The sequence below is a fragment of the Rhodococcus sp. NCIMB 12038 genome (genome assembly GCF_002165735.1).
In the GTDB taxonomy this organism is placed as follows: Bacteria; Actinomycetota; Actinomycetes; order Mycobacteriales; family Mycobacteriaceae; genus Rhodococcus_F.
Map to the genome: position 1 here is coordinate 402,253 of NZ_NHML01000005.1, position 47,566 is coordinate 449,818.

45 protein-coding genes (1 of these 45 cut by a window edge) are annotated in these 47,566 nt (G+C 67.2%); 18 read left to right on the forward strand and 27 right to left on the reverse strand.

All coding sequences use genetic code 11. The features are described 5' to 3' along the window. The 6 genes from CA951_RS10205 to CA951_RS10230 form a co-directional block, all read right to left on the reverse strand. Positions 1-513 carry the 5' portion of an amino acid permease gene (locus tag CA951_RS10205; protein ID WP_087556703.1) on the reverse strand. The gene continues 996 nt to the left of window position 1, outside the view, so the window shows 513 of its 1,509 coding nt (coding positions 1-513); the start codon lies at positions 511-513; its stop codon lies off the left edge, out of view. 28 nt (positions 514-541) lie between these two features. Beyond that, positions 542-1,468, reverse strand: coding sequence for a cation diffusion facilitator family transporter (locus CA951_RS10210; RefSeq protein WP_087556704.1), 927 nt, complete (start codon positions 1,466-1,468; stop codon positions 542-544). Positions 1,469-1,546: 78 nt separating this feature from the next. Further along, positions 1,547-2,779: a mannose-6-phosphate isomerase, class I gene (manA, locus tag CA951_RS10215; RefSeq protein WP_087556705.1), complete on the reverse strand. Its 1,233-nt coding sequence runs from the start codon at positions 2,777-2,779 to the stop codon at positions 1,547-1,549. Further along, on the reverse strand, positions 2,779-3,858 hold the full coding sequence (locus tag CA951_RS10220; protein WP_087556706.1) for a tobH protein: 1,080 nt from the start codon (positions 3,856-3,858) through the stop codon (positions 2,779-2,781). Before CA951_RS10220 ends, manA begins: the two co-directional genes overlap by 1 nt. Before the next feature lie 78 nt (positions 3,859-3,936). Then, a complete protein-coding gene (locus tag CA951_RS10225; protein WP_087556707.1) occupies positions 3,937-5,304 on the reverse strand; it encodes a phosphomannomutase/phosphoglucomutase in 1,368 nt (455 codons plus the stop codon). A gap of 103 nt (positions 5,305-5,407) precedes the next feature. After that, positions 5,408-5,803 carry a DUF3499 domain-containing protein gene (locus CA951_RS10230; RefSeq protein ID WP_087556708.1) on the reverse strand — a complete coding sequence of 132 codons (396 nt, stop codon included), beginning with the start codon at positions 5,801-5,803 and terminating at the stop codon, positions 5,408-5,410. A gap of 80 nt (positions 5,804-5,883) precedes the next feature. Between CA951_RS10230 and CA951_RS10235 the strand changes: the two genes are divergently transcribed. Next, entirely contained in the window at positions 5,884-6,375 is a 492-nt protein-coding gene (locus CA951_RS10235; protein ID WP_087556709.1) for a metallopeptidase family protein, read from the forward strand. On the opposite strand, the gene CA951_RS10240 is transcribed toward CA951_RS10235, so the two are convergent. Next, positions 6,376-6,636, reverse strand: a complete 261-nt coding sequence (locus CA951_RS10240) for a WhiB family transcriptional regulator (protein ID WP_167372239.1) — start codon at positions 6,634-6,636, stop codon at positions 6,376-6,378. Between the two features lie 528 nt (positions 6,637-7,164). Between CA951_RS10240 and cofD the strand changes: the two genes are divergently transcribed. The 4 genes from cofD to CA951_RS10260 all read left to right on the forward strand — a co-directional run bounded on the left by cofD (position 7,165) and on the right by CA951_RS10260 (position 11,119). Continuing rightward, entirely contained in the window at positions 7,165-8,160 is a 996-nt protein-coding gene (gene cofD / locus CA951_RS10245; protein ID WP_087556710.1) for a 2-phospho-L-lactate transferase, read from the forward strand. Then, the gene (locus CA951_RS10250; RefSeq protein ID WP_087556711.1) at positions 8,157-9,515 is read left to right on the forward strand and encodes a coenzyme F420-0:L-glutamate ligase; all 1,359 of its coding nucleotides are present in this window, start codon (positions 8,157-8,159) and stop codon (positions 9,513-9,515) included. The genes cofD and CA951_RS10250 overlap by 4 nt, the downstream gene beginning before the upstream one ends. Positions 9,516-9,635: 120 nt before the next feature. After that, positions 9,636-10,835, forward strand: coding sequence for an NADP-dependent malic enzyme (locus CA951_RS10255; protein WP_087556712.1), 1,200 nt, complete (start codon positions 9,636-9,638; stop codon positions 10,833-10,835). Next, positions 10,826-11,119 (forward strand): WhiB family transcriptional regulator, encoded by a 294-nt coding sequence (locus CA951_RS10260; RefSeq protein WP_087556713.1) that lies wholly within the window; start codon positions 10,826-10,828, stop codon positions 11,117-11,119. Before CA951_RS10255 ends, CA951_RS10260 begins: the two co-directional genes overlap by 10 nt. A 74-nt stretch (positions 11,120-11,193) precedes the next feature. Here the strand turns inward: CA951_RS10260 and CA951_RS10265 are convergent, their stop codons facing one another. Continuing rightward, entirely contained in the window at positions 11,194-12,156 is a 963-nt protein-coding gene (locus CA951_RS10265; RefSeq protein ID WP_087556714.1) for an LLM class F420-dependent oxidoreductase, read from the reverse strand. 95 nt (positions 12,157-12,251) lie between these two features. Here CA951_RS10265 and CA951_RS10270 point away from each other — a divergent pair, with 95 nt between their 5' ends. Together CA951_RS10270 and CA951_RS10275 are read left to right on the forward strand one after the other, a co-directional pair. Next, the gene (locus CA951_RS10270) at positions 12,252-13,100 is read left to right on the forward strand and encodes a helix-turn-helix transcriptional regulator (RefSeq protein WP_087556715.1); all 849 of its coding nucleotides are present in this window, start codon (positions 12,252-12,254) and stop codon (positions 13,098-13,100) included. A gap of 30 nt (positions 13,101-13,130) precedes the next feature. After that, a complete protein-coding gene (locus tag CA951_RS10275; protein ID WP_087556716.1) occupies positions 13,131-13,676 on the forward strand; it encodes a dihydrofolate reductase family protein in 546 nt (181 codons plus the stop codon). A gap of 69 nt (positions 13,677-13,745) precedes the next feature. Here the strand turns inward: CA951_RS10275 and CA951_RS10280 are convergent, their stop codons facing one another. The 4 genes from CA951_RS10280 to CA951_RS10295 form a co-directional block, all read right to left on the reverse strand. Next, positions 13,746-14,033: a type II toxin-antitoxin system RelE/ParE family toxin gene (locus CA951_RS10280; RefSeq protein WP_179220161.1), complete on the reverse strand. Its 288-nt coding sequence runs from the start codon at positions 14,031-14,033 to the stop codon at positions 13,746-13,748. Further along, a complete protein-coding gene (locus CA951_RS10285) occupies positions 14,030-14,320 on the reverse strand; it encodes a type II toxin-antitoxin system Phd/YefM family antitoxin (protein ID WP_087556717.1) in 291 nt (96 codons plus the stop codon). Before CA951_RS10285 ends, CA951_RS10280 begins: the two co-directional genes overlap by 4 nt. An 87-nt stretch (positions 14,321-14,407) precedes the next feature. Beyond that, positions 14,408-14,926 carry a hypothetical protein gene (locus CA951_RS10290; RefSeq protein ID WP_087556718.1) on the reverse strand — a complete coding sequence of 173 codons (519 nt, stop codon included), beginning with the start codon at positions 14,924-14,926 and terminating at the stop codon, positions 14,408-14,410. 17 nt (positions 14,927-14,943) lie between these two features. Further along, complete coding sequence (locus CA951_RS10295; RefSeq protein WP_087556719.1) at positions 14,944-16,038, reverse strand: DUF2207 domain-containing protein; 1,095 nt, start codon at positions 16,036-16,038, stop codon at positions 14,944-14,946. A gap of 289 nt (positions 16,039-16,327) precedes the next feature. Here CA951_RS10295 and CA951_RS10300 point away from each other — a divergent pair, with 289 nt between their 5' ends. Continuing rightward, a complete protein-coding gene (locus CA951_RS10300; RefSeq protein WP_087556720.1) occupies positions 16,328-19,618 on the forward strand; it encodes a protein kinase in 3,291 nt (1,096 codons plus the stop codon). 136 nt (positions 19,619-19,754) lie between these two features. On the opposite strand, the gene CA951_RS10305 is transcribed toward CA951_RS10300, so the two are convergent. From CA951_RS10305 to CA951_RS10315, 3 genes are all read right to left on the reverse strand, one after another. Continuing rightward, positions 19,755-20,801: a 3-keto-5-aminohexanoate cleavage protein gene (locus CA951_RS10305; RefSeq protein ID WP_087556721.1), complete on the reverse strand. Its 1,047-nt coding sequence runs from the start codon at positions 20,799-20,801 to the stop codon at positions 19,755-19,757. A 44-nt stretch (positions 20,802-20,845) separates the two neighbouring features. Next, a complete protein-coding gene (locus CA951_RS10310; protein WP_087556722.1) occupies positions 20,846-21,760 on the reverse strand; it encodes a TauD/TfdA family dioxygenase in 915 nt (304 codons plus the stop codon). Between the two features lie 35 nt (positions 21,761-21,795). Further along, positions 21,796-22,770, reverse strand: a complete 975-nt coding sequence (locus tag CA951_RS10315; protein ID WP_087556723.1) for a quinone oxidoreductase — start codon at positions 22,768-22,770, stop codon at positions 21,796-21,798. A 210-nt stretch (positions 22,771-22,980) separates the two neighbouring features. Between CA951_RS10315 and CA951_RS10320 the strand changes: the two genes are divergently transcribed. Continuing rightward, the gene (locus tag CA951_RS10320) at positions 22,981-23,991 is read left to right on the forward strand and encodes an AraC family transcriptional regulator (protein ID WP_087556724.1); all 1,011 of its coding nucleotides are present in this window, start codon (positions 22,981-22,983) and stop codon (positions 23,989-23,991) included. A gap of 3 nt (positions 23,992-23,994) precedes the next feature. Here CA951_RS10320 and CA951_RS10325 read toward each other — a convergent pair whose 3' ends face one another. Next, entirely contained in the window at positions 23,995-24,786 is a 792-nt protein-coding gene (locus CA951_RS10325) for an SDR family NAD(P)-dependent oxidoreductase (protein WP_087556725.1), read from the reverse strand. Positions 24,787-25,081: 295 nt separating this feature from the next. Here CA951_RS10325 and CA951_RS10330 point away from each other — a divergent pair, with 295 nt between their 5' ends. Further along, positions 25,082-26,653, forward strand: a complete 1,572-nt coding sequence (locus tag CA951_RS10330; protein WP_306300845.1) for an NAD(P)/FAD-dependent oxidoreductase — start codon at positions 25,082-25,084, stop codon at positions 26,651-26,653. Between the two features lie 88 nt (positions 26,654-26,741). Here the strand turns inward: CA951_RS10330 and CA951_RS10335 are convergent, their stop codons facing one another. After that, complete coding sequence (locus CA951_RS10335; protein ID WP_087556727.1) at positions 26,742-27,311, reverse strand: nuclear transport factor 2 family protein; 570 nt, start codon at positions 27,309-27,311, stop codon at positions 26,742-26,744. Between the two features lie 236 nt (positions 27,312-27,547). Here CA951_RS10335 and CA951_RS10340 point away from each other — a divergent pair, with 236 nt between their 5' ends. Beyond that, entirely contained in the window at positions 27,548-30,868 is a 3,321-nt protein-coding gene (locus tag CA951_RS10340) for a protein kinase (RefSeq protein WP_087556728.1), read from the forward strand. A 36-nt stretch (positions 30,869-30,904) separates the two neighbouring features. Here the strand turns inward: CA951_RS10340 and CA951_RS10345 are convergent, their stop codons facing one another. The 5 genes from CA951_RS10345 to CA951_RS10365 are packed head-to-tail and all read right to left on the reverse strand — an operon-like array spanning position 30,905 to position 35,722. Beyond that, positions 30,905-31,300, reverse strand: coding sequence for a hypothetical protein (locus tag CA951_RS10345; protein ID WP_087556729.1), 396 nt, complete (start codon positions 31,298-31,300; stop codon positions 30,905-30,907). Further along, positions 31,297-32,643 (reverse strand): dipeptidase, encoded by a 1,347-nt coding sequence (locus CA951_RS10350; RefSeq protein WP_087556730.1) that lies wholly within the window; start codon positions 32,641-32,643, stop codon positions 31,297-31,299. Before CA951_RS10350 ends, CA951_RS10345 begins: the two co-directional genes overlap by 4 nt. A gap of 3 nt (positions 32,644-32,646) precedes the next feature. Continuing rightward, positions 32,647-33,093: a hypothetical protein gene (locus CA951_RS10355; RefSeq protein WP_087556731.1), complete on the reverse strand. Its 447-nt coding sequence runs from the start codon at positions 33,091-33,093 to the stop codon at positions 32,647-32,649. Continuing rightward, positions 33,090-34,544, reverse strand: a complete 1,455-nt coding sequence (locus tag CA951_RS10360; RefSeq protein WP_143543035.1) for an APC family permease — start codon at positions 34,542-34,544, stop codon at positions 33,090-33,092. Before CA951_RS10360 ends, CA951_RS10355 begins: the two co-directional genes overlap by 4 nt. A 41-nt stretch (positions 34,545-34,585) precedes the next feature. Next, complete coding sequence (locus CA951_RS10365) at positions 34,586-35,722, reverse strand: Xaa-Pro peptidase family protein (protein ID WP_087556732.1); 1,137 nt, start codon at positions 35,720-35,722, stop codon at positions 34,586-34,588. Between the two features lie 345 nt (positions 35,723-36,067). Between CA951_RS10365 and CA951_RS10370 the strand changes: the two genes are divergently transcribed. After that, on the forward strand, positions 36,068-37,408 hold the full coding sequence (locus CA951_RS10370; protein ID WP_256973458.1) for an APC family permease: 1,341 nt from the start codon (positions 36,068-36,070) through the stop codon (positions 37,406-37,408). Positions 37,409-37,426: 18 nt separating this feature from the next. Here the strand turns inward: CA951_RS10370 and CA951_RS10375 are convergent, their stop codons facing one another. Together CA951_RS10375 and CA951_RS10380 are read right to left on the reverse strand one after the other, a co-directional pair. Beyond that, on the reverse strand, positions 37,427-38,251 hold the full coding sequence (locus CA951_RS10375; RefSeq protein WP_087556734.1) for a class II glutamine amidotransferase: 825 nt from the start codon (positions 38,249-38,251) through the stop codon (positions 37,427-37,429). Positions 38,252-38,267: 16 nt separating this feature from the next. Then, on the reverse strand, positions 38,268-38,822 hold the full coding sequence (locus CA951_RS10380) for a GNAT family N-acetyltransferase (protein WP_087556735.1): 555 nt from the start codon (positions 38,820-38,822) through the stop codon (positions 38,268-38,270). A gap of 185 nt (positions 38,823-39,007) precedes the next feature. On the opposite strand from CA951_RS10380, the gene CA951_RS10385 reads away from it, so the two are divergent. From CA951_RS10385 to CA951_RS10405, 5 genes are all read left to right on the forward strand, one after another. Next, entirely contained in the window at positions 39,008-40,369 is a 1,362-nt protein-coding gene (locus CA951_RS10385; protein ID WP_087556736.1) for an MFS transporter, read from the forward strand. Positions 40,370-40,418: 49 nt separating this feature from the next. Continuing rightward, the gene (locus CA951_RS10390; protein WP_087556737.1) at positions 40,419-42,014 is read left to right on the forward strand and encodes an aldehyde dehydrogenase (NADP(+)); all 1,596 of its coding nucleotides are present in this window, start codon (positions 40,419-40,421) and stop codon (positions 42,012-42,014) included. 25 nt (positions 42,015-42,039) lie between these two features. Continuing rightward, on the forward strand, positions 42,040-42,975 hold the full coding sequence (locus CA951_RS10395) for a 5-dehydro-4-deoxyglucarate dehydratase (protein ID WP_087556738.1): 936 nt from the start codon (positions 42,040-42,042) through the stop codon (positions 42,973-42,975). Next, positions 42,975-44,246 carry a glucarate dehydratase family protein gene (locus CA951_RS10400; protein ID WP_087556739.1) on the forward strand — a complete coding sequence of 424 codons (1,272 nt, stop codon included), beginning with the start codon at positions 42,975-42,977 and terminating at the stop codon, positions 44,244-44,246. The genes CA951_RS10395 and CA951_RS10400 overlap by 1 nt, the downstream gene beginning before the upstream one ends. A gap of 92 nt (positions 44,247-44,338) precedes the next feature. Beyond that, positions 44,339-45,232 carry a LysR substrate-binding domain-containing protein gene (locus tag CA951_RS10405; protein ID WP_087556740.1) on the forward strand — a complete coding sequence of 298 codons (894 nt, stop codon included), beginning with the start codon at positions 44,339-44,341 and terminating at the stop codon, positions 45,230-45,232. A 12-nt stretch (positions 45,233-45,244) separates the two neighbouring features. On the opposite strand, the gene CA951_RS10410 is transcribed toward CA951_RS10405, so the two are convergent. Continuing rightward, entirely contained in the window at positions 45,245-45,727 is a 483-nt protein-coding gene (locus CA951_RS10410) for a carboxymuconolactone decarboxylase family protein (RefSeq protein ID WP_087556741.1), read from the reverse strand. A gap of 51 nt (positions 45,728-45,778) precedes the next feature. After that, a complete protein-coding gene (locus CA951_RS10415; protein ID WP_218780484.1) occupies positions 45,779-46,267 on the reverse strand; it encodes an SRPBCC family protein in 489 nt (162 codons plus the stop codon). 225 nt (positions 46,268-46,492) lie between these two features. On the opposite strand from CA951_RS10415, the gene CA951_RS10420 reads away from it, so the two are divergent. Next, the gene (locus CA951_RS10420) at positions 46,493-46,783 is read left to right on the forward strand and encodes a hypothetical protein (protein ID WP_087556743.1); all 291 of its coding nucleotides are present in this window, start codon (positions 46,493-46,495) and stop codon (positions 46,781-46,783) included. On the opposite strand, the gene CA951_RS10425 is transcribed toward CA951_RS10420, so the two are convergent. Continuing rightward, complete coding sequence (locus CA951_RS10425) at positions 46,784-47,395, reverse strand: malonic semialdehyde reductase (protein ID WP_087556744.1); 612 nt, start codon at positions 47,393-47,395, stop codon at positions 46,784-46,786. Positions 47,396-47,566 lie beyond the last annotated feature (171 nt).

Genomic DNA, 47,566 nt, shown 5'->3' on the forward strand with positions numbered 1-47,566 from the left:
GACCGCGCCCCAGTCGAATTTGACGGAGCCGATCTGCGCGATCGGCGAATGGTTGCCGATCACCTCACCGAGATACAGCGACCAGCCTTTCGCCACGACCGACGCGGCGAGCGCGAATTCGAGGATGAGGTCCCAGCCGATGATCCACGCGACCAGTTCACCGAACGTCGCGTAGGAGAACGTGTACGCGCTGCCCGCGACCGGAACGGTCGAGGCGAACTCCGCGTAGCAGAGCGCGGCGAGCCCGCACGCGATGGCGGCGATGACGAACGCCGCCGACACCGACGGACCCGCGACGTTGCCCGCGGTGCGCGCAGTGAGTGTGAAGATGCCGGCGCCGATGACGACGGCGACACCGAAGACGGTCAGGTCCCACGCCGTCAGATCCTTGCGGAGTTTGGTCTCCGGTTCGTCGGTGTCGCGGATCGACTGCTCGATCGACTTGGTGCGGAACAATCCGGTCGGCCTGCCGCCGAGATCCGGTTCTCCGCTGCCTTTGTCCTGGATGGCCACATCAGCCTCCTCAATCGAAAGTTGCCGTTCAGCCTATGCCTTCGGTTGCCCGGAACAGGTCGGGTTCGATGTAGATGCGGCGAGCCGCCGGGACGGCGCCCCGCACCCTCGCCTCGGCCTCGTCGATGGCCTCGGCGATCGCGCCGATGTCGGAACCGGGGGCCATCGCCACTTTCGCCGCCACGAGGATTTCCTCGGGTCCGAGGTACTGGGTCTTGCAGTGGATGACGCGCTCGATCTTCTCGCCGTCGGCGAGGGCGGCGAGAATTTTCGCCTCCTCGTCGGCGGTGGCGCCTTCACCGATGAGCAGGCTCTGCATCTCGACGATGAGGATGATCGCGATGACGCCGAGGAGGGCGCCGATGCAGAGGGTGCCGACCCCGTCCCACACCGGATCGCCGGTGAGCATCGTCAGTCCGACACCGCCGAGCGCGAGGACGAGACCGACCAGTGCGCCGGTGTCCTCGAGCAGCACGACGGGGAGTTCGGGGCTGCGCGACGTGCGGATGAATCCCCACCAGCTCGCCTGCCCCTTGAGTGGACGCGACTCCCGCACAGCGGTGAGGAAGCTGAACCCCTCGAGCGCGATGGCGATCACCAGGATCACCACCGCCACCAGTGGCGACGACAGTTCCTCGGGATGCTGGATCTTGTGGATGCCCTCGTAGATCGCGAACAGCGAACCGAGGCTGAACAACACGAGTGCGACGACGAACGAGTAGAAGTAGCGGCTGCGCCCGTAACCGAACTGGTGCAGATCGTCCGCGGCGCGTTCGGCCTTCTTCTGGCCGAGCAGGAGCAGGCCCTGATTGGAGGTATCGGCCACCGAGTGCACGGATTCCGCCAGCATGGACGACGAGCCGGTGATCAGGAAGCCGGCGAACTTGGCTACCGCGATACCGGCATTGGCGCCGAGCGCGGCGAGAATCGCCTTCTTTCCCCCATGAGCCGACAACTGACTTCTCCTCTCGGTCGCACACGGCCCTCACGACGGGCCGCGGAGCCCTTCTCGGATCGCAGGGCGGCTCACAGGCTACGCGATCGGGGAGCCGACCCTCGCACTGAACAACTGGGCGCACTCGGTGCCCGCAGTCACCACCACTTCGGGGTCCTCGGCCGCGATCCAGACGGCGTTTCCCTGGGAGAGTTCGAGGCCGTCGGTTCCGCACCGCACCGACACCGAACCCGAGGTGCACAGCAGAATGTGCGGCCCCTCCGAGTCGAGCCGGTGCTCCGTCGGGCCGTCCGGTGACAGGTCGATCCGCGCGAGGACGAATTCCGGCGCAGGCGTCGAGTACACGAATTCGCCCCCGCCCGGTCGCTCCTGCGCCTCCAGGATCGGAATGTCGACCGTGTCGAAGTCGAGGACCCGCAGCAACTCCGGAACGTCCACATGCTTCGGCGTGAGTCCCCCGCGCAGCACGTTGTCGGAGTTGGCCATGATCTCGACCGCCATCCCATGTAGGTAGGCGTGGAGGTTGCCGGCGTCGAGGTACAGGCCCTGCCCCGGTTCGAGGGTGACCCGGTTCAGCAGGAGTGCGGCAAGCACACCCGCATCCCCCGGGTACACCTCGCTCAGTTCGAGGGCGGTGCGGACCTCCGCCGCGAATTCACCGTCCTTGGTGTTCGACAGGTAGTCGACGCATCCGTCGAGCACCCTCGGCATCAGCGCACCGAGCACGGGCTGCGGCAACGTGATCCACGTCGTGAACAGTGCGCGGAGTCCGTCCGAGTCGGGTTGGCCGGCGATCAGGCCGGCGTACGGCTGCAGTTCCGGAACGGCGATCGCCTCGAGCAGTTTGACCGTGCGCTGAGGGTCCCGGAAACCGGCGAGCGCGTGGAACCTGCTGAGAGCCACGACGAGTTCGGGTTTGTGGCTGGCGTCCTTGTAGTTGCGCACGGAGGACTCGAGGGGGATTCCCATCTCGTTCTCCCGGGCGAATCCCTCCCACGCCTGCTCGGCGCTCGGGTGCGCCTGCAACGACAGCGGTTCCTCCGACGCGAGCAACTTCAGGAGGAACGGGAGGCGGTCGCCGAACGCCTCGACACTGCGCTTCCCGAGCTGGCGTTCGGGCTCCGAGTGCACCAGGTCGAGAAGGGACCGGGGCCCCTCGTCGGTGATGACGCGGGCCGGGTCACCGGGGTGCGCGCCCAGCCACAGCTCCGCCTCCGGGTGTGCCGTGGGAACCGGAAGTCCGCGCAGCTGTGCGATGGCGGTACGCGATCCCCACGCGTAGGACCGGAGCGCACCTTCGAGTCGGTGCACTAGATACCGCCGATCAGCTGTAGATACGCGGCAGTCATGTCGAGCCTGCCGACCAGGACCGCTGCCTGTTCCAATTCGGGGCGCTGCGCGGGGACCTGTCCCTCGTCGGACGACGCGACGACGAGGTCGACGTCGCCGAGGACCGCGATCCGGCGTTCGACGAGCATCCGATCGGCATCGGCCGACAGCACGAAGGTGCGTACCGGGCTCGCCGGCGGCGGACCGTCCAGTTCGGGGTCGTGGAAGATCGAGTCGTGCGCGGAGAGCGCCTGGTCGACGCGGAACGTGCCCGCCGCGCTCAGCACGTCCGGAAGCTCCGACGCCGTCGCCACGCGGCCGGCGTGCAACAGCGCCTCGGCGCCGTGCCGGGCCAACTCCACCGTGCTCTCGGTATCTCCCGTCAGCACGATGCGGCGTCCCTGCATGCGGGAGGCCAGTGATTTCGCGGGGTTGTGGAACACCTCGCTGTCCGGCCGGTCGCGGAGCGCCTCACCGTCGACCGCGTCGGCGAGTTGCTCGAGGTCGGGAACCTCGTCGCCCCAGCGTTCCGAACCGACCACCCGCAGGACGGCCAGCAGAACCGCGAAGTACCGCAGCAGACCGTGCCGGGTCAGTGCCCGGACGCGCGGCGCGAACATGACGACGCGTCCGGCCCCTGCCGCCTGCAAGGGTCCTTCGTCCGGTGCCGCGACCACCACTTCGGCGCCGCGGCGCACCGCCGCGTCGATTGCCTGCACGAGCCGGGGGTCGCCCGCGTCGTCGCCGGCCACCACGACCACGTCGAGCGGGCCCACCCAGACGGGGGTCCGGGTGGCGCGCACCAGCGGGAATCCGATCCGTTCGGCGAGGACCGCCGTCAGGATCCCGGCCCCGCGGCCGGCCCGCCCCGCGCCGGTCACCACCACCACGCTGCGCGGACGCAGCCCCTGCAGTCGTTCGAGAGCCCCCTCCTCGACCGCGGACCGGGTGGCCCGGATCTGGGCACCCCCCATTGCGGCGGAACGCAGTACGCCCTCGGTGTCCGCGGAAACCAGTGCGTCCCCGTCGTCCAGATCGAGCAGGGGCGTCGGCGCTGTCATGACACCGCACCCCCTTTCCTCATCAGTGCAAGCCACATTCGCAGCACGAGCAGAACCTTGTCATTCCAACTATGGCAGTCAGGCTCGGACGATGCCCAATATCTCGGTAACGAGTGCATCTACGTCTGCCGTCGTGGGCGCTTCGACGTTGAGTCGCAGCAGCGGTTCGGTGTTGGAGGCGCGCAGGTTGAACCACGCGTCGCCCTGCAATTCGACCGTGACCCCGTCTAGCCGGTCGACGCCCGCGGTGCGATCGGCGAACGCCGCCACCACCGCGTCGGTCCGCTCGGCGGCGTCCGCGACCGTCGAATTGATCTCCCCCGACGCCGCGTACCGCTCGTACTTGGCCATCAGTTCGGACAGCGGACGGTCCTGCTCCCCCAGCGCGGCGAGGACGTGCAGCCCGGCGAGCATGCCGGAGTCGGCGCCCCAGAAATCGCGGAAGTAGTAGTGCGCGGAGTGCTCGCCACCGAAGATCGCACCCGTCTCGGCCATCTGCTGCTTGATGAACGAATGCCCGACCCGGGTGCGCACCGGGTGTCCACCCAGTTCGGTGACCAGTTCCGGCACGGCGCGGGATGTGATGAGGTTGTGGATGACGGTGGCGCCCGGCTCCTTGGCCAGCTCACGCTCGGCGACGAGGGCCGTCACCGCGGACGGCGACACCGGGTTGCCGAGCTCGTCGACCACGAAGCAGCGGTCGGCGTCGCCGTCGAAGGCCAGACCGATGTCGGCGCCGGTCTCCCGGACGTACCGCTGCAGGTCCACCAGGTTCGCCGGGTCGAGCGGATTCGCCTCGTGGTTCGGGAACGTGCCGTCGAGCTCGAAGTACAGCGGCTGCAGCTTCACCGGCATCGGCTCGAACACCGCGGGGACGGTGTGCCCGCCCATGCCGTTGCCCGCGTCCACGGCCACCGTCAGCGGCCGGAGGTCGGACAGGTTCACCAGGCCGCGGACGAAACTCGCGTACTGATCGAGCACGTCCTCCTCGGACACCTCGCCCGCGGCGCCGTCGTACGCGGGAACCCCGTCGACGACCTCCGCGGCGATCGCGGCGAGGCCCGTCTCCTGCCCCACCGGCTTGGCGCCCGCGCGGCAGAGCTTGATGCCGTTGTACTTCGCCGGATTGTGGCTCGCGGTGAACATCGCACCCGGGCAGTCGAACAGCCCCGAAGCGAAATACAGCTGATCGGTGGACGCGAGTCCGATGAGCACGACGTCCAGGCCCTGTGCGGTGACGCCGTCGGCGAACGCGCGGGCGAGTTCCGGGGACGACGCACGCATGTCGTAACCGATCACGACCTTCGTGGCGCTCTCCTCGCGGACGAGTCGTGCGAATGCGCCACCCACGTCCTGCACGAACGCGGCGTCGATGAGTTCACCGACGACACCCCGCACGTCGTAAGCCTTGATCACGGCATGTACGGACTCGGCTGATCGCGCCACTTCTGTTTTCTCCTTTACGAGCACCAGTGCTGGCGCAAGCCTAATGCCTGCCCGTCGCGGGCACGGCACTCCGCGGGCCGCAGGCCCGGGACGAGCTGGGACGTCAGTTGGCAGGGTCGGGAAGAACCCGCAGGTGGCCACGCCGCCCGGTACGAGCCGGGCCGGGCGAGGTGCCGGTTTCGGCGCGCTCCTCGGTGGAGACGGCTCGCTCGGACCGTCCACGATCGCCGAGACCCGCCTCGCGCACGGCCTCCGCCAGCGCCGTCAGATCGTCCTCGTCCGGGGTGCTCGACGAAAAGCCACCCTCGTACCGAACCAGTTCCCAGCCCTTGGGTGCGGTGATCCTCGACGCGTGAGTTTCGCACAGATCCCACGAGTGCGGTTCGTCGACAGTCGCGAGCGGGCCGACGACGGCGGTGGAGTCCGAGTAGACGTACGTGAGCGTCGCGACAGCGGGGTTCTTGCACCCGGGGCGGCAGCATCGACGCAGAGATCTCACAGCTAGAAAGCCTAGCCCCACGAAGGCCCCACACCTACTCGGACACACCGACAGTGTCCGGCTGTCGTAATGTCCACTCCATGTCCAGTGCACGACGCAGGCGTCCCGTCACCACCCGATCCGTCGACCGACGGGGACGTGGGATCCGCGGGTCCGTGTTCCCCCCGGACGCGCCGGCGCGACGCAGCCGCGCTGAGAAATTCGATCTGGTGGTTCTGGAGGCGTTCGCACCGATCGACTCACGGTGGCGTGAACGCCTCACGAAGTTGGACATCGCCGTCGACGAAGTCCCGAAGATTCATGCGCTCGACCCGGATTCGGTGAACTGGCCCGCGGAGGTCGTGGCGGACGGACCCGTGCCGCTGTCCCGGTTGATCCCGGCAGGCATCGACCGGCACGGATCCACGACGCGGGCGCGAGTCGTCCTGTTCCGGCGACCGCTGGAACAGCGCGCCAAGGATCCGGACGATCTCACCGACCTGGTGCACGACGTGCTCGTACAGCAGGTGAGTACGTACCTCGGAGTCGAACCCGAGGTCATCGACCCGGATCTGCCGGGCGATGAGGACTGACTAGACGATCCCCCGCTTCAGGCGCCGGCGCTCACGCTCCGACAGGCCACCCCAGATACCGAACCGCTCGTCGTTGGCCAGTGCGTAGTCGAGGCATTCGTCCCGCACCTCGCAGCCGAGGCAGATGCGCTTCGCTTCTCTGGTGGATCCTCCCTTTTCGGGGAAGAAGGCCTCAGGGTCGGTCTGCGCGCACAGCGCGCGTTCCTGCCACTGATCCTCGATGGTGTCGAACAATTCGTCGAAACCGGTCACCAGACTCAACGCCGGGCGGGGGCCCGCCGTCTCGACTTCCTGCGCGACGAGTTCCGGCACAGGAATTTCTTTCACACTGCTTTCTTGCACAGTGCTTTGTTCAACGCTGCTTCGTTCAACGCTGATTTGTTGCACACCGTCTTCTTGCACACAGACTTCTTGAACACAGACGCCGTCCGCTGCGCCTGCTTCGGAATTGGTCTGCGGTTCGTCGCTTACTGTGCTCCAGCGAGTCTCCGACTCGAGCTGCTCATTGGGCATCGTTCCGCCTCCTCACCTGTGATAGCGCAGAAAATTTCGATTGATCATGTACCCCGAACCGAACACCCCTGCCACCCCGTTCGAACAACCGTTCGAATTGATCCCCGCTGCAAGTGATTCCACGTCCGCAACGTTGGAATGACATATTTGTGATTAGACACGCCCAGCGTGTCGCGGTCAAGCTAACCGCAGAAAGTCGATTACTATTTCGCGCTCTCGAATCGCCTTGGGGAAGCAGCCCACCGGACGCCGACGGGCACCGCCTAGGCTTACACCGTGAACGTGACTGTATTGGTTGGCGGGGTCGGTGGGGCCCGGTTCCTGCAAGGGGTGCGGCGGCTTCTCGGTGCCGATGCACCGGACGGTGCGGGTTCGGGTTCGGATTCTGCGCATCGGATCACGGCGGTGGTCAATGTCGGTGACGATGTGTGGATGCACGGGTTGCGGATCTGCCCGGACCTGGANACCTGCATGTACACCCTCGGCGACGGCATCGACACCGCCCGGGGNTGGGGGCATGCCGGTGAAACCTGGAACGCGAAGGAGGAACTCGCCGCGTACGGGGCGAAGCCGGANTGGTTCGGGCTCGGCGACCGGGACATCGCGACNCANCTGATCCGCACNCAGATGCTGCGGACGGGGTATCCGTTGTCGGCGGTCACCGAGGCGNTGTGCAACCGCTGGCAGCCGGGTGTGACGTTGCTGCCGGTCACCGACGATCGTAGTGAAACTCACGTGGTGATCACCGACCCGGAGGACGGGGAGCAGCGGGCGATCCACTTCCAGGAGTGGTGGGTTCGGCACCGCGCGCAGGTCCCGACGCACAGTTTCGCGCACATCGGCGCCGAGCAGGCGTCNCCGGCGCCGGGGGTGCTCGAGGCGATCGAGGGCGCCGACNTCGTGCTGNTGGCGCCGTCGAATCCGGTGGTCAGCGTCGGCGCGATCCTGGCGGTGCCGGGGATCCGGGGGGCNTTGCGCACNACCACCGCGAAGGTCGTCGGGATCTCCCCGATCATCGGCGGGAAACCGTTGCGCGGCATGGCCGACGAATGTTTGGACGTGATCGGGGTGGACACCTCCGCGGAGGCGATCGGGCGTTGGTACGGGGCACGCAGCGGGACGGGGATCCTCGACGGGTGGCTGGTCCACGACACCGACATCGCCGACGTCCCCGGGGTGGCGGTGCGGGCGGTGCCGCTGCTGATGACCGACACCGGCACGACCGCAGACATGGTCCGCGCCGCACTCGACCTGATGGGGGCCCCGCTATGACAGAGTCGGCGCAACAGACCGATCACGCGCCCGGCGGCGCGATCGAAATCCGCCCCGTCGCGGGTCTGCCCGAGTTCCGGCCCGGCGACGACCTGGCCGCCGCGATTGTCGCCGCCGCACCGTGGCTCGAGGACGACGACGTTCTCGTGGTCACCAGCAAGGTGGTGTCCAAGGTGGAGGGCCGAATTGTAACCTCTCCCAACGATCCCGATGCCCGCGAAGACGCTCGGCGCCGACTCGCCGACCAGGAAGCCGTCCGGGTCGTAGCTCGCAGGGGCCATATCGTCATCACCGAAAATCGGCTCGGCATCGTCCAGGCCGCGTCCGGGATCGACGGATCGAACGTCGACGGCGCCGAACTTGCTCTGCTGCCGGAGGACCCGGATCGCAGCGCCCGAACCCTCCGCGACGCCGTAAAGGTCGCGCTGGGGGTCACGGTCGGGGTCGTCGTCACCGACACGATGGGGCGGGCGTGGCGCAACGGGCAGATCGACGCCGCGATCGGTGCGGCCGGGTTGCCGGTGCTGCACGGGTACGCCGGNGCCCGGGACTCNCAGGGCAACGAACTGGTGGTNACNGAGGTCGCGGTCGCCGACGAGATCGCCGCCGCCGGGGATCTGGTGAAGGGCAAACTCGGTGGGGTGCCGGTCGCGGTGGTCCGCGGTCTGGGCCTGNNCGACGACGGGTCACGGGCNCGGGACCTGATCCGGGCCGGGGAGGAGGACCTGTTCTGGCTCGGNACCGCCGAATCGGTGGAGCGGGGGCGGGCGGAGGCGGTGCTGCTGCGCCGCTCGATCCGGGACTTCGCCGACGATCCGGTCGATCCGGTCGCGGTGCGGGCGTCGATCGCCGAGGCGTTGACCGCCCCGGCGCCGCATCACACCCGGCCGGTGCGGTTCGTGTGGGTCCGCACCCGGGCGGTGCGCGAGGAATTGTTGTCGGCGATGCGGGAGCGGTGGCGGGCCGACCTGACCGCCGACGGCATGAACGCCGAGGCGGTGGCGGCGCGGGTGGCGCGGGGGAACATCCTGTTCGACGCGCCGGAGGTGATCGTCCCGTTCTGTGTGCCCGACGGNGCGCACGCCTACCCNGATCCGCGGCGGCGGGCGGCGGAGGCGACGATGTTCACCGTCGCGGTCGGTGCGGCGGTGCAGGGGCTGNTGGTGTCGTTGGCGACCAAGGGAATCGGCAGTTGCTGGATCGGTTCGACGATCTTCGCCGCCGACACCGTGCGCGGGGTCCTCGGNCTGCCCGACGACTGGCANCCGCTCGGCGCGATCGCCGTCGGCTANCCCCTCGAACCACTCGAACCCCGCCGGCCCGTCGACCCCGGCGACGCCCTCATCGAGAAATGACCCGCACGCCATGCGGCGCCCGAACCAGGCACGAGCCTCGTGCGCCGCGCACGCACACGCTGATCGATTGCGACGACACGCTGACGTGGGTCGTCGATACCGAAAGGGAATGAGTAGAGAATGACCATTGTGTCCGAACCCACCGCATCGCAGAAGGTCGAGCTGACCGACGAGGAGATTTTCGCCGGCCATGTCGGGGGAAAGCTGTCCGTGGAGTTGACGACCCCGCTGGACAATCAACGCGACCTGTCCATCGCCTACACCCCGGGTGTCGCGCAGGTGTCCCGCGCGATCGCCGCCGACGAGACCCTCGCCGACCGCTACACCTGGACCAGTCGCCTGGTGGTCGTCGTCTCCGACGGCTCCGCGGTCCTCGGCCTCGGTGACATCGGCCCCCGCGCCTCCCTTCCCGTGATGGAAGGCAAGTCCGCCCTGTTCAAGAACTTCGCCGGCCTGAACTCGATCCCGCTGGTCCTCGACACCAAGGACCCCGACGAGATCGTCGAAACCCTGATCCGGCTGCGCCCGAGCTTCGGAGCCGTCAACCTCGAAGACATCTCCGCACCCCGTTGCTTCGAGATCGAACGACGGGTCATCGAGGCCCTGGACTGCCCGGTCATGCACGACGACCAGCACGGCACCGCCATCGTCGTCCTCGCCGCCCTCAAGGGAGCGGTCAAGGTCCAGGACCGCGACCTCCACGACCTGCGGGTCGTCATCTCCGGTGCCGGCGCCGCCGGTGTCGCCTGCGCGAACATCCTGCTCGCCGCGGGCATCGCGGACGTGACGGTGCTGGATTCGAAGGGCGTCGTGTCCGAGGATCGTCAGGATTTGAACGCGGCAAAGGTGGACCTGGCCGGACGCACCAACCCGGCCGCCCGCCGCGGCGGTGTCGTCGAAGCCCTCGACGGTGCGGATGTGTTCCTCGGGGTGTCCGCGGGCACCGTCCCGGAGGAGCTGATCGCGACGATGGCGGAGAACTCCATCGTGTTCGCGCTGTCGAACCCGGACCCGGAGATCCACCCCGACATCGCCCGCAAGCACGCGGCGATCGTCGCCACCGGCCGCAGCGATTTCCCGAACCAGATCAACAATGTGCTCGCCTTCCCCGGTGTGTTCAAGGGCGCGCTCGACGCCGGCGCCCGCCGCATCACCGAAGGCATGAAGCTCGCCGCCGCCGAGGCGATCCTCTCGGTCGTCGGTGACGAGCTGGCTGTGGACAAGATCGTTCCCAGCCCGCTCGATCCTCGCGTCGCCCCCGCTGTCGCGGAGGCAGTCGCAGCCGCAGCGCGGGCGGACCATGTCACCACATGGCACTGACGACTGTCTCCGTATGTCACGATCGACCGACAGCGGATCCGGCCCGCTGGCGCGAATCAGCCAGCTGCACTTCGGTGGGCGACTATTTCTTCTTCGCTCCGGAGAGCGAAACAGACCACGCCCGCTACCTCCGAGAAGACATCGCCCGCGGCATCTGCGGAGGCTGCGCCGCCCGCCACCACTGTCGCCGGTACTCGCTCGAGACCGCACAGCCGTACGGCGTGTGGGGAGGCTTGACCGAATGGGAACGCAAAGAGATCCTCGAGCGATCCAGCGCATCGTGACGATGGCGACCGGGCCGGGTGACGCGCGTGAACGCCGAATCAGGTGCGTCACCCACCGGCGCGCGGGCTCGGACTCAGACGCCCGCCGCCGAGACGAGCTCCCGAATCTCGAGAGCTTTGTCCAGCATCTGACGTGTGTCCCGCCACCAGTCCTGCAGGTGCAGGTCGAGGATCAACTCGTCTGCGCCCGCACTTGCCACGGAAGCGATGTCGTCGAGGATCTGCGTGGTTGTGCCCGAAAAGCCGATCCGATCGTCGCCGAGCGGAGTCTCGGAAAACGCGACGTTCCCCACGACGATCATTTCCATCTCGGATGGGTCCCGCCCCGCGGCGGCCGCGGACTGGCGGATCACGTCCCACCCCGTGCGAAGCTTGTCAGCACCGGCGGCGCCAGGCGTCGGGAAGAGCGGCATCCAGCCGTCGGAACGTCGGGCAATCCGTTCCAGCACACGTATATTGGGACCTCCTGCCGAGCTGACATCGACATCGCCGGCCAAGATGACGGGGATCGGCGACGCCGGCTTCGGCAGGACGTAGGCGTTGTCGATGAGCGTGTGGGGCCCGCGGTAGTTCACTGGATCCGGACCCCAGGCTGCGTCGAAGACGTCGAGGGTCTCGTCGAGGAGCCGGCCGCGGTCGGACTTGGCCATGCCGACCGCCTCGAACTCGTCTACTGCCCAGCCAATTCCCAACCCCGCGACCCCACGCCCGCCACTGATCTGGTCGAGCGTCGCGAATCTCTTCGCAAGTTGGAGAGGCTGATGAAGGCCGGCAACTATCACGCTGGTGCCCAATCGGACTCGCTCCGTTACCACTGCTGCGGCAGTGAGGACGATCAGCGGGTCAGCCGCTTGCCGATACGCGGACGGCCACGGCGCGCCCGGAGTGAAGGAATCGCGGGGCGCCACCGGAAACAACAGTCTCTCCCAGGCCCAGACACTGTCGAACCCGGCACGTTCGGCAGCTCTGGCTACTTCCGTGACGTCGTGACGCAAATCAGTGCCGATCCGCTGGGGCAGTCGAAGTCCAAGTCTCATGAGTCAAGAGTGAACGATCGTCGTCCTGGTACAAGGAGTGAATTTATCCTGGTATTCGCGCCACCTGGATCGTCGCCGTCCCAGGTTCGGCTTCCATGAAGAATGTGAACGCACGTCCCGAAGTCCGTGCCCGTCGCGGCGAGTTCGGCGCTTTCCTGAAGAGTCGGCGCGCCCGCATCACGCCGGAGCAGGTCGGGCTGCCGACCGGGGGGCGCCGCCGGACGCCGGGACTGCGACGCGAGGAGATTGCCCAACTGGCCGGCGTCGGAGTCACTTGGTACACGTGGCTCGAACAGGGTCGAGACATCAAGGCATCCGAACAAGTACTTGCGGCGATATCGCGGACGCTACGGCTGGATCTGCACGAGCACGCGCACCTGTTGACGCTGGCGGGCGTGACAGAACCGTCGAGCGCGACGGAGTGCAAGGCCGTCACGCCTTCGATGAAGGCAGTGATGGCCAAGCTCGACCCCTATCCGGTGATAGTGAGCAATGCGCGCTACGACATCCTTGCCTATAACCGGAGCTACTGCTGGCTGATGGGCGACCTGGACGCAATTCCGTTCTGGGAGCGAAATCTTCTCGTCCAAAGCCTGCTCAACCCTGAGTGGCGGGCGCGCACCGTCGGCTGGGAGGAGCACGTTCCCCGTATGGTGGCAGGCTTCCGCGCCGCGTGGGCGGAGCACCTCGGCGAGCCGCCGTGGAAAATCTTGGTGACGCGACTGACTGCCGAGTCGCCCACGTTCGAGCAGCTGTGGAAGCGATGCGACGTGACCCGCGAGCCCGTCACTGATCGGCGCTTCGAGCACCCCACTGCCGGGCCGCTGACGTTCCACGTGGCCCACCTGAACGTCGGCGTTCGTTCGGAGATCACGATGTCCACCTTCACACCAGCCGACGAGAACACGGCGTCGAAGCTGCCGACCGCGGCCTGCCGGCGATGATTTTGGTGTCGCGGCGGTGTCAGTATTCGTATGAGAACACTCGCGATCACCCAGAACATCACCCTCGACGGCTCGATCGAGATGCTCGGCGACTGGTTCGACCCGGCGGACCAGGATCCGCAGTTACTGGAGGCGACCAACCGGCAGTCCGAGCGCGCGGACGCCATGTTGCTGGGCCGGCAGACGTTCGAGGACTTCCGCAGCTACTGGCCACACCAGACCGACGACCGGACCGGCATCACCGATGAGCTGAATCAGATTCAAAAGTACGTCGTCTCGTCGACCATGTCCGACCCCGAGTGGAGGAACTCGACCGTGCTCACGGGCGACTGGATCGCCCAGGTGGGGGCCTTGAAGGGGCGGGAGGGCCGCGACATCATCGTCACGGGCAGCATCACGCTGACCCATGCCCTGATCAAGTCCGGCCTGGTCGACGAGTACCGGCTCTTTGTATACCCCATCGTCCAGGGTCGGGGACGACGGCTGTTCCCCGACGGGTACGAGACGCCGAGGCTACAGCTGGTCGAGGTCCGCGGCTTCCAGAACGGCGTCTCCCTGCTGCACTACACCGTCTGAGGACTCCACCGAGGCCAACCGGTGAACGACGGGTTGCCGATGAGTGACCCAGCCGGAACCTTCCCAACGTCAGGTCGAGGACCGATAGGCGTCGGCTCGGTGGGATATCGCAGTGACCTCGACAGTGCGGTCCGCGTCGTTGATCAGATACAGCACCCTGTACGTACCCCGCCGGGCGCTATAAGCCGGCGAAAGTGGTGGATCCAGCGGTTTGCCCACCCGCCTCGGATTCTCCAAGAGCGGACCCGTCACGAATTCGTACACCGCAGTTGCAACCTTCTCCGGCAATGATGTCGCCAGCGCCCGCGCAGCTGACCGCGCCACCACCAACCGATACCGATCGTTTGGCTCGCTCACTCCTCGGACGACCGAGCATCGCGCATCAGCCGCGCCAACTCCTGCGCATCGACCACATCCCCGCCCTCGACCTCGACCGTGCCGGCGAGATGCGCCGCCAGCAGATCCGTATCCGACAGCACCGCGATCGTCTCCCGCAACGCGTCGTAGTCGTCGGCACCCAGCAGAACCGCGGCGCGGTGTCCGTTGCGGGTGATCTCGAATCGCTCATGGGTGCGTTCGGCCTCATCGACCAGCCGTGACAGCTGCGCCCGGGCGTCGGCAACAGGAAGAGTCGTCATGTACATAATTCTAGCCTAGATATGGGAACATTCACGGGGTTGGTGTGGGCGGCGGCGCTCCCGGCCGTTGCGTCTCGGCTCCAGCCGCCACCGCTACCGCTCCGCGTCAGCAGGAGCTGTGGTGGTGGTGGTGATCGTCGGTGTGGGTCTCTTCGTCCGCGTCGGTAGCTCTGGTGGTGGTGGCAGCAACCAGGTGGTGGTCGGCTCGGTCGTCCGTGTCACGGGGAGCACCTCGAACGTCGTCTGCACCACCATCGACGGGATCGGCCCGCACCGCAGACCGGCCACCTGGAAACCGCGGACGCCGCGGTTCGGCACCGACGTGCGGAAGTCCGCGACGCTGCCGACCTGACGGGTCTCGCCCAGGACGCGATCGCCGAACTCCACCGACCACGGTCCGCCGCACGTCGGAAGATTCGTCGCGTGGTACTGGATGCGGTCGCCCGGCTGCCCACTCGGCGGAGTGACGAAGAGGACCGGCCCCGCGGGATCGAGCATGCGCGCCGCCTCCCTGTCGGGTTCGCTCGACGCACCGCCGCCGGTGTGGACCGCGAGCAGCACCGCAATCGTCCCGACGAATGTCGTCGCCGCCAACCAGGGTGTCTGTCGCACCGGTCTCACCTCGCACCTCAATTATGCGGCTTCGCCGCCCACTGCAGGCCTGTCTCGTCGTCGTACAACGTGGTCGACGGGTACCAGTCGGGATGCGGGGCGGCCCGTCCGGTGACGCGTCGGTACTGCGCCGACCACCGGTCGGCAACACCGAAGGTGAAGGCGTAGGGGACGGCGGCGAGGAAGCACTCACGGACCGCGGCGGACCCGATCGTCGTCGACCGGCCCGACAGCACGCGTTCGAACCCGGCGGCACCCGCCCACACGTGTCGTCCCGTCGGCGTGTGTCGAAGACCCGTTCCCGCCGCGAATACGCCGAGGGCGCCGATGACGAACGCGACGAACGGAGCACCGAGGATCGTGGGACCGAGTACGCCGAGGAATCCGAGCGCGGCGAGAACGGTGCACAGGCAGGCCGTCGCCCGCCCGATCCACGTCCTGACCGAGGGCACGAGCAGATCATCCCGCGCCGCCCACGACCGGCATGCGTCGGACATCGCACGCATGCCCTCCCTGACCGCGTACCCGGATGTCGGCGAGCCGTCGGCAACGAATACCCCACCCGGCGAACGGATTCCGAGGTGCTCGGCGAACACCCGTGAAATGGGGTCGATCCGCCTCCACCGTTGCGGGGTACCGATCCCCTCGATCTGCCACAGGCCGTCGTCGACCAAGGTCAGCCGGACCACCGACTGCTCGGCCAGGTGCAGCAGTGTCGCCGTCGGCGCGCCGTCGCCGATCCACTTCCGCACGACGAATTCGGTCTGCGCAGGCCCGAGGCCGGACACGGGTCCGTACCGCACCGGCGGCTCTGGGAGCTTCTCGCGGGCACTTCGCGACCACAGCCGACCCGCGCCCCATGCGACGACCGACAGCCCCACGACGACGGCGGCGAGCCCGAACGAGTCGCCGACGATCGCCGCGAGCCCACGCGCATTCGACGTCGGCCCCCACACCAGGGGAAACAGCAGTCCTGTGCACGCCGAGACGCCGAGGAGTACGGCAACGGCAACGGCAACGCGCATCCTCGCCGCATCCGACGCGCGACCCCGCGCCACGCTGCGGATCTCCTCACCGGAATCGGGCTGGTACTCATCGCCGTTGTCGTACATTCGCCTACCTCGTCGCCGGGAATATTCGCTGATACCGCAATCCTCGGCACCCGCACCCCCGGCAACCAGACGACACAGGGACCACCAGCCCCACCTCGAGGTGCACGATCCCTCACCCCATCGGGGACGACGCTCCCCCGCACGGTGTGTTGTCGTGGCACCCGGAGGATCCGAGCAGGCCGTGGTTCTGTTGGGCGACGATGTGGCGATAGTCTTGGAAGACGTCTCTTCGAGAGGTGGAGGATGTTTCCCAGGTCCCCCGAGGGGAACACGGGCGGGTAGTCGGCTGATGACCGACGACGACCCGCTTCGAACACATCGTGATGTGGTCAGCACGGTGTTGGATCAGCTGCGCGCGGTCGGATTCGATGACGCCCAGGAAATCGGGCGCGGAGGCTTCGGCTTGGTGTATCGCTGCATGCAGTCCGCTCTGGACCGCACGGTAGCGGTAAAGGTCCTCACCGGCAGCCTCGACGAGGAGAGCCGTGCCCGGTTCCTCCGGGAGCAGCGGGCGATGGGCCGGCTGACCGGGCACCCGAACGTCGTGAGTGTCCTCGAGGTCGGCGTCACCGACAGCGGCCTCCCCTTCCTGGTGATGCCGTACTACCCGCAGGATTCCCTCGACGCCAGAATCCGAAAGCACGGGCCGCTCGCGGTGGAGGAGTCTCTCCGGCTGGGAGTGAAGATGGCCGGCGCGCTCGCCACGGCGCACCGGTCCGGCATCGTGCACCGCGACGTCAAGCCCGGCAACATTCTCCTCACCGACTACGGCGAGCCGATTCTGACCGATTTCGGGATCGCACACATCGCGGGCGGTTTCCAGACCGCGACGGGCACTGTCACCGGGTCGCCGGCGTTCACCGCACCGGAGGTCCTCGGCGGTGACGTGCCGAGTCCGGCCTCGGACGTATACGGGCTCGGGGCGACGCTGTTCGTTGCGCTGACCGGGCACGCGGCGTTCGAGCGCCGCAGCGGTGAGCAGGTGGTGGCGCAGTTCCTGCGGATCACCACGCAGCCGGTGCCGGACCTGCGGGAGTCCGGGATCGACGCCGACGTGTCCGCGGTAGTGGACCTGGCGATGTCCCGGGATCCGGCGGAGCGGCCCACCGCCGCGGCACTGGGCGAAGACCTGCGGGAGATTCAATCCCGCCGGGGTTCCCCTGTCGACGAGATGGCACTACGCCCCGAACGGGGCGCAGTGGAACCGGTGCCGCTGACCGCCGGGGGCACCGGCGTCGGCCGGTCCCTGCCCACCGGGCACCCGTCACCGGCAGGGCCCGGGAATCTGCCCGTCGAGTTGACCAGCTTCGTCGGCCGCCGAACAGAACTCACCGAAGCCAAGCGGCTGCTCTCGGCGTCGCGGCTGGTGACGTTGACCGGAATCGGTGGTGTGGGCAAGACCCGGCTGGCGCTGCGGGTCGCGGCCAACACCCGGCGAGCGTTCGCCGACGGGGTGTGCCTGGTCGAACTCGGCGAGCTACGCGACGGGTCGCTCCTTGTCGAGGTGGTGGCGACCGGCCTGGGGTTGCGGCACCGCTCGCCGAGAGCGCTACAGACCGTGATGGAGTTCCTGGCCGCACAGGAATTGCTGCTGATACTCGACAACTGCGAGCAGGTGGTGGACGCGGCAGCGGAGCTGGCGGAGACGCTGCTGCACGCCTGCCCCGGCCTGCGGATACTCGCCACCAGTCGCGAAGCCCTGGGCATCGGCGGGGAAGCGGTCATGCGGGTACCCCCACTGACGGTTCCGAATCCCGGCCGGGAGCCTCCGCCGGCCGGCCTGCCCCACTACGACGCGGTGACATTGTTCGCGCAGCGGGCCACCGCCGCGGTGACCGGCTTCGAGGTCACCGCGGACAACGCTGCCACCGTCACCCGCATCTGCGCCCGGCTGGACGGGTTGCCATTGGCGATCGAATTGGCTGCGGCCCGCCTGCGCGCGATGTCGCCCGAGCAGATCCTGCAGCGGCTGACGGACCGGTACGCACTGCTGACCCGCGGCAGCCGGGGCGCGCCGACCCGGCAACAGACGCTGCGGTGGAGCATCGACTGGAGCTACGAGCTGTGCACCGCGGAAGAACAGCAGCTCTGGGCTCGGCTGTCGGTGTTTGCGGGCAACTTCGAACTCGATGCCGCTGAAGAGGTGTCCATGGACGACGTGGACCCGGACCGTCGGCTCGATATCGTCGCGTCCCTGGTGGACAAGTCGATCCTCCTGCGCGAGGAATCAGGGAACGCGGTGCGATTCCGGATGCTCGACACGTTGCGTGACTACGGTCGGGACAAGCTCGAACAGGCCGGCGATTACCCGGGCCTGCGTCTACGGCACCGGAACTGGTACCGGAAGCTGGCTCTCGACGCGGAGGCCGGATGGATCAGTCCCCAGCAAGTCAGCTGGCTTGTCCGCCTCGATCGGGAACTACCCAACCTGCGCGAAGCGATGGAGTTCAGTCTGTCCGAACCGGGTACTGCCTCGGCCGAGGCGGGGCTGCAGATTGCCACCGCGCTGTTCCCGTTCTGGCTCTCCCGCGGACTGCTCAGCGAAGGTCGCCGCTGGCTCGACCGTGCCCTGGCGCAACGGGAGGAGCAATCCCCCGCTCTGCAGGTCAAGGCGCTGTACGCGGCCAGTGTCCTGGCCAGCAGACACGAAGACCTGCCCCGAGCCGCCGCGCTGACTGACGACGGGCGCGCGCTCGCCGAAGGTCGGGGAAGCGCGCTCGATCGCGCCCTCATACAGCACTCCGACGCGGCTCACGCCATGCACAGCGGGGATCCGGAGCATGCCGTCACAGCCCACACGCAGGCCCTCGAGGTGTTGCGCGGTGGGGATGACCTCTTCGCGCAGATCGCCACCCTGCACGGGCTCGGACTGGCCCACGAAATACTCGGACACCCCGCGCAGGCCATCGCCTGCCTCGACGAGGCGATCCGAATCGCCGAAGTGCACGGCGAATCGGTCATGCGAGGCCGCTCGACCTACACCTTGGGGCTGGTGATGTGGCGTGAGGGTGACCGCGAACGCGCGGTAGCGCTTCTGCGGGACGGACTCGAGCTGGCACGTCGCGTCGACGATCCCATCGGTGCCACCTGGTGCCTGGAGATACTCGCCTGGATCGCGTCCAGTGAGAACCGCTTTCACCGCGCCGCCGTCCTGATGGCGGCCGCCGCGGTACTGCGACGGCGGGTGGGTACCTCCGTCGATCAGATTCCCAACTTGACTGCCTCCCATCAGGAATGCGAACGCATCACGCACCGCGCACTCGGCCCGCGGGCGTTCACGGCAGCCTCCCGCGAGGGCGAGGCGCTGGGTTTCACCGCCGCCGTCTCCTACGCACTGGACGAACACTCACCGGCTGCGCGGCCGCCCGTCGACACCACAACGGCACTGACCAAACGCGAACAACAGGTCGCCGACCTGGTCGCGCAAGGCCTGACCAACAAGGCGATCGCCGCCCGCCTCGTGATCTCCCAACGCACCGCGCAGGGCCACGTCGAACACGTCCTCGTCAAACTCGGCTTCAACTCCCGAGCGCAGATCGCCGCCTGGGTTGTCGAGCAGGCACAGGACAAAACGAACTGAGCACCCTCGCCGCGATTCCCATGTCGCCTGGTGCACCGATGCTCATGGAATAGTTCACGTTCGGTGGCGCAACACGGGTCGGGGCGAGGTGTGTGCACGACCCGTGTTGCGCCGGTTGTGTTCTGTGACAGCTATTTCAGGCGTGGTGGGTGAATCCGGCCTGGCCGGGTCGGCGGTTGGGCGAGAACCCGGTCTTGGCGAGGGTCTCGTCGACGTTGTCGTATCGTTCGTCGAGCTTGTAGATTTCGCGGGCCTCCTTGCCGGTAGCGACCTCGCGGCCCAGTTCGCCGGCAATACGGACCAGCTGTTCGATCTGCTGGACCGAGGTGATCTTCTCGCCCTTGCGACCCCACAGAGTGTCTTCGTTACCACACCGGGTGTGCATGCCCATCGCGATGGCCATCGCGTTGATCGGCAACACCGAACGCATGAAGGATTCGAAGGTCACGACCGCACCCTCGGGAGCCCGGCGGATGAATTCCATTGCATTGCAGGGGTTCGGTCCATCGCCGCCACCACCGATCCCCACCCAGGTCAGGTTCAGCGGACCGGTGTACGCGCCGCTCCTGAGCAGACGCTCGAGCTTCTCGAGGTGCTGAATTCCGGGAACCTGGAAGTGTGGCTGGATTCCGGCGGCCTGCAACCGCCTCAGGTGCTCCTCGACCCAGCTGGGTCCGGCGGGAACCACCATCTCGCGGTTCTCCTCCCATACCTCGGGACGCTCGAAGGACGTGCCCGCGATGGTGTCCGGAGTCATCAGGTCGGTGATGTTCATCTGCTTCGTCGACACGGCGACGGCGACTTGGTCGGGCTTCGGATCGAGCTCGGCGATCATGTGCCGGGCATCCTCGGCCGACCACTGCGCACCCTCGTCTTCCGGCTCGAACGAGACCGACCCGCCGACCTGCAGGATCATGTCCGGCACGGCCTCGCGCAAACGGCCGAGGAGTTCGTTGAACGTCGAGAGCCGTGTCGATCTCTTGCCGTCGAGTTCGCGGACGTGGATATGGAGGACCGACGCGCCGGCCTCGTAGCAGTCGACGGCGGCCTGAACGTGCTCCTCCATCGTCAACGGCAGGTCTTCGCGGAAGTCGTCCAGTTCCCACTTGGGACCGTACGGCGCCGCGGTGATGACCAGTTTGTCCTGGNTTTCGGGGAAGAGNGCNTCGTCGNGGAAATGCATNGTGNNCTCCNTTTCNAAANNNGNNCTNANGNNTNNNGGAANTNTCAGAAGGGGCGGTCGCCGACGATNCCGGCGCGTTCCATCTTGCGGACGGCGGGCCAGTAGTCCTGGACGGCGTAGTGCTGTGTGGACCGGTTGTCCCAGATCGCAACACTGTTCGGGGTCCACCGCCACCGCACCTGGTATTCGGGGATCGAGGCCTGGCTGATCAGGTAGTTGAGCAGGTTGCTGCTGCCGGGCGCGTAGTCGATGCCGTACCGGATGTTGTCCGGGGTGTGGTAATTGACGAAGTGGGTCGCGAAAGAATTGACGAACAGGATCTTTTCGCCGGTGTCCGGGTGCGTGCGCACCACGGGGTGCTCGGCGTCGGGGAAACGATCGTGCAGGGCGTGCCGCTGCTCCAGTGTCTGGGCCGCGCCGAACGAGGCCTCGATGCTGTGCCGGGCGCGCAGTCCGTCGATCTGCTCCTTCACCCCGTCGGGGAGTTTCTCGTAGGCCAGCGCCATGTTCACCCAGATGGTGTCGCCACCGACCGGCGGCGTCTCGACGGCCCGGAGAACGCATCCCATGGGCGGGTTCTCCCGCCAGGTGGCGTCGCAGTGGAAGGCGTTCTCGTAGTGCTCGGCCGGGCTGTCGAGGTCCTTGTAGATCCGCACCAGCCCGGGATGCTCGGGGTCGCTGCCCGCGACGGGGTGATCCTCGAGCGGCCCGAAACGCTCGGCGAGCGCCACGTGCTCGGCCCGGCTCATGTCCTGGTCGCGGAAGAACAGAACCTTGTACTCGAGCAGCAGTTCCCGGAGTTCGGCGAACAGGGCGTCGTCGCGAGAGACGTCGCCGAGGTTCACGCCGAACAACTCGGCGCCGAGCGAGCAGGTCATCGGCGTCAGCCGGAACGAACCGGAGGGGGAGAGGATCGCGTTCTGCTCGGGCGAGTACGTCAGTTGCGCGGTGTCGTTCATGTTGGTGTCTCCGTCGTGGTGAGGGGTGGCGCGGCTCAGAGCCGGAACACCGAGGAGCCGATGCTGGTGCCGGATTCGAGGTCGCGGTGCGCCTGGACGGCGTCCTCGAGTCCGTAGCTCTGGTTGATCTCGATGCGGATCCGGCCTGCCTCGACGTGGCCGAACAGTTCACCGGCGAGTTCGGCGCGTTCCGCCGGGTCGGCGATGTAGTCGGCGAGCGCGGGCCGGGTGACGAACAGCGAGCCCTTGACGGCCAACTGCATCGCGTTGATCGGCGGAATCGGCCCGGACGCCGTGCCGAAGCACACGAGCAGTCCCCGCCGGGAGAGGCAGTCGAGGGAAGTCTCGAACGTGGACTGGCCGATGCTGTCGTAGACGACGGGAACGCCGGCGCCGCCGGTGATCTCGCGGACCCGTTCGGCGACGTTCTCACGGGTGTAGACGATGACGTGCTCGCAGCCGTGGGCGCGGGCGATCGCGGCCTTCTCGTCGGTGGAGACCGTGCCGATCACGTTGACGCCCAGCAGCTTCGCCCACTGGGTGAAGATGAGTCCGACGCCACCGGCGGCGGCGTGGAGCAGCACGGTGTCGCCGGCCTTCAGCGGGGCGATGCGGCGCAGCAGGTAGGCCGACGTGAGCCCGCGCATCGTCATCGCGGCGGCCGTGTCGAAGCCGATCGCGGACGGCAGCGCAATGAGCGGGGCGGCGGGCATCACGCGTTCGGTGCTGTAGGCGCCGAGCGGGCTGCCCGTGTAGGTGACGCGGTCGCCGACCTGCACGTGGGTCACTCCGGTGCCGACGGCCTCGATCACACCGGCGCCCTCGACGCCCATGCCGGCGGGCAACTCGGCCGGGTAGAGGCCGGTGCGGAAGTAGGTGTCGGCGAAGTTCAGGCCGACCGCCTCGTGGCGGATCCGCACTCCGTGCGGGCCGGGTTCTCCGACCTCGACGGACTCCCACTGCATGACCTCGGGTGCGCCGTGCTCGTAGAACCGAACAGCCTGTGCCACAGTAATTCTCCTCTTGTGCGTGATGATCGGCGCGGTACCGCTGCAGAACTGCTCGCGGTCGGGCGGTCGGGGTGATCCGGAGCCGCTGCGTCGTCTCTTTGTGATGCACCTAACAGTAGGGCCGCATGCGGTCGTATGCTTATCCTGACGGGACAGGAGGCCTATCATTTCGGGACACGGCCAGGAGTCGGGACAGGGCAGGGAGGGGTCGTGAAACCTCTCGCGCGCTACGCGTCGCTGAACGGGTACGTGGAACTGTGCCGGTCGCTCGGACTCGAGCCGGCACCGCTGCTGCGCGCCGCCGGCCTCGACCCGTCCGGGCTCGGCCTGCAGGACCGCTGGATCCCTGCCGCGGCGATCGCGCGGCTGCTCGAGCAGTCGGCCGACGGATCCGGATACGCGGATTTCGGGGTTCGCCTCGCCGAACGCAGGCAGTTCTCCAACCTCGGACCGCTCAGCCTCGTCGTCCGCGAGGAACCCGACGTCCGCAGCGCCCTGCGCGTCCTCACCCGCTACGAGCACACCTACAACGAAGCGTTGCGGACCCGGATGTCGGAGCGTGGCGGGCTGGTGACCCTGCGAATCGAACTCGACGTGGGAGAGGCCACCGACGTCCGGCAGTCGGTGGAACTGGCGGTCGGGGTGCTGCACCGGCTGTTGCGGGGCTTCCTCGGCGGCGGCTGGAAACCGCTCGCCGTCTGCTTCCCGCACCCGGCCCCGGCCGACGCCGCGACGCACCGCCGGCTGTTCGGGCCCGCGATGAACTTCGACCACGAGTTCGCGGGCATCGTCCTCGAGGCCGGCGACCTGAACGCGCCGAACAAGATGTCCGATCCGCTGCTCCGCCCCTACACCCAGCAACTACTGGAGTCGTGGGAGCCGTCGGACGACGTGACGATCGTGAGCCGGGTCCGCGAGTTGATCGAACTTCTGCTGCCCACCGGCCGCTGCTCCGTCGAGCAGGTGGCCCGCAGCCTGGGCGTCGACCGCAGAACCGTGCACCGGCGTCTCGCCGAGAGCGGGGAGTCGTTCTCCACCGTCCTCGACGCCACCCGCACCGAACTCGCCGAACGGATGGTCGCGAACCCGCGGCTGAACCTCACCGAGATCGCGGACATGCTGGCGTTCTCGGCGCCGAGCAACTTCTCTCGGTGGTTCCGCGGCCGGTTCGGCGTCAGCCCCAGCCAGTGGCGGGCCGAGCGGGCGGACGTCAAACCTTAGGTGTTATGCGTGCGCGCCGCCGTCGATGCGGATCTCGGTTCCGGTGATGAAGGCGCCATCCTCGGATACGAGCATGGCGATGATGCCCGCGACCGCGGACGGATCACCCATCCCGGCCACGCCCGAGTCGCTGTCGGTGGGCAGCACGGGAGATAGTTTGGCGAACAGCGTCCAATCGGCGTCCGATGGAACATACCCGGGTGTCGCATCGGTGATTCCGGACTTGATGCCGCCGGGGGCGACGCACACAGCGCGCAGGCCTTCGCGCCCGTACTCCAGTGCGAGGGAGTGGGTGAAGGACTGGATGCCGCCCTTACTGGCGGCGTAGGCCGCCACGTACGGAACTGCGAACGAGGCGGACGTCGAGCTGAAGTTCACGATCGTGCTGCGCGGGTTGTCCAGCAGTGCGTGGAGTGCTTCGCGGACAACCAAGAACGTTCCGGTGAGGTTGACCCCGATGATCTGGTTCCACAGATCCACGCTGGTGTGGTGGGTGTGCGAGGCGCGGAGAATGCCGGCCGCGTTGACCAGTGCATCCAATCCGCCGAGGGTGTCGACCGCGGACCGGACGCCGTCGACCACCGACGGCTCGTCGCCGATGTTCATTTCCAGTGTGGTCAGCCGTTTGTCGGATCCCGACTCCCGGGCCAGGGCTTGGGTCTTCTCGAGCCCTTCCGGGCAGAGATCGGCGGCCACTACCGAGGCGCCTTCGTCCAGCAGGCGCAACGCGGTGGCCTGTCCAAGTCCCGATGCAGCGCCGGTCACCAGGACTCTGCTGTCTTCCAGTCGATTCATTTCGTCGCTTCCTGTTGAAGTCACCGGATGGGTGGGGAGCCGTCGGCTCGGTGTGGGCCAAACCGAACCACAACCGAACCCGGGCAGGCTGGTCCGTTTCCCGCCCAGAGGGAGACGGCTGGGAGTCGGTGTCGGCGGGCATGGTGTGCCGGTCAGCGGGAGGGGAGCTCATTGTGGGCCGTCCGTGCCCTTAGCGTCGCTGGTGAGGATTGATCTCCAGCGAAAGGCATCCATTTTGAACGCCGCGAAAACACCGACCGCAGTCAATCTGCCCACGAACGTAGATGTTGTCGTCGTGGGTGCAGGCTTCGCCGGACTGTATGCGTTGCACAAGCTTCGGAGCGAAGGCCTGACGGTGCAGGTGTTCGAGGCCGGCGACGGTGTGGGCGGGGTGTGGTACTGGAACCGTTATCCGGGTGCGCGCTGCGATGTCGAGAGTGTCGACTATTCCTATTCCTTCGACGAGGACCTGCAGCTCGAGTGGGACTGGAGCGAGAAGTACGCCACCCAGCCGGAGATCCTGCGCTACGTGAATCATGTCGCGGACCGGTTCGATTTGCGACGCGATATCAAATTCGGCACCCGGGTCACCGATGTCGTCCTCGACGAAGCCACGATGCGTTGGGAAATCCGGACCGACGCAGGCGATGTGCTGTCCTCTCGGTTCTGCGTACTCGCGGTCGGTCCGCTGTCGAATGCGAACGTCCCGGCGATCGAGGGTTTGGACAGCTTTGCGGGCGGGCTCTACCACACCGCGCACTGGCCTCACGAGGGCGTCGACTTCACGGACATGTGCGTCGGCGTGATCGGAACGGGGTCCTCTGGAATCCAAACGATTCCCCGCATCGCCGAGCAGGCGGCGCAGCTGCACGTGTTCCAGCGCACCCCCAACTACAGTGTGCCGGCCGGTAACGTTCCACTCGGCGACGAGGATCGTGCGGAACAGAAGGCGAATTACGCGGAGCGTCGGCGGCTGTCGATGGCCGGGGGCGGTGGCTCGCCTCATCAATCGCACCCGAAGTCGGCGCTCGAGGTGTCCGAGGAAGAACTGCGGGCCGCGTACGAGAAGCGTTGGCAGCTCGGTGGCGTGCTGTTCAGCAAGACGTTCCCGGATCAGTTGCTCACCATCGAGGCCAACGACACTGCACGCCTGTTCTGGGAGGACAAGGTCCGGGTGGTGATCGACGACCCCGAAGTGGCGGACCTCCTGATCCCGAAGGATCATCCGATCGGAACGAAGCGGATCTGCACCGACGACAACTACTTCCAAACCTTCAACCGCGAAAACGTGAAGCTGGTGGATCTTCGGGCGGCGCCGATCGAGCGGATCGACGCGGCGGGCGTGCACACTGCTGACCAACACTACGCGCTCGACGCCCTCGTGCTCGCCACCGGATTCGACGCGATGACCGGGTCTGTGGAGAAGATGAACATCGTCGGTCGCGGAGGCCGAACGTTGAACCAGGAGTGGGCCGAAGGTCCCAAGACCTACCTGGGGCTGGGCATCGCGGGCTTTCCGAATCTGTTCAACCTGACCGGACCCGGCAGCCCGTCGGTACTTGCGAATATGGTGCTGCATTCGGAGCTACACGTGAACTGGGTGGCCGACGCCATCGGATACCTCGACGAACACGGCGCCGTGGCGCTCGAGGCGCGTCGAGATGCGGTTGCCGACTGGGTCGAGGAGTGCGCTCAGCGCGCGGCGGCCACCCTGATGCTGCACGCGAATTCGTGGCACGTGGGCGCGAACATACCCGGAAAGCCGCGGGTCTTCATGCCCTTCGTCGGTGGCTTCGGGGTATACGGCCAGATCATCGCCGAGGTCGCGGCGGCGGGTTACAAGGGGTTCGACGTCATCGAAGGGTGAGGCGGCGGTCGGATGTGAGCCGTCAACCCAAGGCGAGAACATCCGATGGATCGCTGACGGCGTGTCCATCGAATGTTCTCGCCGTGCCTCAGGCCGTGACGGGGGAGTGGGTGGGGAGAGCGCCAGGGTGGTACTTGCTGTACACCTCGAGCCAGCGCTCGATCATGGCGCCCATGCGGACCGGGTTGTAGATGTCCTCCTCGAAGGACCATTGCCGGTTTCCGCCGTAGGTGAGCCGTGAGTAGCACGGCTCCTCATGGATGGAACCGTCACCGGGATCGGTCATTCGGCAGCGCCATTCCAGCACGACCAGGGCGCGTTCCTCGTCGATCATGTACCACGGGCACGGGTAGTACTGCACCTGCCCGCCGGGGAAGCCGTCACGAACCTTCCTGTAGTACTGGAAGATCGCCTCCCGGCCGCGGAGTTCCTCTTCTCCGTCGTAGCCGAACCCGAGATCGCGGAAGACGGCGTCGTCGGTGTACCAGTTGGCCCAGGCTTCGATATCGCCGGAAACCCATGTCGTCGTGGAATCCTCGACGAAATCGAGCACGGCCTGCTCGATTTCGTCCTTGCTCCACCTTAGCGTGTCGGTCTCTGATGGCGGCTGCGGTTGTGACTGCGCAGCGGCGGTCTCGACGGGGCGGGAAGTTGTCATTGTGCAAGCTCCGTTTCGCGGGTGCGGAGACGCGGCTGGGTATCATCGGCACCCAGCGCGTGTGGGAACCATTCAGTCCGATCAACTGAGTGGGAATACCGACACTAGAATTGGCGTCACACCAGGTCAACGGTATGTTCCCTGTCATTGGGAGGAAGCGGTCTTCGCACCGAGCCGACTCCCGGACCGACCACGAACAGCGATATCCTGAGGGCACATCATCGAGAGGTGTCCGGATGGTGGAGGAAGATCCGCTCGAGACGCAGCGTGGCGTGTCCCACACCGTCATGGCGGAGTTGGGTGCGGCTGGTTTCGAGGACGCCCACGAAATCGGACGGGGCGGGTTCGGCGTTGTCTATCGCTGTGCGCAGAGTGCACTGGATCGCACCGTCGCGGTCAAAGTCCTCACCGCGGACCTGGACGAGGAGAACCAGGCACGCTTCTTCCGCGAGCAGCGGGTGATGGGCCGTCTGACCGGGCACCCGAACATCGTGGGCGTCCTGCATGTCGGTACCACCGACAGCGGTCACCCCTACATCGTGATGCAGTACCACGCCCAGGATTCGTTGGACGCGCGAATCCGACGCATCGGACCGGTTGGTTTGGGCGAAGCCCTTCGACTCGGCGTCAAGATGGCCGGGGCGCTGGAGACCGCGCACCGGCTCGGCATTCTCCATCGAGACGTGAAGCCGGCGAACATCCTGCTCACCGACTACGGCGAACCGGCGCTCGCCGACTTCGGCATCGCCCACGTCGCGGGTGGATTCAAGACGGCCACCGGCACTGTCACCGGGTCGCCCGCGTTCACCGCCCCCGAGGTACTGAGAGGCGAGCCTGCGAGCCCCGCCTCGGACGTCTACAGTCTCGCCGCGACGTTGTTCTGCGCCGTCACCGCTCACGCCGCGTTCGAACGCCACGACGGCGAGCAGGTGATGGCGCAATTCCTGCGGATCACCACCAGGCCGATCCCGGACCTCCGTGATTACGGCATCCCCGAGGACGTGTGCGCAGCGGTCGAACGGGCCATGTCCGTCGATCCGCACGAACGCCCCGCCACCGCCGCGGAGTTCGGAAACGAACTGCGACAGGCTCAGCACCGCAACGGATTCCCCGTCGAAGAGATGGCCCTGCACCCCGAAACGGAAGCCACACGGCACAAAAAGGGTCCGGTGAGCGCGCCCTCGCCCATCTCCGGTCCGGCATCCGGCAGGCCTCTACCCCGGGCAGGCCACGGAACGCCGGGCTCGAAGGGGACTCTGCCGTTGGAGTTGACCAGTTTCGTCGGTCGCCGCAGCGAACTGACCGCGACGAAGCGCCTGCTTACCGAGTCCCGTCTCGTGACGTTGACCGGGGTCGGGGGTGTCGGGAAGACCCGTCTGGGACTGCGGGTGGCCGCGGACGTGCGTCGCGGGTTCGCCGACGGCGTGTGGCTGGTCGAGTTGGGGAACCTGCGGGACGGCGCGTTGCTGGAGGATGTGGTGGCCGCGGTCTTGGGGGTACGGGATCAGTCGGCACGAACGGTGCAGGATTTACTGGTCGACTTCCTCGCCACCCGGCGGTTGCTGCTCGTCCTCGACAACTGCGAACAGGTGGTGGACGCGGCCGCCCTCCTCGCCGAGACGCTGCTACGTGCGTGCCCCGACCTGCGGATCCTCGCCACGAGCCGCGAACCTCTCGGTATCGGAGGGGAAGCGGTGCTGCGGGTTACCCCACTGGCAGTGCCCGACCCGGACCGCCGGCCGTCACTCGCCGGGCTGCCCCGGTACGACGCGGTGACGTTGTTCGCGCAACGCGCCGCCGCCTCGGTGCCGGGATTCGAGCTGAACGAGGGCAACCAGGCTGCGGTCACCGGGATCTGTCATCGGCTGGACGGTCTCCCACTGCCGATCGAGTTGGCGGCGGCGCGGTTGCGAGCGATGTCCGCCGAGCAGATTCTGCAACGACTGACCGACCGGTACACGCTGCTGACCCTCGGTAACCGTGCTGCGCCGTCCCGGCAACAGACCTTGCGGTTGTGCGTCGACTGGAGCCACGATCTCTGTACACCCCTCGAACAACAAGTGTGGGCAAGGTTGTCGGTGTTCGCGGGAAGTTTCGAACTGGATGCAGCAGAAGGCATCTGCGGCGAGGACCTGGGTCCGGGCAAGCTGCTCGATGCGGTGGCCTCACTGGTCGACAAGTCGATCCTGATCCGGGAGGAGCAGGGCACGGTGGTGCGGCTCCGCGTGCTCGAGACCCTGCGCGACTACGGCCGCGAGAGGAGCAGGCAGACCGGCGAGCACCGGTCACTGCGGAGACGGCACAGGGACTGGTATCAGCAATTGGTGTTGGATGCGGAGGCCCAGTGGATCAGTTCACGGCAATTGGAGTGGATCGCACGCCTCGCGAGGGAGCAACCGAATCTGCGTGAGGCGATGGAGTACTGCCTGTCCGAGTCGGACGACGCCGAGACCGAGGCCGGTCTGCGGATCGCCGCAGCCTTGTTCCCGTTCTGGCTCTCCCGCGGCGTGCTCAGTGAGGGACGCCGCTGGCTCGACGGCTTTCTGGCCCGTCGGCCCGGGCAACCGACCGCGGTACGAGTCGAAGCCCTGTTCGCCGACAGCGTCCTCGCCGAGGTGCAAGGTGACCTCCCGGCCGGCACCGCCCTGGTCGAGCAGGCGCGCGCTCTGGCCGAGCAGATCGACGACCCGCTGACCGGCGCGCTGATCGCCCACGCCGCCGGTGCCCTGTCCCTCTTCAGCGGCGACCTACGACATGCGTGCTCACATCTCGAGGGTGCCCTCGAGGAGTTCCGGATCCGTGGCGACCTCCTTCGGCAGGTCGGGGTCCTGGAAACGCTGGGGTTGGCTTACGGGTTGCATGAGGAAACGCCTCGCGCCATCACTTGCTATGAAGAGGTGCTCGCGCTAACGGAAGCCCATGGAGAGTCGGTGTACCGGTCGTACTCGCTGTGGTCCCTGGGAGTTGCAGTGTTTCGGCAGGGTGATCTCGGTCGGGCGACCGCGCTGCTCGAACAGAGTCTTCGGCTGACCCGACTGGTGGACAACCCTGTCAATGCCGCCACGTGCCTCGAGGTGCTGGCATGGATCGCTGGGAACGAGCACAACGCACACCGCGCCGCAGTCCTGATGGGATCTGCCGCCGACCTGGGGCGTGCAGTGGGCAGTGCCGCGGTCGGGTTTCCCAACCTGCTCGTCCACCACGAGAATTGCGAGAGGGTGGCACGCGGTGCGCTCGGTGAGCGAGCATTCGAGGCCGCCTACATGAAGGGCACGGCCCTGGGGTTCGACAACGCGATTGCGTTCGCACTCGGTGAAGCACCCCCGAACGCGGCGGGGCCCGATGCCGGTCCCGCGACAATCCTGACCAAGCGCGAACGGCAGGTCTCGGACCTCGTCGCCGAGGGCCTGACCAACAGGGCTATCGCCGCCAAACTCGTGATCTCGCAGCGCACCGCTCAAGGTCACGTGGAGAATATTCTCACCAAGCTCGGGTTCACGTCGCGGGCACAGATCGCCGCGTGGGTCGTGGAGCAGACACACGGACGGCACACCTGAACCGGTCGTAGGAACGCGGCGGCCGTGCCGGAAGTGTCAGACGCCCTCTTGTGTGGGATGCCAGGCCGCCACCGCCCAGATCACGACCGCGTCGAGCGCGATGAGGGTGATCGCCCACATCGGGTAGTACGGCAGCCACAGGAAGTTGACGACGATCGACAGCCCGCAGATCACGAACGCCGCGCCCCGGGCCCACGTCGCCCCGGCGAGCAGCGCGACACCCGCCGCGGCGACCAGCGCCCCGAGCACGATGTGGGTCCACCCCCACGAGGTGACGTCGAATTCGTACGTGTAACCGGCCTCGACGACGAACACCTCGTCCTTGGACACGGCAGACAGACCCTGCAGAATCTCGAGCACACCGACGGTGACGAGGAGAACCGCTGCGCCCAGTTGCGGTGAGGTGCGGGCCGGACCCGCTGCGGGCGTCATGAGCGGGTGCTCGCGTAGTTCTGAAGGAACCGGGCTTCGACCAGCGACATCGCCGCGATTTCCGAGGGGTCGACACTTTCGTTGGGGGCATGGATCAGCGCCCGGGGTTCCTCGACGCCCATCAAGATGATCTCGGCCTCGGGGTACGTGTCGGCGAGAACGTTGCACAACGGAATGGAGCCGCCCTGACCCAGCATCACCATGGGCCGGCCGTAGGCCTCCTCCATGGCCGCACCGAGGGCCCGGTAGGCAGGTCCGTCGGTGCGGGTCCGGTACGGCGCCCCCGAGGCCTCGACCGCGACGTCGACGGCCACCCCCCACGGCGCTGCGGAGTGCAGATGGTCGATCAGTGCTCGCTGTGCCTGCGCAAGTTCGAGTCCGGGTGGTATCCGCAGATTCAGGCGGGCGCGTGCCCGCGGTGCGATCGCGGCCGCCGATCCGACCACCGGTGGGCAGTCGATGCCGAGGACGGTCAGCGCCGGACGCGCCCACAGCATGTCGGAGACGGTGCCGTCGCCGAGAAACGTTTCGGTGTCGAGCATGCCGGCGTCGGTGCGGAACTGTTCCGGTGGGTAGAGTTCTCCGGTCCAGGTCTGGGTGTTGTCCAGACCTTTGACGGTGGTGTTGCCCTTGGCGTCTCGCAGCGTTGCCAGCATCGCGATCAACGCGGCCAGGGCATCCGGGGCGGCGCCGCCGAACATGCCGGAGTGCAGATCGGACGTCAGTGCTTCGACGGTGACGACGACGGTGACCATCCCGCGCAGGCTGATGGTCGCGGCCGGCACGCCTACATCGGCGTTACCGGTGTCGCACACGAGAATCGCGTCGGCGCGCAGGAGATCGGCGTGTTCGCGGACGAAGTTCTCCAGACCGCCGGTGCCCTGTTCCTCCGATCCCTCGACGACGAGTTTGAGGTGCACGGGGAGTTCGGCGCCGAGGGCTCGCAGCGCCGTCAGGTGGACGAGGATGTTGCCTTTGCAGTCGGCGGTGCCGCGTCCGTACCAGCGTCCGTTCCGCTCGGTGAGCTGGAATGGTGGTGTTTCCCAGGCGGTGTCGTCGAGCGGGGGTTGGACGTCGTAGTGGGCGTAGAGCAGCACGGTGGGGGCGTGCGGATTCGGGGAGGGTCGTGACCCGACCACGGCGAGGCTTTCGTCCGACGTCTCTGCCAGACTGGCGTCGGTGAAGCCGTGCTGCGCGAATTTCGCCCGCACCCATTCCGCCGCACGGTGGCATTCCTCGGGAGGGTACCGGCGGGGGTCGGCCACCGACTGCATGGCGACGAGTTGGGTCAGTTCTTCTCGCGCCTGCGGCATCAGGTCGCTGATGCGTTCTCTCAGGTTCATCGCTCACTCACCTGCCACGTCGCTGGTCGCGAGGTCGCCGACGAACTGCTGGAATTCGGCGAGGTTCTCGGGGCAGTAGATCTGGATGATCAACAGTTCTCCCTGGACCACCCGCTCGTCCACGATGACTGGCCGGGTGCCCGGTCCGCCGGACCCGTTGGCCATCTGAGACAGCAGCGTGGCCCTGGCGAGGGGTGCGTTCGGGTTGGCGCAGATCGCGCCGCCGTCGTCCCCGAGCACCCCGACGATCTGGTCGTGCGAGGGTGTGCGGGCGCCGGCCTGGTCGAGGGCCGCGATGAGCTGATCTGCCTTGTCGTCGGCTTCCCGGTTCGACGAGACGTAGGGGAAGAGGAGCAGGGCGATGATCGTGAGGACCACGATGATGAAGGTGACGAGACCGTAGATGATCATGCGGTCGCGCCGGCTCGAGGATTCCTTCGCGGTGGTCATGACTCGCTCTCCTCGGGTTGCTTCCACGAGGGCTTCCGGGCCCGGTAGAACAGGTAGGGCACGAGGAGGCCGAGGCCGAGTGCGCCCGCGCCGACGATGAGGACGTATACGCCGGCGTTGCCGGAGCTGAATTGCGACGGCGGGATGAAGCCGATGAGGAGCGCGGCGAGTGAGGCGGCGAACCCGACCCCGCATAATCCGGCCAGCATCGGTGCCCGGTATCCGCGCGGGTGGTCGGGGGCCTTGCGGCGCAGCTGAACCGCGGCGACGAACATCAGCAGGTACATGATCAGGTACACCTGCGTGGTGATCACCGAGAAGATCCAGTACGCGCTCGATACGTCGGGGATGAACGCGTAGAGCAGGGCGATCACGGTGGTGACCAGGCCCTGGGTGACCAGAATGTTCTGCTGCACGCCGTGCTTGTTGACCCGCTGCAGGAACGGCGGCAGATAGCCTTCCTGCCGGGAGATGAGCACCAAGCCCTTCGACGGGCCGGCGAGCCAGGTCAACATGCCACCGAGCGACGCCGTCACCAGCATGATTCCGATCACCGGTGTGAGCCATTGCCAGCCGAATTCCGCGAAAACCGCGTCGAATGCCTGCATCACCCCGGCGGTGAGGGACAGCTGTTCGGCCGGGACCACCCAGCTGATCGCCAACGCGGGCAGGATGAAGATCGCCAGGACCAGGCCCATGGCCAGGAACATCGCCTTCGGGAATTCCTTGGCGGGATTCCGCAGGGACGACACGTGCACCGCATTCATCTCCATGCCGGAGTAGGAGAGGAAGTTGTTGACGATCAACACGAGGCTGGCCAGACCTGCCCACGCAGGCAGCAGGTGGTCGGCGGTCATCGGCGCGGCGGAGGCATTACCCTGGCCGAGAAAGACCGTTCCCAGAATCACCAGCAGTACACCGGGAACCAGGGTGCCGATGATCAGGCCGGCGCTGGAAAGACCTGCCACACCCTTCGTTCCCCGCGAGGAGATGTAGACCCCGGACCAGTAGGTCACCATGATGACTATCGCGGTCCACACCCCGTTGTTCGCGAGGGCCGGGTTGATGACGTAGGCGAGCGTGCTTGCGACGTATCCGAGCAGACTCGGATAGTAGAAGATCGTCATGGCGAACTGGCACCATACCGCCAGGAATCCCATCGGCTTGGAGATTCCGAGGGAGACCCAGTTGTAGACGCCGCCTTCCCATCCCGATGCCAGCTCGGCCGACACCAGCGATGTCGGTAGCAGGAACACCAGCGCGGGGATGAGATACAGGAACACGCACGCCAGGCCGTACACGGCCATCGTCGGCGACGGGCGAAGGCTCGCCACCGAACTGGTGGTCATCAACGCCAGGGCCAGCCAGGAAATCCAGTTCCCCGCCGGGCCGCGGGTGCGGGCCTCGGCCTGGGCAGGCGGCTGGTCGGCGGGTATGTCCGGTGCGCTCATGACATCCACCTGTCGCTGCTGCGTGTCATCCCACTGCCCTCCTAGTCGACGACCCGCAGGTCGTGGCTGGTGTTGTTCAGGCGGCGTCCGCCGTCTTCGGTGACGGTGACGATGTCTTCGATGCGGATTCCGAACCTGCCTGCGAGGTAGATGCCCGGTTCTATCGAGAAGCACATGCCGGGGACGAGAAGCTGTTCCTCGCCCTCGACGATGTACGGCGGTTCGTGGGTGGTGACCCCGATTCCGTGTCCGGTGCGATGAATGAACTGCTCGCCGTAGCCGGCGTCGCTGATCACCGACCGCGCCACCCGGTCGATCTGCTGACAGCTGATCCCGGGTCGGACGGCTTCGACTGCCGCTTGCTGTGCCTGCCGGACGATGTCGTGCACCTGCCGCACTTCGGGTGTCGGCTCGCCCACCGCGACCGTGCGGGACGTGTCCGAGCCGTAGCCGAACATCAGGCCACCGAAGTCCAGGACGACGGTGTCACCGCGTTCGATCGTCCGGTCACCGGCCTCGTGGTGCGGATTGGCGCCGTTGGGCCCGGACCCGACGACGGTGAAATCGACCTGCTCGTGCCCGAATCGGCGCAACAATCCGGCAAGTTCTGCTGCGACCTCGTTTTCTCGCCGGTCGGCGAAACGTGTCTGCACGATCTGCTCGTAGACCGCATCGGCGGCGGCGCCGGCCGCGGTCAGCCGAGCCAGTTCGGCGGCGTCCTTGACGGCACGCAACATAGGCATCCCGTCGGTCAGCGCCACATACGACGAGCGCGGCAGCTGTCGTTGCAGGCCCAGCAGGTGCATCGCCCAGGCGGAGTCGGAGACGCCGTATCTACCCGTGGGGTCGAGCAGTGCGCCGGCCACCTGGTACGGATCCGTGCCGTCGGACCACTCGACGAGCGACACCGCGGCCGTACCGTCGGCGCCTTCGGCATCGGGTCGTTCGAGCGCAGGCACTACCATGGTCGGCTGCCGGTCCGGTCGCAGCACCAGCATCGTGAGTCGTTCGGTGATCGCGGTCGGCCGGTACGCCGTCAGCCACACCAGATCCGGTCCCGGGGTGACGAGGATGCCGTCCAGGCCCGCGGCGACGGCGTCGTGAACGACCCGCATCATCCGGGCGGCGTAGTCGTCGCCGGTGAACGGCGTGGGCGTCGGATGCACGATCGATGTCATCGAGCCCTCCGGTGAATGAGGAGATCTTCGACAGCCACCCGAAATTCAAGGCAAAGAAACCGAATTCGCATTACGAACTCGCCACGTCCACGACCACATGACGACGGTTGCTCAGGGCACTCCGCTCGATCGGCACCGCATCGCCACGGTCCACCTCCTACGGGGCGCGTAAAGACCCGCCAAATCGAATTGTGCGCCTGCCCGGACCGAGACCGCAGCAAAATTCTGATGAAATGCGATTTCCGATTCGGTAACGAGGGCGATATCGGCGCGGTTCTGTTGGAAAATGGACTGATAGGACCGATCTCGGCCCATCGCAGATGTGGCGGTTGCACCATGAAAGACATGGACGACATGGCCCGTGAACCCGTCGGCGGACGTGACGCCGGCCAGGGTGGCCCCGCGGGCCCCCAGGCCATGACGGTGCGCGGCGCCGCGTTCCTCGGTGTCGGCTCGATGGTCGGAGCCGGCATCTTCGCCCTCCTCGGGGAAGCCGGGGCCGTGGCCGGCTCCGCGGTGTGGCTCTCGTTCCTGCTGGCCGGAGTGGTGGCCACCTTGCAGGGTTACGCCATCGCGAAGTTGGGGGCGCGCTACCCGTCCTCGGGCGGCATCGTGACATTCCTGCTGCAGGGGTACGGCCGCGGGCACATCACCGCGATCACCTCATGGCTGCTCTACTTCGCGGCGCTCATCGTCACCGCCATGGTCGCCGTCTCGTTCGGGAGTTACGGCGCCGCATTGTTCTTCGAAGATTCCGGCGTGTGGAGCCGAATACTCACGTCCGCCGTGGTCGTTCTCGTGGCGGCGATCAACATCGCAGGCACCAAGTTCATCGACCGCGTCCAGACCGCGATCGTGGTGATCCTCCTCGCGGTGTTCGCCGTCTTCGTCGTCGTCACTCTCGCTCAACTCGACCCGAGCCTGCTGGCACCGTCCACCTACCCGCCGACGGTGGATATCGTCGGCAGCGTGGCGCTGACCTTCTTCGCCTACCTGGGCTTCACCGTCATCAGTTTCACCGGCGGCGACCTTCCCGACCCGAGCCGCAACCTGCCTCGCGCGATGTATCTGGCCTTGGGTGTCACGATCCTCCTGTACGTGCTGATCTCCCTCGGAGTCTTCGGAACCCTGACCGTGCAGGAGGTCATCGACAACGGCGATACGGCCCTCGCCGTGGCGGCCCAACCTGCTCTCGGTGACGCCGGTTTCGCGATCATGGCCCTCGCGGCGCTGCTGGCCACCTCCTCCTCGGTCAACGCCAACGTCTACGCAGCGGCCGGCTCCACCGCCAAACTCGCCGAATCCGGAACCTTTCCACCGGTGTTCGGTAGTCGAGCATGGGTCGGAGGCACACGCGGGTTGACCATCTCGGTCGCGCTGATCCTGCTGCTGGCGAATTTGGTGGATCTCACCGCCATCGCCTCCCTCGGCAGCGCCGTGGCGCTCGCAATCTTTCTCGTGACTTCGATCGCGGCGTACCGGCTCCGTCACGAAACGGATTCCCGCGCAGGCATCCTCGTCGCCGGAATCGTGTTGACCGTCGTCGTTCTCGTCGTCTTCGCCGTGCAGACGCTGCTGACCGCCCCGGAGACGTTCGTGGCGATGATCGGGATCGTGGTGCTCGCGGTAGCGCTTGAGATGTTCTGGAGCGCAGTGCGCGCTCGCCGGGCGTCCCGCACGCAGTGAGGAGTGTGGGACGCAGACTCAGCGGCCGGGTGGGACGGGCAGAAACGGCCGGATCTCGTCGTCGCCGGGGCGGATGACCGCGGCATGGGACTCGGGCACCTCCTGCCAGAGGCCCTCGAGGTCGCGCAGCGGTTCGGAGGCCACGAACCGGGTTTCGTCGCCCAACCGGTGCAGCACCTCGACCTCCGGGTGCAGGGCGCGAACCTTGTCCATCGCGGTGGAGAAGAACAGCGACCGCGACTGCTGTTCGGTCGAGTACCGGAACACCCAGAGGGAGACGCCGTCGGTGGTCGCGATCGTCGCCTGCACCGGGTTCTCGACCCCGTGCCGGGCGCCGACGTCCTCCACGAACCCGACGGCGCGGGCGACGGCGCTGAACGGGTCGTCGGTGAGACCGAACGTCAGTGCCAGGAAGAACAGCGTCTCGGAATCGGTCGATCCGTCGATCTGCGGGTAGAGGCTCGGGTCGACGGCCAAGGTCAGATCGCGCTTCATCTCGGCGAATCCGCGCAGTGCACCGTTGTGCATCCACAGCCAGTTGCCGTGCCGGAAGGGGTGACAGTTGCTGCGCTGCACCGGGGTTCCCGTCGCGGCCCGCACATGCGCGAACAGCAGCGGCGTCCGGATCTGGCGGGAGATCTCCTGCAGGTTGCGTTCGTTCCACGCGGGTTCGACGCACTTGAACAGGGCCGGGGTGGGGCCGTCCCCGTACCAGCCGATGCCGAACCCGTCACCGTTCGTGGTGGTCGCACCCATGCGGGAGTGCAAGCTCTGGTCGATCAGGGAATGGACCGGCCTGAACAGGAGGTCCTCGACGAGGACCGGATCGCCGGAGTATGCCATCCACCTGCACATCTTCTCATTCAAGCAGGTCGAGTCGGCTGATGTAGTGGCTTCCGTCATCGACCGGATTGTCGGGTGGGAGGTAACCCTCGCCGACGCGTCGGAAGCCGGCCTTCTCCAGCGCCCGCCACGACGCTCGGTTGGGGACGACCACGGGGACGACGATCGCGGTGGCGTCCGGCAGATCGGCGCGGCACTTGGCCACGAACGCCCGGATCATCGCGGTTCCCAGACCCTGGCCGATCCGCCCGGGGTCGCCGACGAAGTAGTCGATGGAGATGCTGCCCGCGGGGATCTCGACGAGGGCGGTGAGGAGTGCGAGGTCCTCGGGATAGTCGGCGATCCGGTACCGCTGGATGAAGCCGAACGGCACGCCGCCTCGCAGCACGAGGAAGTCCTCGCAGGGTTCGGTTCCGTCGATACTGCCGCCGAAATCGCGCTCGATGTCCGCGTCCGCGGTCTCGTGGTTCCAGAACCGCGCGACGTGCGGTTCGCGGAGCCATCGTTGCAGCTGAGGGAAGAATTCGCGGGTGGTGTGGACGAACTCGAAGGTGACTGCGTCGGCGCTCACGGTACGGAAACTAGCACCACCCGAGTCGATGCAACTTCGGTATCGATAGCGAGAATTTTTGACTTGGACATGAATCGACCGTCCCTCTAGCGTGATTCCTATGACTCAGGTCACGCTTGCGCATCGGGGCGTGATCCGGGTCCCCCAACTTCGTCACCCACCCGATTCAGAGAGAGGAGTCACCGGTGACCCTCCCCCTCGCCGTCTCGCCGGCAGTCGACAGCGCGGTCTCCAAGATCTTCCGCCGTGTCGTGCCGCTGTTCATCGTGATGTTGATCTGCAACCAGCTCAACCGATCGAATATCGGCTACGCGCAGACCCACCTCGAAGCGGATGTGGGCATCGGCGCCGCGGCGTACGGGTTCGGAGCGGGTGTCTTCTTCATCGCGTACGCGATCTTCGAACTGCCGTCGAACGTGCTCATGGAGAAGTTCGGCGCCAAGGTGTGGCTCACCCGGATCATGATCTCGTGGGGCCTCGTGTCCGCGGCCATGGCGTTCGTCAACGGCCCCGAGATGTTCTACGCCCTGCGGTTCCTGCTCGGTGTCGCCGAGGCCGGCTTCTTCCCGGCCATCATCTTCTACTTCACCCGCTGGCTGCCGAACAACCACCGCAGCCGGGCCACCGCCCTGTTCATCGCCGGTTCGTCGATCGCGGCCGCCATCTCCGGCCCGATGTCCGGACCGCTGCTGTCCCTCGACGGACTCGGTGGGCACCACGGCTGGCAGTGGATGTTCGCCCTCGAGGGCCTGCTGTCCGTGGTCGTCGGGTGCGTCGCATACCGCCTGCTCGACTCGAAGATCGACGACGCGAAGTGGCTCACCGGCGCGGAGAAGCACGACCTGCAGGCCGTCATCGCCGAGGAGGACGTGCTGCGCAGCGAGGCGTCCGCGAAGCGTGGCGAGTCGGGTTCGCGCTGGAAGCTGCTCCTGCAGCCGCGCATCCTGGTGTGCTGCGGCATCTTCTTCGCGATCACCATGGCGATCTACGCCAACACGTTCTGGCTGCCGTCGATCATCCGCCGCATCCCGGGCACCACCGACGTCACCGTCGGGCTGCTGTCCTCGCTCCCGTGGATCTGCGCGGTCTTCGCGATGTACTTCTCCAACCGCTCCGCCGACCGCACCGGACGGCACAAGCCCTACCTCGTCGCCGCGCTGCTCATCGGCGGTATCGGCACGATGGCCGCCGCGTTCGTCACCCCTTGGCTGGCACTGCCGCTGCTGTGCCTGGCGACGATGGGCTTCAAGAGCGCGAGCCCGCTGTTCTGGTCCATTCCGCAGCGCACGCTCCACCCGATGGTGCTGGCACCGGCGATCGCGATCATCAACTCGCTCGGCAACCTGGGTGGCTTCGTGGCCCCGTTCGGCTTCGGTGTCATCAAGGAGCAGACCGGCACGGTGACGATGGGCCTGATCGTGCTGTCGCTCTTCGCCCTGGCCGCCGCCGCGGCGGTGACGTACTTCCGGCGCGACAAGGACGACATCGACGAAGTCGCGGACGTCGCCGAGTTGGCGTCCGAGGACACCACCCTGGCCACCAGATGACCCGTCACCGGACCATACGAAACGCAGACGAGAATTCGAGGATCGCATCATGACAGCAACGGTGAACCGGACCGACGTGACCGGACAGATGATCATCGCGGGCAACCCCGTGCAGGGTTCCGGCACGACCATCCACGGCATCGACCCCGCCACCGGCCACCAGCTCGAGCCCGGCTTCGCGCACGGTGACGACCGGGACGTCGACGCCGCCTGCGCCGCCGCCGCCGAGGCGTTCGCGCCGTACCGCGCCACGACGTCGGAGGAGCGCGCCCGGTTCCTCGAGACGATCGCCGACAACATCGAGGCGCTCGGCGAGACGCTGATCGCCCGGGTGTGCGCCGAATCCGGACTTCCCCAGGGCCGCGTCACCGGCGAGGTGGGACGCACCTCCGGACAGCTGCGGCTGTTCGCCGGCGTCCTGCGCGACGGCGGCTGGAACGGTGCCCGCATCGATCCCGCGCTGCCCGACCGCACCCCGTTGCCGCGTGCCGACATCCGCCAGCGGAAGGTCCCGCTCGGACCGGTCGCGGTGTTCGGTGCCAGCAACTTCCCCCTCGCGTTCTCCGTCGCCGGCGGCGACACCGCGTCGGCACTGGCGGCGGGCTGCCCTGTCGTCGTGAAGGCCCACGACGCGCACCCCGGCACGTCCGAACTCGTCGGCCGCGCCATCGCCGATGCCGTCGCGAGCACCGGCATGCCTGCGGGAACGTTCTCCCTGCTGTTCGGCTCGGGCCGCGGGCTCGGCACCGCGCTGGTGACGGATCCGCGCATCAAGGCCGTCGGCTTCACCGGATCTCGTTCCGGCGGAACCGCTCTGGTGGCAGCCGCCGCGAGCCGCCCGGAACCGATCCCGGTGTACGCGGAGATGAGTTCGATCAACCCGGTGTTCCTCCTCGAGAACGCGCTCACCACCCGCGGCGCCGAACTCGGTCGCGCCTTCGTCGGGTCGCTGACCCTCGGATCCGGACAGTTCTGCACCAACCCCGGTCTCGTCATCGCGGTCGACGGTCCCGGACTCACCTCGTTCGTCGAGTCCGCGCGCGCCGCGGTCGCCGAGAGCACGCCCACCCCGATGCTCACCCCGAACATCGCCGGCTGCTACGCCGACGGCGTCACCGCGCTCAGCGGAGCCGCGACCGTGGAGGCCCGCGGCACCGAAACCGACGCACCCAACACCGGCCGGGCAGCGCTGTTCAGCGCGGACGCCGACACGTTCCTGGGCTCGGAGGTGTTGCAGCAGGAGGTGTTCGGCTCGTCCAGCCTGATCGTCCGCTGCCGCGACGCCGAGCAGGTGCGCGCCGTCGCGGCGAAGCTGGAAGGCCAGCTGACCGCGACCGTCCACGTCGACGACGCCGATCTCGACGAGGCGGGCCGCCTGCTGCCCGTCCTCGAGCTCAAGGCCGGGCGAATCCTGTTCAACGGCTGGCCCACCGGGGTCGAGGTCGGCCACGCGATGGTGCACGGTGGTCCGCACCCCGCGACGTCCGACTCGCGCACCACGTCCGTGGGTTCGCTTGCCATCGAACGCTTCCTGCGACCCGTTGCCTATCAGGATGTTCCGAGCTCGCTGCTCCCCGCCGCCATCGCCGACGGCAACCCCGACCAGTTGTGGCGTCGCATCGACGGCCGACTCACTCAAGCCTGATTTTTCCCTCGTGAAGGAGTTCCCCATGCTCGACGGCGTCCTGTTCTTCCCCGTCACCCCGTTCACAGCATCCGGCGACGTCGACTACGACCGGCTCGCCGAGCACGTCGCCAAGGGTGTCGACGCCGGCCCCGGTGGCGTCTTCATCGCCTGCGGCACAGGCGAATTCCATGCCCTCGGGCTGGAGGAGTTCGGCAGGATCGTCGCCAAGGCGACGGAGGTCGTCGCCGGACGGGTCCCCGTCTTCGCCGGCGCAGGCGGCTCCGTGCAGCAGGCCAAGGAGTTCGCCGCCAGCGCGAAGGTCAACGGCGCCGACGGCATCCTGCTGCTCCCGCCGTACCTGGTGACGATGCCGCAGGCCGGGCTGGTGGAATACACCCGCGCGGTCGCCGACACCACCGACCTGCCGCTCGTCGTGTACAACCGCGGCAACGCCCGCTTCGACGAAGCGGCCGCCGTGGAGGTCGCGCAGTTCCCGACCGTCATCGGTTTCAAGGACGGCACCGGCGATCTCGACAAGGTGGGCCGCATCGTCCGTGCGGTGAAGGACGCGCTCGCCCCGTCCGGTAAGCCGTTCCTGTTCTTCAACGGCATGCCGACCGCCGAGGTCACGCAGCAGGCGTACCGCGCGATCGGTGTCACGCTGTACTCGTCCGCCACGTTCGCCTTCGCACCGGAACTCGCGCTCGGCTTCTACGACGCCCTCGAATCCGGCAACCAGGAACTCACCGACGCACTGCTCCGCGACTTCTTCCACCCCCTGGTGCGCCTGCGCGACCAGGTGCCCGGATACGCCGTGTCGCTGATCAAGTCGGGTGTCGCGATGGAGGGTATCGACGCCGGGCCCGTGCGGCCGCCGCTCGTCGCGACGAGCGAGGTGCACGTGCGTGAGCTCACTCGGATCACCGCAGCCGGCCGGGCCGTTCTCGCCGATGCTCTCGCCGTGCAAGCGGCGGTCTGATGACTGCCGCACCGATCCGGATCACCGGCGCGCGGATCACGCCCGTCGCGTTCGTCGATCCGCCGCTCCTCAACACCGTCGGCGTGCACCAGCCCTACGCGCTGCGCGCGATCATCCAACTCGACACGGACGGTGGTCTCGTCGGACTCGGTGAAACCTACGCCGACACGGCCCACCTGCTCCGGCTCGAGGCGGCCGCCGAGGCGATCGTCGGGCTGGACGTGTTCGCGCTCAACGCGATCCGTGCGGCGATCGACGAAAGGATCGCCACGCTGACCGTCACGGGCGGCGACGGTGTCGCCGGCATGATCACCACGGCCAGCACCACCGACCGCGTGTTCTCCCCGTTCGAGGTGGCGTGCCTCGATGTGCAGGGCAAGGCGCTCGGCAGGCCGGTGTCAGATCTTCTCGGCGGCAAGGTGCGCGACGCCGTCCCGTTCAGTGCCTATCTGTTCTACAAGTGGGCCGGGCATCCCGGCGCCGAGCACGACGAATGGGGCGAGGCCGTCGACCCCGACGGTCTGGTTCGCCAGGCGCAGAAGATGATCGGCGAGTACGGCTTCGAGGCCGTCAAGGTCAAGGGCGGCGTGTTCTCCCCGGACGAGGAGATCGCCGGCATCAAGGCGCTGCGGGCCGCGTTCCCCGACCTGCCGCTGCGCCTCGACCCCAACGCCGCGTGGACCGTCGACACGTCGATCCGGGTGGCGTCGGAACTCGACGGCATCGTCGAATACCTCGAGGACCCCACACCCGGTCTCGACGGCATGGCCGAGGTCGCGCGTGAGGCGAAGATGCCGCTGGCCACGAACATGTGCGTCGTCGCGTTCGATCAGCTCAAGCCTGCGGTGCTGAAGGATTCGGTGCAGGTCGTGTTGTCGGACCACCACTACTGGGGTGGCCTGCAGCGGTCGCGGCTGCTCGCCGGGATCTGCGACAACTTCGGCCTGGGCCTGTCGATGCACTCGAACTCGCATCTCGGCATCAGCCTGGCCGCGATGGTGCACCTCGCAGGCGCCACCCCGAACCTCACGTACGCGTGTGACACGCACTGGCCGTGGAAGACCGAGGACGTCGTCAAGCCCGGTGTGCTGAAGTTCGTCGACGGCGCGGTCGCGGTGCCGACGACGCCGGGTCTCGGTGTCGAGATCGACGAGGACGCCCTCGCCGCGCTGCACCAGCAGTACCTCGACTGCGGCGTGCGCGACCGCGACGACACGGGGTACATGAAGTCGGTGGATCCCACGTTCGAGAACACCTGCCCGCGCTGGTAGCCGGGGCACCGGAAGGCGCCGACCGCCCACGCGGTCGGCGCCTTCCGCGTGGGCTACATTGAGTTCCACCTCGAGGCAAAGGAGTGGATCGAATGTTCTCCCTCGCACGGCTGTCGTGTTTCATCGCCGTCGCGGAGGAACTGCATTTCGGTCGCGCCGCGGAGCGCCTGCACATGACGCAGCCGCCGCTGAGCCGTCAGATCCAGCAACTCGAAAGCGAACTCGGGGTGCAGTTGATCGACCGCACCAGCCGATCCGTCACGCTCACCGCCGCCGGTGCGGCGTTCCTGCCCGACGCCCGGCGCATTCTGAGTCTCTCGGAGAGTGCCGCCCTGACGGTCCGCCGGGTGCCCGCCGGTGATCTCGGCACCGTCGTGGTCGGGTTCACCGGCGCGTCCGCGCACGCGGTGCTGCCGAGGTTGCTCGAGGCCGCACGCGACCGGCTTCCGGACGTGAAAATCGTTCTGCGGGAGATGGTCACGTCGGTGCAGATCGAATCGCTGATCAGTGGTGAACTGGACCTCGGGCTGATCCGCCCCATCCTCACCCGGCCCGGCATCGACACCCGGCCCATCCACCACGAACGCCTCGTCGCCGCGCTGCCCGCGGGTCACCCCCTCGCCGACGCCGACGAGTTGGCGGTGGAGGATTTCGACGACCAGCCCGTCGTCATGTATTCGCCCGTCGATGCGCGGTATTTCCACGAACTGCTCATCAGCACGTTCACGATCGTCGGTGCCTCCCCGCGCTACGTCCAGTACGTCACGCAGGTGCACACCATGCTGGTGCTCGTCCGGTCCGGGCTCGGAATGGCCCTCGTCCCGGAATCCGCGCAGACGATGCACCCGGAAGGGGTCGTGTTCCGGCCGGTCTCCGCGATCCGCGACCGGCCCGTCCAGATGAACGCCGCCTGGCGCTCGGACAGCCGGAACCCCGCGTTGCGCAGGCTGATGGAGGACGTCCTGCCGCAGCGGGAATGGGAATGAGAACCGGCACGCTCAGAGCGTGAGCTTGCACGCCTGCCCGATGTCGAGCACCCGCAGCACCCGGCCCGTTCCCAGCCACAACGCGCACGACAACGCCAGATCGGTCAGGATCTCGTCGGTGAAATGCTCGTGACACCGCGCCCAGAAGTCCTCGTCCTCGCGCAGCGCAGTGTGATCTGTGGCGAACCGGTGCGCGAACTCCGCTGCTGTCCGCTCCTCCGCGCTGTACCCGGGCCACGACTCCCATTCGAGGACGTGATCGTAGAAGTGTTCGTCGATGCCCGCGTCGGCGCCACTGCTGTCGCGGGTGCCGAGGCACACGGCACACTCGTTGGCCTCAGCAACCGCCATCCGCGCGATCTCCCGCACCCGTAACGGTAACCGGTTCCGGTTGTACACCGCGTCCGTGAAGGCGCCGAGCGCACCACCCAGTTCGGGTGAGATCGACAGCCAACCTGCCACGTCATCGTCACTGTAGCTACCTACTCGACTCATCCCCGAATGCTACAGCGGGAGCCGTTGCGGGCGATAGATCTGACACGTGTTCTATGTTTTGGGAGCCTTCGGTGCCGCGAGCTCGGCCAGGTGCCGGAGCGAGTTGGTGAGATGCTCGGGACCGAACGGAGGGAAGTGGAGATACTCCCGGATGCGCTGCGGCACCGGCGACCAGTCGTAGGTGAGCGTGATCGCGGTTTCGGACGGGCCGAGCGGCACGAGGTCGTAGCGCCAGCTCCAGCCGCCGAACTCCAGGTGGCCGTCGTCCTTCTCCTCCCCGGTGCGCCAGCCGATGGCGCGCGGTGGGTCGAGTGCCAGGATCTGGTTGGCCACCCGGTAGTTCCCGTTCGGATGGTTGGGGTGGTACATGTCCATCCGGAAGACCTGCCCCACCTCGGTCAGCGGCGCCCGGTCGGCGGCTTCCTGCACCCAGCCGGTGCCGTCGATCGCGGAATGGGTACTCGGGTCGGTCAGCACCGCGAACACACTGGCGGCGGGCACGGCGACGGTCAGGGTGGCGCTCACATTCTCCTGGTCCACGGTGGGCACGCTCCTCGTCGCCTCAGGCCTCCCACGGATACGGAAGGACCGTTCACTCCATGTTGACTACCCGGCGGCACGGAATTCATCTATCCGCATGCATTTCGCAGTCAAAGTGCCTGTAGGCGTGAGTAACACCTGCATCCGAATTGCGCTGCTCGGGTCGCCCCGGCGGCCGTAGGTGCATATGCTCCTGAGCAGGTTCGCCGAACGAAGAGGTGCACGATGGGCGACACAAGCGATGACAGGTCGGAGCCCGGTCCCGAGCTGACCGTCGGCACGCGGGTGCTGGTCCGCAGGAAGGCCGAGGCCGACGCGACCGGTGAGGTCGTCGAGGACTACGCGGCACTCACCGAGCCCGGTGGCGCAGGGCACGAGTGGGCGCCGGCGCATCGATGGGCGATCGCGCTCGACGACGGGCGTCTCGTCTTCGCCGACACGGACGAGGTGACCGTCGATCCCAGCCCTCGATCCGGTCGGCGCGGGACGCATCGTCGTGAGAGTTCCGACGAGTAGTCAGACCCAGGACACGGTGTCGGCCGGGTCCAGGCGGGGGAGCCGATCGAACCACGGGTTCTCCCCGGGGTGCCCGATGTTGACGACCAGAATGGAACGGAAGCGGCCGTCGGGGAAGAACTCGGCGTCGATTCCGGCGGCGTCGAAGCCGGCCATCGGGCCTGCGGCCAGGCCGAGGGATCGGACGGCGAGGATGAAGTAGCCCGCCTGCAGTGCACCGTTGAAATCGCCCGTTCGCTCGCGCATCGTCGCGTCGCCTTCGAAGACGTCGCGCAACTCCGGCCGGAACGGCAGCAGCGCCGGAATGTGGTCGTGGAACTGGGTGTCGACGGCCAGGATGGCGACTGCGGGCGCCGACTCGGTCTTCGCCTTGTTGCCCTCGCTCATGTGTGGCAGCAGTCGCGCGCGACCCTCGTCGGTCCGGGCGAAAACGACCCGCAGGGGCTGGGTGTTCGCCGCGGTCGGTGCCCACTTCGCGAGGTCCCAGATCTGGGCGAGTTCCTCGTCGGTCACCGGGGTGGACGCGAAACTGTTGGCCGTGCGTGCCTCGCTGAACAGCAGCGCGCGACCCGCCTCGTCCAATTCCGGTCGGGTCTGTACGTCTGAGCTCATGGTTGCTTCCCTCTCCGCGACTAGCAACAAAAGTGTTACTAGTAAAAAACTAGTTGACAGTTGGATGCTAGCACCTTGCTAAGGTCGAAATATGAGCTCAGGCGTCGAACAGCACGATCCGCGCGCGTGCGACGGCGCGCTCGCGAAGGCGTTCACGTTCCTGGGCAAGCG

Coding starts and splice junctions, on each gene's coding strand:
- CA951_RS10220 (WP_087556706.1), bottom strand. CDS start 3,858: ATGACAGCGCCGACGCCCCTGCTCGATCTGGACGACGGGGACGCACTG.
- CA951_RS10235 (WP_087556709.1), top strand. CDS start 5,884: ATGTCCAGTGCACGACGCAGGCGTCCCGTCACCACCCGATCCGTCGAC.
- CA951_RS10255 (WP_087556712.1), top strand. CDS start 9,636: ATGACCATTGTGTCCGAACCCACCGCATCGCAGAAGGTCGAGCTGACC.
- CA951_RS10260 (WP_087556713.1), top strand. CDS start 10,826: ATGGCACTGACGACTGTCTCCGTATGTCACGATCGACCGACAGCGGAT.
- CA951_RS10265 (WP_087556714.1), bottom strand. CDS start 12,156: ATGAGACTTGGACTTCGACTGCCCCAGCGGATCGGCACTGATTTGCGT.
- CA951_RS10270 (WP_087556715.1), top strand. CDS start 12,252: ATGAAGAATGTGAACGCACGTCCCGAAGTCCGTGCCCGTCGCGGCGAG.
- CA951_RS10275 (WP_087556716.1), top strand. CDS start 13,131: ATGAGAACACTCGCGATCACCCAGAACATCACCCTCGACGGCTCGATC.
- CA951_RS10285 (WP_087556717.1), bottom strand. CDS start 14,320: ATGTACATGACGACTCTTCCTGTTGCCGACGCCCGGGCGCAGCTGTCA.
- CA951_RS10295 (WP_087556719.1), bottom strand. CDS start 16,038: ATGTACGACAACGGCGATGAGTACCAGCCCGATTCCGGTGAGGAGATC.
- CA951_RS10300 (WP_087556720.1), top strand. CDS start 16,328: ATGACCGACGACGACCCGCTTCGAACACATCGTGATGTGGTCAGCACG.
- CA951_RS10325 (WP_087556725.1), bottom strand. CDS start 24,786: ATGAATCGACTGGAAGACAGCAGAGTCCTGGTGACCGGCGCTGCATCG.
- CA951_RS10335 (WP_087556727.1), bottom strand. CDS start 27,311: ATGACAACTTCCCGCCCCGTCGAGACCGCCGCTGCGCAGTCACAACCG.
- CA951_RS10340 (WP_087556728.1), top strand. CDS start 27,548: ATGGTGGAGGAAGATCCGCTCGAGACGCAGCGTGGCGTGTCCCACACC.
- CA951_RS10345 (WP_087556729.1), bottom strand. CDS start 31,300: ATGACGCCCGCAGCGGGTCCGGCCCGCACCTCACCGCAACTGGGCGCA.
- CA951_RS10350 (WP_087556730.1), bottom strand. CDS start 32,643: ATGAACCTGAGAGAACGCATCAGCGACCTGATGCCGCAGGCGCGAGAA.
- CA951_RS10355 (WP_087556731.1), bottom strand. CDS start 33,093: ATGACCACCGCGAAGGAATCCTCGAGCCGGCGCGACCGCATGATCATC.
- CA951_RS10360 (WP_143543035.1), bottom strand. CDS start 34,544: ATGAGCGCACCGGACATACCCGCCGACCAGCCGCCTGCCCAGGCCGAG.
- CA951_RS10365 (WP_087556732.1), bottom strand. CDS start 35,722: ATGACATCGATCGTGCATCCGACGCCCACGCCGTTCACCGGCGACGAC.
- CA951_RS10370 (WP_256973458.1), top strand. CDS start 36,068: ATGGACGACATGGCCCGTGAACCCGTCGGCGGACGTGACGCCGGCCAG.
- CA951_RS10375 (WP_087556734.1), bottom strand. CDS start 38,251: ATGGCATACTCCGGCGATCCGGTCCTCGTCGAGGACCTCCTGTTCAGG.
- CA951_RS10390 (WP_087556737.1), top strand. CDS start 40,419: ATGACAGCAACGGTGAACCGGACCGACGTGACCGGACAGATGATCATC.
- CA951_RS10395 (WP_087556738.1), top strand. CDS start 42,040: ATGCTCGACGGCGTCCTGTTCTTCCCCGTCACCCCGTTCACAGCATCC.
- CA951_RS10400 (WP_087556739.1), top strand. CDS start 42,975: ATGACTGCCGCACCGATCCGGATCACCGGCGCGCGGATCACGCCCGTC.
- CA951_RS10405 (WP_087556740.1), top strand. CDS start 44,339: ATGTTCTCCCTCGCACGGCTGTCGTGTTTCATCGCCGTCGCGGAGGAA.
- CA951_RS10410 (WP_087556741.1), bottom strand. CDS start 45,727: ATGAGTCGAGTAGGTAGCTACAGTGACGATGACGTGGCAGGTTGGCTG.
- CA951_RS10420 (WP_087556743.1), top strand. CDS start 46,493: ATGGGCGACACAAGCGATGACAGGTCGGAGCCCGGTCCCGAGCTGACC.
- CA951_RS10425 (WP_087556744.1), bottom strand. CDS start 47,395: ATGAGCTCAGACGTACAGACCCGACCGGAATTGGACGAGGCGGGTCGC.